The sequence below is a fragment of the Novosphingobium sediminicola genome, assembly GCF_014196525.1.
In the GTDB taxonomy this organism is placed as follows: domain Bacteria; phylum Pseudomonadota; class Alphaproteobacteria; order Sphingomonadales; family Sphingomonadaceae; genus Novosphingobium; species Novosphingobium sediminicola.
In genome coordinates this window covers 57,672-112,604 of record NZ_JACIDX010000012.1, presented here as the reverse complement: position 1 = coordinate 112,604, position 54,933 = coordinate 57,672, and the positions used below count along the sequence as shown (strand labels likewise).

Below are 54,933 nucleotides of genomic sequence, written 5' to 3'. Positions count from 1 at the left end.
CCCGCCCCGGATGCCCCATATCGATTCGCTTGACCAGCACATGGTCCCCCACGCGCACCACATGGATGCCATCGCGCAAGGCGCGGCGTGAACTGTCCACCAAAATCTCATCGCCATCATTGAGCACGGGATGCATAGAATCCCCGGCCACCGCGATCGTCGTCAGATCTGCCGGGTTCAGCCCCATGCCCCGCAGCCAGCCTTGCGAGAAACGCAGCGCGCCAAAGGGCTGCTCACCGTCCGCCAGCGCGCCCGGCCCGGCCGAGGCGTCAAGCGCAAGGCGGGGAACATCGACCCAATGCTGACGCGCCGGCTTTCCTATGGGAGAAAAAGATTTTTCCTCCATTCCGCCCAACCGCGATTCGTCCACACCGAAGAATTGAGCCAGTTTTCGCCGGTCCCCCTCCTCCAGCTTACGCGGGCTCCCTTTCTTGACGAACTGCTGTAAATAGCTGGAATTACGTCCAATCAGCGACGACAATGCCGCCAGACTGACCCCGCGTTCAGTCGAAAGAGCCATCAGAGCGGTTCGGGCATTTTCCTGTTCCATGTCCAAATTTATAGCATAGGAAATTTCCTAGACAAGATGGCAAAAGAATGAGAACAAATGAGCAACGGATTTGCCGAATCGGACGAATCGTCAAGGGAATAAAGGGGGCCTTCATGCTGTTGCGAATGATTGAGGATTTCCTGTGCCGTACCGGCATGCCGTGGACCAAGTTTGGGCGCATCGTCGCCCATGATCCGCGCCTTGTGGGCGATATGCGCAATGGGCGCAGTCCCCGGTCCGATCTGGCCAATCGCATTGAAATTTATATCAACACCTATTCGGAGATGCCTCATGCGCTTTGATTTTCGCACCAGCAACGACATCGATGCCCAGCGCGTTGCCCTCTTCAGCCCCGCCGCCCGGCTGAATCCCGGCAAGGGCGTGGGTGCGCCGCGCGCCCGCGTTCGCCACCCTTCGGTGCAATTGCTCGATGCGGTGATGCGTCTGGCGGGCGAACATGGCGAATTGATCTCGCATGGCGAGCGTCCCTGGGCCAGCGCGACCTTTCACGGCACGCGCCACACGATCACCCTGCTCTTCAACGGCAAGGATGGCGCGGCGGCGGCCGATGAATTCGTCACCGTGCTGCCCGAGCATGAGTTCACCATCCGCGGCCAATTGGTCGCCGATGCCGTGGTGGCCGAGGTCACGCATGTGACGCTGCCGGTCGAACGGATGGTGGTGGAGGCCGAATTCCTGCTGCTGGCTGATGGGTGAACCCTGTGCCTTTGGCGGGCAAGGGGCGTCATGCCCCTTGCATCTCCGCATCAGGCCAGTTTCCATTCCCAACCCAGCGGGTCGCCATCCATCGCTTCCACCCCGCGCGCGGCCAGTTCATCACGCAAAGCGTCAGAACGGGCAAAATCCTTTTCCGCGCGCGCTTCCTTACGCTGAACCAGCACCGCCTCGATCTCTTCCTCGGTGATGGTCGCAGTTTTGGGGCGCAGACGCAGATCTGCCCGCTCAAGACCCAGCAGGTTCAGCCCCAGCACATTGTCCATTGCCGTGATCGCGCCCAGCTTTTCCACCGCGGGCACCTTCTTCATCCCGGCCACTTCTTCCAGAAGCGTCAGCGCCACCGCAGTGTTCAGATCATCGCTGATCGCGGTATCGAAACGCTCCATCAAAGGCGCGATCTTCTGGCCCCAGCCGCCGATGGCGGCATAACCGGCGTCGGCGCATTGCGCCTTCACCTGCGCCGTGGCCATCAAAAGGCGCTTCAACCGCACCAGCGCCGCGCCCAGACCTTCCCAGCTAAACTCCAGTTCACTGCGATAATGCGCCTGAAGGCACATCAGGCGATAGGCCAGCGGGTGATACCCCCGGTCGATCAGCAATTGCAGGCGCAGAAACTCGCCCGAGGATTTCGACATTTTCCCGCTGCGTTCGACGAGGAAATTGTTGTGCATCCAGAATTGCGCGCCCGAATGAGCCGCCACATCCAGCGAGCCACACCCGCACGCCGCCTGATTCTGCGCAATTTCATTGGGATGGTGGATTTCGCGGTGGTCGATCCCGCCGGTGTGGATGTCGAATGGAAAGCCCAGCACCTCGCCGCTCATGACCGAGCATTCCAGATGCCAGCCCGGCGCGCCGCGACCCCATGGGCTGTCCCATTCCATCTGGCGCGTCTCGCCCTGCGGCGTCTTGCGCCAGATGGCAAAGTCGGCGGCATTGCGCTTGCCATCGACCTTTTCGATGCGGCCTTCACCCTCTTCGGTGTTTGCACGCGCCAACCGCCCATAATCGGCCACGGTCGACACGTCGAAATAGAGCCCGCTCTCCAGTTCATAACAATGGGTGGGCGCGATCTTTTTTGCAAATTCAATCATCTGCGGCACGTAATCGGTGGCGATGGTCCATTGCGCAGGCTGGCGAATGTTCAGCGCGCGCACGTCGGCCCAATAGGCCTGCTTGTAATGCTCGGCGATGTCCCAGATCGACTTGGCCTCTTTGGCGGCCATCTTCTCCATCTTGTCCTCGCCCGCATCCGCGTCATCGGTCAGATGACCCACATCGGTGATATTGATCACATGGGTGAGTTTGAGCCCCTTGAACGAGAGCGTGCGGCCCAGAATATCGGCAAAGACATAAGCGCGCATATTGCCGATATGGGGGTAATTATAGACCGTCGGCCCGCAGGAATAGACCCTCGCCTCGCCCGGATGGACGGGGGTGAAGGTTTCCATCTGGCGGGTCAGGCTGTTAAACAGCTGGAGGGGCGTTTGCTCGGTCATGGCAGGGGCCTATCCCTGCCGCGCGGCAAAGGTCAAGAGGGCGCGAGGATCAAGATGTCTCAGGGCCGCATCGCCATGGGCAGCCCCATCACTGCGTCCCCGCGCAGCGCTCCCGCCTCGGCAAGGCCCATGTCATCCTCGTCGATCATCTTCAATTTCTGCGCGCCATATTCGCTCTTGGACGCAGGCATCAGCGTCGGCCGCGCGATCAGCGCGCTCATCCGCATCCGACAGGCGACATAGGCGACCTGCCCCGCCGCCAGATCCATCCGCAATTCATCGCGCGTCTCGCCGGTGGCGCGAAATATATGCGTTCCGGGCGAAACCGAGGCCGCAAACCACCGCCCCGAACCCAGCGAGGAAACCTTGCGCCCATCCTCGGACACGGTGCAGCCGATAGCCCGCCAAGACAGCGCGGCGGGGCGGAAAAACACCACCAGCGCCCGCTTGTCCGAAGGCGCCGCCACCGCAGCCACCCCATCCTGCCATGTCAGATAGGCCGCTGTTCGCGTGCCCGCCGCCAGCGCCACCTCCCCCCCTTCGCGGAACACCGTTATCAGATTGAGCGGCAGCGTACGGATCGGCGAGATGAACACATTGCGCTCAGCCGATTTCAGGTCGCCCGCCATCCGGTCGCGCCCCTTCATCGTCGGGTCGGCCAGACGCAACGGAATTTGCCGTCCCCCCACCTCCAGATAGCGCAGGCCCAGCGTCAGAATACCCGGCGTGCCGCCCCCACGCGCAGGCTTGGCCTCAATCACCTCGCCCACGCCCAGCGCGCCGGCGGCCAGCACCTGCTCTCCATCGACCATCACCGGTTCGACCAGCCGGATCGGGAACATATCGCCGCGATGGCTGGTCTGGCTGGAAAGGCCGGTCATCACCTCAATGGCGACCAGCGGTTCGTTGGCGCCGGGGCGCTCCCTCTCTGCTCGGGGCGCGGGAGACGGGTTTAACGCCAAAGCCTGCGTGACAAGCCCCAGCGCGATCAGTGCCGCCAACCCATGCCCCCGCATCCAATCCCCCCCGCTTAATCGTCCTCGAACAAGCCCGCCAATTGCTCGATCATCGTGCCGCCCAGTTGCTCGACATCCATGATCGTCACCGCGCGGCGATAGTATCGCGTCACATCATGGCCGATGCCGATCGCCACCAGTTGCACCGGCGACTTATTCTCGATCCAGCCGATCACGCGGCGCAGATGGCCCTCAAGATAACCCGCCGCATTGACCGAGAGCGTGCTGTCATCGACCGGCGCGCCATCGGAAATCACCATCAGGATGCGCCGATCCTCCGGCCGCGAGAGCAGGCGGTCATGCGCCCATTTCAGCGCCTCGCCGTCAATGTTCTCTTTAAGCAGCCCCTCGCGCATCATCAGGCCGAGATTCTTGCGTGCGCGGCGCCAAGGCTCATCAGCCTTTTTATAAACAATGTGGCGCAAGTCATTGAGACGGCCCGGATGTGCAGGCTTGCCCGCCGCCAGCCACGCCTCACGCGATTGCCCACCCTTCCACGCGCGGGTGGTAAAGCCCAGAATCTCGGTCTTCACCCCGCAGCGTTCGAGCGTGCGCGCCAGAACGTCGGCGGAAATGGCGGCAATCGAAATCGGCCGCCCGCGCATCGACCCGGAATTGTCGATCAGCAGCGTGACGATCGTGTCCTTGAACTCGACATCGCGCTCAACCTTATAGCTGAGCGAGGAACCGGGGGCGACGACGATGCGCGACAGGCGCGCGGCATCAAGAATGCCCTCCTCCTGATCGAAGTCCCAACTGCGGTTCTGCTGGGCCATCAGGCGGCGTTGAAGACGATTGGCCAGACGCGTGACGATGCCCTGCAAGCCCTTCAACTGCGCATCCAGATAGGTGCGCAGGCGCGTCAGTTCATCATCGTCGCACAGATCATGCGCGGCGATAACTTCATCATATTTCTCGGAAAAGACCTTGTAATCAAAGTCATTGGGCAGATCGGTCCAGGGGCGGTTCGGACGGGTGGGCAACATGCCCTCCTCGCTGTCCTCGCCCTCGTCGTCCATCTCGCCCTGATCTTCGATCTCGCTCTGCTGGTCGCTGTCGCCCTGCTCGTCGCCCTGGCTGCGGTCTGCGGCCATTTCGACGGGCTGTTGTTCCTGTCCGGGCTGATCCTCGTCGCTCTGCTCTTCCTTGTCCTGCTCGGCGTCCTCATTGTCCTCATCCTCGCCGGGTTCGTCCACGGCTTCGGGTTGGGTCAATTCCAGATGGCGCAGCATGTCCAGAGCAAGGCTTTGAAACGCCTTCTGATCGCCCAGCTTGTCGGCCAGCGCGGCAATATCGCCGCCCGCTTTGTCCTCGATAAAGGCGCGGCGCATTTCAACACCGCCTTTCGCCATTTCCGGGATCGGCTGGCCGGTCAGCTTCTCGCGCAGGATCAGCGCCAGGGCGGTATGCATCGGCACTTGTTCGGCGCGTTCGGCGCGGGCGATGGCGTCGGTGGCCATCCGCATATCCAGCGCCGCGCCCAGATTTTCGCGCATCCCGGCATAGTCATTGGCCCCGAGCGCCTCAAAGCGCACGGTTTCCACCGCATCATAGGCCGCGCGGGCCACCGGTTCGGTCGGCGCATTCTTGCGGTGCAGCACCTCATTATGGTGCTTCAACCGCAGCGCATAGGAATCGGCAAAGCCGCGCGCCTCCATGGCGGCGGCGCGCGGGATGCCCCGCCCCGGCATCGGGACACGAAAGGTCGTGCCCGTCTGGCTGGGGTTATCGGGGCTCCAGTTCACCTCGATGTCGCCCCGCTCGGCAATTGCCCGCGAGGCGCCGGTCAGCGCAGCCTTGAAGCGGTCGAGAGGAGTGTCCTCGGCCAATGTCTATCCCTTGATTCTATTAAAGGCTTTGGCCCGTCTTGGCCCAGTCCGCCATGAAGCCTTCAATGCCCTTGTCCGTCAAGACATGCTTGACCAGACCCTTGATGACGGCGGGCGGCGCGGTCATCACATCGGCGCCGATGCGCGCGCATTCCAGCACATGCACGCCGTGACGGATGCTGGCGGCCAGAATTTCGGTTTCATAGGCATAATTGTCATAGATCAGGCGGATGTCGCGGATCAGATCCATGCCATCAAAGCCGTTGTCGTCATGACGGCCGATGAAGGGCGAGATGAACGAAGCGCCCGCCTTGGCGGCCAGCAGAGCCTGATTGGCCGAGAAGCACAGGGTCACATTCACCTTGGTGCCGTCGCTGGTCAGCGCCTTGCAGGTCTTGAGACCGTCGATGGTCAGAGGAACCTTGATGCAGACATTGTCGGCGATCTTGCGCAGGATTTCGGCCTCGCGCATCATGCCTTCGTGATCCAGCGCGATGACTTCGGCCGAAACCGGGCCATCGACGATGCCGCAGATTTCCTTGGTGACTTCGAGGAAATCACGGCCCGACTTGGCGATCAGCGAAGGGTTGGTGGTGACGCCATCCAGCAGGCCCGTGGCGGCCAGTTCCTTGATGTCGTTGATCTCGGCGGTGTCGACGAAAAACTTCATGGGGTGTCCCCTGACTTGAGTTTGGCCCGGCGGGCGGGCGCGATTCTGTAATGCGGCTGAGGACCGCCTATAGGCAGGTGCGGCGCGATACCCAACCCCCTTTACTAGCCTTGCGGTTCCTATGCACCCGCCCCATAGGGAAGCCATGACCCGCGCCCGCCTGCTTGTGATGAACTCCGCCCTGCCGGTGCTGGATTACCGCGTGCCCCATAGCATGGAGGTCGAGCATGGCAGCGTGGTCCTCGCCCCGCTTGGCCCCCGGCAAGTGATGGGCATCGTGTGGGAGGCTGACCGTCTGCCCGGCGAGGAAGTGGGCGACAATCGGCTGCGGCCTTTGCTCTCGGTGCTGCCGGTGCCGCCTTTGCCGGCGGCTTTGCGGCGGTTGATCGAATGGACCTCGGATTATTATTGCGCGTCTTTGGCCAGCGTGGCGCGGATGGCTTTGTCCTCCACCGCAGCGCTTCAGGGCGGGCGGATGATGACCGAATATCGGTTAAAACCCGATGCAGAGCCGCCAAAGCGTCTGACGCCCCAACGCGCTGCCGCGCTCGAAGCCTTGCAAGGTGCGCAGGGGACCTTGCGCGAATTGGCCGAGGCGGCTGGCGTGACCGAGGCGGTGCTGCGCGGCATGGTCAATGGCGCGATGATGGAAACGGTGCGGGTTGATCTCGACCGGCCCTATCCGCCCGCCGATCCAGCGTTTGACCAACCCGACTTGTCCGATGGACAGCAGGAGGCCGCCGATCAGATGGTCGATGCGGTGCGCGGCGGATTATTTGCCCCCTTCCTGCTCGACGGCGTGACCGGATCGGGCAAAACCGAGACCTATTTCGAAGCCGTGGCCGAGGCGATCCGACTGGGGCGGCAGGTTCTGGTGATGCTGCCCGAAATCGCGCTGACGCAGAATTTCCTGCGCCGGTTCGAGGCGCGTTTCGGGGTGGAGCCGGTGCTGTGGCACTCCAGCCTCAAATCCGCCGAGCGTCGCCGGGCATGGCGCGCGATTGCCGGGGGGCAGGCGCAGGTGGTGGTGGGCGCGCGCTCGGCACTGTTCCTGCCCTTTCCGCGCCTCGGCCTGATCGTGGTGGACGAGGCCCATGAGGTCTCGTTCAAGCAGGATGATGGCGTGCGCTATAATGCCCGCGATGTGGCGGTGATTCGCGCCAGGTTTGAAAAGATCCCGGTCGTGCTGGCCTCGGCCACGCCTGCGCTCGAAAGCCTGACGCTGGCCGAGGCGGGCGTATACAAGCGGATCATCCTGCCCGACCGTTTCGGGGGAGCGCAATTGCCCGATATTCAGATCGTCAATCTGATCCAGCATCCGCCCGAACGAAACCACTGGATTTCGCCGCCTCTGGTCAAAAAGCTGGTGGAGAGGCTGGAGAAGGGAGAGCAGTCGCTGCTGTTCCTCAACCGGCGCGGCTATGCGCCTTTGACGCTGTGCCGGTCCTGCGGCCATAGGTTTCAATGCGATACGTGCAGCGCGTGGCTGGTCGAACATCGCCTCTCGCGCCGCCTCGCCTGCCACCATTGCGGACAGGAGCAGCCGATGCCCACCGCCTGTCCCGAATGCGGCGAGGCGGATTGTCTGGTGGCCTGTGGCCCCGGTGTGGAGCGCATTGCCGATGAGGTGGCGCAGATATTGCCCGAGGCCCGCGTGGCGCTGGTGACGTCAGACACGATGAATACGCCGGATAAGGTGGCCGAATTTGTCGCGGCGGCGGAAAACAAGATGATCGACGTGATCGTCGGCACGCAATTGGTGACCAAGGGCTATCACTTTCCCGACCTGACGCTGGTGGGGGTGATTGATGCCGACCTCGGCCTTGAAGGCGGCGATCTGCGCGCGGGCGAAAGGTCCTATCAACAGATCGCGCAGGTGGCCGGGCGCGCGGGGCGCGGGGAAAAGCCGGGCGAGGTGCTGATCCAGACCCGCCATCCCACCGCGCCCGTCATCGCCGCGCTGGCGGCTGGCGACCGCGATGCCTTTTACGAGGCCGAGGCCGAGGGCCGCCGCCATGCGGGCGCGCCGCCCTTTGGCCGCTGGGCCGCGATCATTGTATCGAGCGAAGAGGAATCCGAAGCCAAAGAAGCCGCCCGCGCGATTGGCGGCACGCGGCCCAATCTGCCCGATGTGGCGATCCTCGGCCCCGCGCCCGCGCCTTTATCCTTGCTGCGCGGGCGTTATCGCTATCGCCTGCTCGTCAATGCGAAACGCAGCGCGGAATTGCAGAAGGTGCTGCGCGAATGGCTGGGCGCGCTCAAATTCCCGCAAGGCGTGCGCGTCAGCATCGACATCGACCCTTATTCCTTCGTCTGAACGCCCTCACGCGCCAGCAACTCCTTCTTCACCCCCTCGCCCCAGGCATAGCCGCCCAGCGCGCCATCGCCCCGGATAACCCGGTGGCAGGGGATCAGCACCGCCACACGATTGGCCCCATTGGCGCTGCCCGCCGCGCGGCAGGCGGCAGGGCGGCCGATGGCGGCGGCAAGCTGTGCATAAGATCGCGTCTCGCCCGCCGGGATCTGACGCAGGGCGGTCCAGACGGACTCCTGAAAGGCGGTGCCGCGCACGTCGAGAGGAATGTCCGATGCCTCGCCGGGGGCCTCCACGGCGCTTAGAACCCGCGCAAAGAGGGTTTTGAACGCCTCGCCCCCTTCGACCAGTTCGGCATGGGGGAAAAGGGCGCGCAAATCCTCGACGCCCACACCAAACGCCAGTCGGCAGATGCCGCGATCCGTGGCGGCCACCAGCATCGCGCCCAAAGTGGTGGGCATCACCGCCCAGTGAATGGTGACGCCTTGGCCACCCTTGGCCCATGCCGATGGGGTCATGCCCATGCGCTCCTTTGCATTGCGATAGAAGGTGGAGGGTCCGCCAAAGCCTGAAGCATAGATTGCCTCGGTGACGGATTGCTGCCCCAGCACCTGTCCCGCGCGCTCGATCCTGCGGGCGCGGGCATAGGCGGCGGGTGACAGGCCGGTGGCCCGTTTGAAGATTCGCTGGAAATGCGACGGGCTATATCCGGTCGCCTCGGCCAGAACGGTTAAAGAAGGCGCATCATCGCCCATCATGCGCAGCGCAACCTCGACCGCCGCACCATCGCGCCCCGCCTCATCGGGGCGACAGCGCAGGCATGGGCGGAAGCCATCGACGCGCGCCGCATCGCCATCGGCAAAGAATCGAACATGATCGCGCAACGGCCGCCGCGCCGGACAGGACGGGCGGCAATAGATGCCCGTGGTCGAAACCGCGAAAACGAAGCGGCCATCGGCGCCCTTGTCGCGTGCCACCACGTTTTCCCAAAAAAGTTCTGTTTGATCGCAGTCCATGAAAACATGCCTAGCACAGGCGCCGGGGCGATGCTTCCCACCCCTTGCGATCAAAGTTTTTTCGGGCAAACTGACGCATAGGAATGCATTGCGCATTTCTCAGACAAACGGGCCGACTTTGCGCTCGACCATGGACTTTGGAATCAGGTGGCAATGGGCCGCTTGCATCGCGCGGTAATCGTCGCTATGCGCGCCGCCCAAGGGGGACAGATACGCAGTTTAACCCTGCGTGTCCTTTCCTTTGCGAACCGGCATAGAGCCTTCCGGCAAGAGGGGACGTAAAAGCGTGGACAATTCCGCCGGCATTACTGCCAGTCTTCAGGGGCGCTACGCGTCCGCCCTGTTTGAACTGGCGCAGGATTTGGGCGTGGTTAGCGCCGTAGAAGCGGACCTTGAGGCGCTGGGTGCGGCAATTGCCGAATCCGACGACCTGTCCGCCCTGATTCGTAACCCGCAGATCAGCCGCGATGCGGCTGGCCGTGCGGTCGAGGGTGTGGCCGGGGTCCTTGGCCTTGGTGACGTAACCCGCAAATTCCTTGGCGTGCTGGCTGCTGGCCGTCGCCTTTCGGCCCTGCCCGACATCATCCGTGCCTTTGCCGCCATCGCGGCGGCTGCGCGCGGCGAAGTGACGGCGCAGGTAACCAGCGCCCACCCGCTGAGCGACGATCAGCTTGCCGCCCTGTCGGGCAAGCTTGCTGCTCGTGAAGGCAAGGCCATCAAGCTGAAGACCAGCGTCGATCCCGAACTGCTTGGCGGTTTGGTCGTGCGCATCGGCAGCCAGCAGATCGACAGCTCGATCCGCACCCGTCTCAATTCTCTCGCCCAAAAGATGAGGGGCTAACAGGCCCCTCCTAAAGGGTCGATTGCGGGGCCACAGCCCCCAACAAGGTTCGATGAAAGGCTGAACATGACAATTCGCGCCGCTGAAATCTCGAAGGTCATCAAGGACCAGATTGCCAACTTCGGCACCGAAGCTCAGGTTTCGGAAGTAGGCTCTGTGCTCTCGGTGGGTGACGGTATCGCCCGCATCCATGGTCTGGACAAGGTCCAGGCCGGTGAAATGGTGGAATTCGCCAATGGCGTTCAGGGCATGGCCTTGAACCTGGAAGCCGACAATGTCGGCGTCGTGATCTTCGGCTCGGACAGCGAGATCAAGGAAGGCGACACCGTCAAGCGCACCGGCACCATCGTGGACGTTCCGGTGGGCAAGGGCCTGCTGGGCCGCGTGGTTGACGCTCTTGGCAACCCGATCGACGGCAAGGGTCCGATCATCTCGGACAAGCGCAGCCGCGTCGAAGTCAAGGCTCCGGGCATCATCCCGCGTAAGTCGGTGCATGAACCCGTGCAGACGGGCCTGAAGGCCATTGACGCTCTGGTTCCGGTTGGCCGCGGCCAGCGCGAACTGATCATCGGCGACCGTCAGACCGGCAAGACCGCCGTGGCGATCGACACGTTCATCAACCAGAAGGCCGTCAACGCCGGTGATGACGAATCGAAGAAGCTGTACTGCATCTACGTCGCCGTGGGTCAGAAGCGTTCGACCGTCGCGCAGATCGTGCGTCAGCTCGAAGAAAACGGCGCGATGGAATATTCGGTCGTGATCGCCGCCACCGCTTCGGAGCCCGCTCCGCTGCAGTATCTGGCGCCCTACACCGGTGCGGCCATCGGCGAATTCTTCCGCGACAACGCGATGCACGCCGTGATCGTGTATGACGACCTTTCCAAGCAGGCTGTGGCTTATCGTCAGATGTCGCTGCTGCTGCGTCGTCCCCCGGGCCGCGAAGCCTATCCCGGCGACGTGTTCTATCTCCACTCGCGTCTGCTGGAACGCGCTGCCAAGCTGAACGATGACATGGGCGCCGGTTCGCTGACCGCTCTGCCGATCATCGAAACGCAGGCGGGCGACGTGTCGGCCTACATTCCGACCAACGTGATCTCGATCACCGACGGCCAGATCTTCCTTGAAACCGGCCTGTTCTATCAGGGCGTCCGTCCGGCCATTAACGTTGGTCTGTCGGTGTCGCGCGTGGGTTCGTCGGCTCAGACCAAGGCGATGAAGAAGGTTGCCGGCTCGATCAAGCTGGAGCTGGCCCAGTATCGCGAAATGGCCGCGTTCGCTCAGTTCGGTTCGGACCTCGACGCTTCGACCCAGAAGCTGCTGAACCGCGGTGCGCGTCTGACCGAGCTGCTCAAGCAGGCTCAGTTCTCGCCGCTCGGTTTTGAAGAGCAGACCTGCGTCATCTTCGCGGGCACCAACGGTTATCTGGACTCGATCCCGACCAACCGCGTGACGGAATATGAAGCCGAACTGCTCAGCTTCCTGCGTTCGCAGCATGGCGATCTGCTCGACCTGATCCGCAACACCAAGGATCTGGGCGACGAAGCCAAGGGCAAGCTCAAGGCCGCTCTGGACGCTTTCGGCAAGCAGTTCGCTTAAGTCAGGTCTAGCTACGAAAGGTAGTTGGCAATGGCCAGCCTTAAGGAACTCAAAGGCCGGATCAACTCGGTCAAGTCGACCCAGAAGATCACCAAGGCCAAGCAAATGGTCGCGGCGGCGAAACTGCGCAAGGCGCAGTCCGCTGCCGAGGCCGCGCGCCCCTATGCCTCGCGGCTGGCGGGCGTTGTCGCCAGCCTCGCCTCGCGCATCGTGGTCAGCGAAAGCAGCCCCAAGCTGCTGGCCGGCACCGGCAAGGATGCAGTGCATCTGCTGGTGGTGGCCAATTCGGATCGCGGTCTGTGCGGCGCCTTCAACTCGAACATCGTCAAGGCGGCTCGCCTGAAGGCCAAGGCTCTGGAAGCCGAAGGCAAGAAGGTGCAGTTCTATCTGATCGGTCGCAAGGGCCGCGCGGTTATCCGTCGCGAATTCCCCAATGCGATCATCGGCGGCTTTGACACCACGACCGTTCGTGAAGCAGGCTACGGCGAAGCCGATGCGATCGCTGCCGAACTGGTGGCGCTGTATGATGCAGGCAAGTTTGATGTAGCGCATCTGTTCTTCAGCCGTTTCCGCAGCGCCCTGCTGCAGGAGCCGACCGAACAGCAGATTATCCCCGTTCCGGCCCCCAAGTCGGCTGTGGCGGCGGATTCGGTGGTCGAATATGAGCCCGAGGAAGAAGAAATCCTCGCCGCTCTGCTGCCGCGCTATCTCAAGACGCAGATTTTCGGCGCTCTGCTGGAAAATGCGGCCAGCGAACAGGGTGCATCCATGACCGCCATGGATAACGCCACCCGCAACGCAGGCGACCTGATCAGCAAGCTGACCATCCAGTATAACCGCAGCCGTCAGGCCGCGATCACCACTGAACTCATTGAAATCATCGCGGGCGCCGAAGCGCTCTGACGACGACACAGCAGGCAAGGAAGAAACCCATGTCCACCAGCACTGGCAAGATTGCCCAGGTTATCGGCGCCGTCGTCGACGTTGCCTTCGACGGGGAACTCCCGGCGATTCTGACCGCTCTGGAAACCGACAACAACGGCAACCGTCTGGTTCTCGAAGTTGCTCAGCACCTTGGCGAAAACACCGTCCGCACCATCGCGATGGATGCCACCGAAGGTCTGACCCGCGGCCAGACCGTGACCAGCACCGGCGCGCAGATCTCGGTGCCGGTCGGCCCCAAGACGCTGGGCCGCATCATGAACGTCGTGGGCGATCCCATCGACGAACGTGGCCCGGTCGGCGCCGATCAGGTTGCCCCGATCCACGCCAAGGCTCCCGAATTCATCGACCAGTCGACCGAAGCGGCGATCCTCGTGACCGGCATCAAGGTCATCGACCTTCTGGCTCCCTATGCCAAGGGCGGCAAGATCGGTCTGTTCGGCGGCGCAGGCGTGGGCAAGACGGTTCTCATTCAGGAACTGATCAACAACATCGCCAAGGGCCACGGCGGCGTGTCGGTGTTCGCGGGCGTGGGGGAACGCACCCGCGAAGGTAACGACCTTTACCACGAATTCCTTGACGCCGGCGTTATCGCCAAGGACGCCGAAGGCAACCCGACCCCCGATGGTTCGAAGGTTGCTCTCGTATTCGGCCAGATGAACGAACCGCCGGGCGCCCGCGCTCGTGTGGCTCTGTCGGGTCTGACCATGGCTGAATACTTCCGTGACCAGGAAGGCCAGGACGTGCTGTTCTTCGTGGACAACATCTTCCGCTTTACCCAGGCCGGTTCGGAAGTGTCGGCTCTGCTGGGCCGTATTCCTTCGGCCGTGGGTTATCAGCCCACCCTGTCGACCGACATGGGCGCGCTGCAGGAACGCATCACCTCGACCACCAAGGGTTCGATCACCTCGGTTCAGGCGATTTACGTTCCCGCGGACGACCTTACCGACCCGGCGCCGGCTACCTCGTTCGCCCACTTGGACGCAACGACCACGCTGAACCGCGCAATTTCGGAACTTGGCATCTATCCGGCGGTTGACCCGCTCGACTCGACCTCGCGCGTGCTGACGCCCGCCGTTGTCGGTCAGGAGCACTACGAAACCGCCCGCCGCGTTCAGGAAACGCTGCAGAAGTACAAGTCGCTGCAGGACATCATCGCGATCCTGGGCATGGACGAGCTTTCGGAAGAAGATAAGCTCACCGTGGCCCGCGCCCGCAAGATCCAGCGCTTCCTGTCGCAGCCCTTCCACGTGGCCGAAGTGTTCACCGGCATCAGCGGCAAGTTCGTGCAGGTCGAAGACACCGTGAAGTCGTTCAAGGCTGTGGTCGATGGCGAATACGACCACCTGCCCGAAGCGGCCTTCTACATGGTCGGCGGCATCGAGGAAGCGGTCGCCAAGGCCAAGAAGCTGGCTGAGGCTGCCTAAGCCATGGCGCTGCATTTCGAACTCGTCACGCCTGCAAAGCTGGTTCGTTCCGAGGAAGTCCACATGGTGGTCGTCCCCGGTTCGGAAGGCGAGTTCGGCGTGCTGGAAGGCCATGCGCCTTTCCTCTCGACCATCGCCGATGGCACCGTGAAAGTGTACAAGAGCGAAAACGCGGCTCCGGAAGAAATCGCCATCGCTGGCGGTTTTGCCGAAGTGACGCCCAAGGGTCTGACCGTGCTGGCTGAAAAGCTGGTTGGTTGATCGTTGGTGATCGGCGGGGCTGATGGCCTCGTCGATACGCTTTGACGGATAACAGATTAGGGGTCGGAAAGGGGTTAGCGCCTTTTTCCGGCCCTTTTCTATTGGGATGAGGTGCCTCCGGCGGGCAAAGGGACTTGTCCCTTTGCAATCCCGTTATTGTCATTGTTGCGCATCCGAGGCAGCGTAATGGTGTCAAAGGCCATGTTTAAATTTTAAAAGCCTGCGGCGCGAAGCAGCGCAACATCGCCGCGCCGCAGGCCATTAAACCGCTTCGCGGATCAGCGCTCCATAGCCGATCTCAGGCAACCCCATAACGGGATTGCACAAGGCCCCCGCCCTTTGCCCGCCGGAGGCAAACCTTACCCCCTCCCCCTCCTCGCAGTCGGCACATGAAAATCGGGGTCCTTTCCCGCCACCCAGTTCAGAAACCGCGCCAAAACCTCATGCCCGCGCAACATCGCGACATCCTCGCCGATGCGCGCCAGTTCGGCATTGGTGAAATTGGCATGCAGCGCCCGGTGACAGATCGGATGCACGCCGACCACGCTGCGTCCGCCGCGTGATTTGGGAACCGGGTGATGCCATTCGGCCCTCTGCCCCAGCGGCCTTTCGCACAGCCAGCAAGAAGGCGCCGGTGGGGACGCAGATGCCTCATCCGGATCGTTATAATCGGTATTTGCCCGTGATCGCCGCTTGGCCATTAGCAAATCCTCAAAGTTTCCACTCTATTCACCTTGCTCAATTGGCACAGGCAGATCGCATTCCCAAACGGTCGCATGCGACATCTGTGCGGTATGTGAAGGAATGGACGACGATGAGCGCATTCGGTCGACGCACTGGCCCCGGCAGCTTCGGCGCTGGGGCAAGACCGCAGTTCGGCGTAGCGCGCCCGATGCGGGCCGATGGATTGCCGACCGGCGCACCGCCGCCGCCGCCTTCGGGCGGGGACCAATTTCCGCCTTTGCCCGCCGAGACCGAGATGTCGATGGACAGCAAGGGCGGCGATGCCATGGCGCGCCTGGCCGAGCGGATGAATTCGACCGTCGAATCCACCCGCCAGGCTGAAGGTTTCGAGGCCAGCGTTCACAAAATCAAGGAGCAGGTGCTGCCCCGCCTGCTGGAACGCGTTGACCCGGAAGCGGCGGCCACGCTGACCAAGGATGAGTTGGCCGAGGAATTCCGCCCGATCATCATGGAGGTTCTGGCCGAACTGAAAATCACGCTGAACCGGCGCGAGCAATTCGCGCTGGAAAAGGTGCTGATCGATGAATTGCTTGGCTTTGGCCCGCTGGAGGAATTGCTTAACGATCCCGACGTGTCCGATATCATGGTCAATGGCCCGGACCAGACCTATATCGAAAAGAAGGGCAAACTTCAGCTTTCCACGATCCGTTTCCGCGATGAACAGCATCTGTTCCAGATCGCCCAGCGCATCGTCAATCAGGTCGGCCGCCGCGTTGACCAGACCACGCCGCTGGCCGACGCCCGATTGAAGGACGGCAGCCGTGTGAACGTGATCGTGCCGCCGCTGTCCTTGCGCGGCACGGCGATCTCGATCCGTAAGTTTTCCGAAAAGCCGATCACCATCGACATGCTGCGCGATTTCGGATCGATGAATGACCGCATGGCCACAGCGCTGAAAATCGCGGGCGCATGCCGGATGAACATCGTGATTTCGGGCGGCACGGGTTCGGGCAAGACCACCATGCTCAACGCCCTGTCGAAAATGATCGATCCGGGCGAGCGTGTGCTGACCATCGAAGACGCGGCCGAACTTCGCCTGCAACAGCCGCACTGGTTGCCGCTGGAAACGCGCCCGCCCAATCTCGAAGGACAAGGCGCGATCACCATTGGCGACCTTGTGAAAAACGCCCTGCGTATGCGCCCCGACCGCATCATCCTCGGCGAAATTCGTGGCGCGGAATGTTTTGACCTGCTGGCCGCGATGAACACCGGCCACGATGGCTCGATGTGTACGCTCCACGCCAACAGCCCGCGCGAATGCCTTGGTCGTATGGAAAACATGATCCTGATGGGCGACATCAAGATCCCCAAGGAAGCCATCAGCCGCCAGATCGCCGAATCGGTCGATCTCATCGTTCAGGTAAAGCGCCTGCGCGATGGCAGCCGCCGCACCACCAATATCACCGAGGTGATCGGGATGGAGGGCGATGTAATCGTCACGCAGGAATTGTTCAAATTCGAATATCTGGACGAAACCGACGACGGCAAGATCATCGGCGAATGGCGCTCCTCGGGCCTGCGTCCCTACACGCTGGAAAAGGCGCGCCAGTTTGGCTTTGATCAGACCTTCCTTGAGGCATGCCTCTGACCGGCTGATGCGGGCGCGGCATCGCGCGATGCGCAAAATAGCGGTGCAACAATCGTCCCCGATGGGTTAAGGGCCGCGCGTGCCTCAACATCAACGCCCCTTTCTGGCGCTGGGCCTGCGCCTTGCCGCCACGCTCGCGCTGGCCACGCTCTATATGATGGTCAAGCTGCTGCATCAGCGCGGCGTGGCCCTGCCCGAAATCATGTTCTGGCGTCAGGCTTTGACGATCCCCTTGCTGGGCGGATGGCTAGCGGTGCGGGGCAAATTGTTTTCGCTCTATACGCGGCGGCTCAAAACCCATGCCTTGCGCACGATCACCGGCTCGATCGGCATGGTCTGCTTGTTCGGCGCGCAGGTCTTGCTGCCTTTGCCGGTGGCCACCGTGCTGGGGTTTACCACGCCGCTGTTTGCGGTGCTGCTGACGGCGATTGTCTATAAATCGCCGCCGGGGCGGCTGCGCTGGATGGCGGTGGCGCTGGGTTTTGCGGGCGTGCTGATCATCACCGCGCCGCGCGATGGCGCCTCGATTGCAGGGGGAATTTCGCCGCTGGGGCTGGCGGCGGGGCTTTCCTCCGGCTTTCTGGTGGCGGTCATCAGCCTGCAGATCCGGGATCTGACCAGCACCGAGACGCCGATTGCGGTGGTCTTCTACTTCGCGCTTTTCGGCACGCTGCTGCTGACCCCGACGATGCTGTGGTATATGACGCCGCATTCGCCCGCGCTCTGGGCCGAGATCATCGCGATGGGCGTCGTCGGCGCGCTGGCGCAGGTGCTGCTGACGGCGGCGCTGCGCTTTGGTTCGGCGGCCAGCGTGCTGGTGATGGACTATGCCACGTTGATCTGGACGACGATCTATGGCTGGACGATCTTCGAGCAATTGCCGCCCGCGCATACATGGGCCGGGGCGCCGCTGATCGTGGCGGCGGGGATGATGATCGCCCTGCGCGAGCATCGGCGGGTTAAAGAGGACAGGATCAAAGCGGCCCGCGAAACCGCCTGAAACGGGCATAGAAAAAGGGCCGCCACGCGAACGCAGCGGCCCCCTCCTGCGACCCTATAGCTTAGTCCTTCCAGACCAGCTTGGGCTTGCGCGCCGCCAGCGTTTCATCAACGCGGCGCCGCGGTGTATAGTGAGGCGCGCTTTTTAACGTCACGTCCCCTGCCCGCCCGCGCTCGGCCAGCGAGCGCATCGAGGCGATCAGACGGTCGGTGCCAGCCTTGCTCTCGGTTTCGGTGGGTTCGACCAGCATCGCGCCATGGACCACCAGCGGGAAATAGACCGTCATCGGGTGGAAACCCTCGTCGATCAGACCCTTGGCGAGATCCAGCGTCGAGAAGCCTTCGGCCATGCCATTGTCGCTGAACAAGGCCTCATGCATGCACGGGCCATAGGCGGCAAAGGGCGCGTCCAGCACATCTTCCAGCTCGCGCAGGATGTAATTGGCGTTCAGCACCGCATCCTCGGACACCTGACGCAGACCATCCGCGCCGTGGCTGAGGATATAGGTCAGCGCGCGCGTGAACATGCCCATCTGGCCATGGAACGCGGTCATGCGACCAAAGCTGTTGGGATGACCATGATCGTGCGCATCGCCTTCCTCGACCAGATGCGCGACGCCATCGGCATCGAGCGTCGCGAAGGGCAGCGGGGCAAACGGAGCCAAAGCCTCGGACAGCACCACCGGACCCGAACCCGGACCACCGCCGCCATGGGGCGTCGAAAAGGTCTTGTGCAGGTTGATATGCATTGCATCAATGCCAAGGTCGCCGGGGCGCACCTTGCCGACGATGGCGTTGAAATTCGCGCCGTCGCAATAGACATAGCCGCCCACGCCATGCACTGCATCCGAGATGACCTTCAGGTCACGCTCGAACAAGCCGCAGGTGTTGGGGTTGGTGATCATCACGCCCGCGATGTCCGGCCCCAGGCGAGCCGTCAGCGCGGCCACGTCCACGCGGCCATCCTCGGTTGCGGGGATATTTTCCACACGGAAACCGGCGAAGGCGGCAGTGGCCGGATTCGTCCCATGCGCGCTTTCGGGCACCAGCACCACAGGGCGTTCCTCGCCACGCGCGGTCAGAGCGGCGCGGATGCAGAGCAGTCCGCAAAGCTCGCCATGCGCGCCCGCCTTGGGGGTCATGGCAACGGCGGGCATGCCCGTCAGCGCCATCAGCCAATCGGCAAGCTGCGTGATGACCTTCAGCGCGCCCTGCACCGTCTGCGTCGGCTGAAGCGGGTGGACATCGGCAAAACCGGCCATCCGCGCGACCTTTTCATTCAGGCGCGGGTTGTGCTTCATCGTGCAGGAGCCGAGCGGGAACGGCCCCAGATCGATGGCATAGTTCTGACGCGAAAGGCGCGTGTAATGACGCACCACTTCCGGCTCGGTCAGACCCGGCAGAGCCGGAGCGGCCTTGCGCAGGAACTTGCCCAGCGCGGGCGCGGGCGCCACGTCGGCATCGTCGAAATCGACGCCATAGGTGCCGGGCGCGGCCAGTTCGAAGATCAGCTTTTCTTCAAGGTTGAGGCCATGATCGCCGCTGACCGTGGCGGGCAGGATCGCGCCTGCCTCACCCATTTCCGGGCGCCAGCCCGAAGCGTTGGGAGCGTTCATCACAGCACCTCCTTCAGCGCCGCCACAAGGGCCGCGATATCTTCATCGCTCGTGCATTCCGTGGCCGTCAGCAGCAGCCCATTGGCCAGCGCGGGCTGATTTGTATAGAGACGGCCCAAAGGCACGCCGCCCAAAACGCCCTTGGCCGCCAGGGCATCGACGACCTCGCGCGCGTCCTTGGGCAGGATCACGGTGAATTCGTTGAAATAGGCATCGTTCAGGACACTTATGCCCGGAACCTGCATCAAAGCCTGGGCAAGCGCCTGCGCCTTGCCATGGTTGATGCGGGCCAGACGTTCCAGTCCAGCGCCGCCCAGAAGGCTCATGTGAATGCTGAAAGCCAGCGCACAAAGTCCTGAATTGGTGCAGATATTGCTGGTCGCCTTTTCGCGGCGAATATGCTGTTCGCGCGTCGAGAGCGTCAGCACGAAGCTGCGGCGCCCTTCGGCATCCACCGTTTCGCCGCACAGACGACCGGGGATCTGACGCAGGAACTTTTCGCGGCAACCGAACAGGCCCAGATACGGCCCGCCAAATTGCAGGCCCACGCCCAGCGACTGCCCCTCACCCACGACGATATCCGCGCCCAGCGCGCCGGGAGCTTCGAGCAGACCCAGCGCCACCGGCTCGGTCACCACCGCGATCAGCAGCGCGCCATGCGCCTGCGCCGCCGCAGCGATGGCGGCCAGATCTGGGATGCGGCCCAGAATATCCGGGTATTGCACCACAACCGCGCTCGTCTCGCCATCGATGGCGGCGATGATTGCGGCATCCTCGGCATCGCCCGACAGCACCGGGGCCTGCGCCACCAGCACGTCATCGGTGAAACGCGCCATGGTCTGGGCGGTCGCCACATAATGCGGATGCAGGCCGCCGGTCAGGATCGACTTCTTCCGCTTGGTCACGCGATGCGCCATCGCGATCGCTTCCCAGCAGGCGGTCGAGCCGTCATAGAGGCTGGCGTTGGCAATATCAGTGCCCAGCAGGCGCGCGACCTGCGTCTGGAACTCAAAGAGCACCTGAAGCGTGCCCTGCGCGATTTCGGGCTGATAGGGCGTATAGGCGGTGAGGAACTCGCCGCGCTGGATCAGGTGATCGACGCTGGCGGGGATATGGTGCTTATACGCGCCCGCGCCCAGAAAGAAGGGCGCCGCGCCCGCCGAGAGGTTCTCTCCGGCAAGGCGGCCCATATGGCGTTCGACCGCCATTTCGCTCGCGTGTGCAGGCAGGCCCGCAATGGGTCCGGCCTGCAACGCATCAGCGGGCACATCGGAAAACAGCGCGTCAATATTGTCCACGCCGATCCGCGCCAGCATCGTGGCGCGGTCGGCCGGAGTGAGAGGCAAATAGCGCATGAGGGATTACAGCTCCGCAATATAGGCGGCGTAAGCGGCCTCATCCATCAGATCGGCCAGCTCGCCGGCGTCCGAAACGCTCATGCGCCACAGCCAGCCTTCGCTCTCGGGCGAGGTGTTGACCAGTTCGGGGGCTTCTTCCAGCGCCGCATTGCCTTCGATCACTTCGCCCGAAACGGGGGCGTAAACGTCGCTGGCGGCCTTGACGCTGTCGACCACGGCGGCGGTGTCGCCCTTGCTCACGGCCTTGCCCGCTTCGGGGACTTCGACAAAGGTGATGTCGCCCAGAGCGTTCTGCGCGAAATCGGTGATGCCGACGGTCGCCACATCGCCGTCAACGGAGATCCACTCGTGGTCCTTGGTGAAATAACGGGTCATTTTGCGGCTCCTTTGCGGAAATAGCGATGGGGAACGAAAGGCATGGCAGCGACGGTGGCGGACAGTTTCTTGCCGCGCACGTCGATGAAAAGTTCGGTGCCGGGCGCGCCCAGAGCGGCGGGCACATCGGCCATGGCGATGGGGCAGCCGAGGCTCGGCGCAAAGCCACCAGACGTCAGCACGCCGACCTTATCCTCGCCGCTGTACACCTCGGCGCCTTCGCGCGCGGCCTGACGGCCCGAGAGTTTCAGGCCCACGCGGACCGTTTCGGTGCCCTGCGACAGGCCGGTCAGGATGCGGTCGGCGCCGGGGAAGCCGCCTTCGGCGCGGCGGCGCTTGGAAATGGCGAAGGACAACCCTGCGCTGATGGGGTCGATTTCCTCATTCAGATCATGGCCGTAGAGCGGCAGGCCCGCCTCCATGCGCAAGCTGTCACGCGCGCCAAGTCCGATGGGCTTGACCGCTTCGTGGGTGCACAGCATCTCGGCCAGCGCCTCGGCGCTTTCGGCCGGAACGGCGATTTCATAGCCATCTTCGCCGGTATAACCACTGCGGCTGATATGCAGTTCGACGCCGTTCCACACATAGGGACCGGCCTGCATGAAGGAGAGCTGGTCAACGGGCACGATCTGCGGCTGGGCGGGCGCGATGCCGAAAGAGGCCAGCGCCTCGGCGGCGCGGGGGCCTTGCAGCGCCAGCAGGGCAAATTCGTCACGGTGAGTCAGCGTGATATCGTCGGGCAGGAATTCGCGCAGATAGCCAATGTCGTCCCACTTGGTCGCGCCATTGACGATCAGGAAAAAGCCGCCCGGCCAGCGCGTGATCATCAGATCGTCGATGATCCCGCCGGTTTCATTCAGCAGCAGCGAATAGCGCTGGCGGCCAACTTTCAGGATCGAGAGATCGGCGGGCATCAGCGCTTCCAGAGCGGTGACGGCGTCCTGCTGATCCTCGTCCTCGCTGGACACGACCAACTGGCCCATGTGGCTGACATCAAACAGGCCAGCGTTTTCGCGGGTCCACAGGTGTTCGCCCATGATGCCTTCGTATTGCACCGGCATCCAGTAACCGGCGAATTCGACCATACGGCCGCCGCGCGCGCGGTGCCATGCGTCGAGGGGAAGCGTGAGGGTTTCGGGGATTTCGGCTTCTTCGCCTGCATCAATATTGTATGTGTCGCTCACAAATCAGCCTTCCGCACAGCGTTGCACCAGTCCTGGTGCCCCCTCTGTCACGGAAACCTGAGAGCTTAGCCCGCGCATGGGAATGCGCAGATTTACCCCTTCGGCGGCCCCTGCGCCCTATGGCCCAGTTGCACTTTCCAGAGCGTCGCTATTGACCGACACGGTCCTTATTGCCTGAGAGATTCCGGGGCGGTTGCTCCTTCGGCGCCGGGCAATTCTTGCGAATCACCCGAACTCTCCCGCATCGTTCAGCGACTGATATTCGCCATCTCTTTTTGCGGCGCAAAAGTCAAACAGCCTGTCAGAAATTCTACCCCAATACGTAATCCGCTCCATAAATCCGGCGCAATCGGGGTCAGACGTTACTCAATCCTTCGGGGGCTGTGCCGTGGATCATGCGGTATTGTGCGATGGCGAAACGGTCGGTCATGCCCGCGATATAGTCCGCGATATGGCGGCTGCGTTGCGGCTCGGCCTGCGGCAGGCGGGCGGCCCATGCCTCGCCCATACGCGAAGGGTCCTCGCGATAGGCGGCGAACAGGCCCGATACGACCTGATGCGCCTTTTCCGCCGTGGCCAATTGCTCCGGGTGGTAATAGAGCCGGTCATACATGAAGCGCTTGAGGGCCCGCTCAGCCTCAGCCATGGCGGGCGAGAAGGCAGCGCTGGCGCGGGATGCGGCGCGGATCTCGGCAATGCCGGCCATACCATGCGTGCGGCTTTGCGTTTCGGCAATCACGTCGTTCACCATGATGCCGATCTGGCTGCGCACCAGCTCGCGCAGTTTGCGGTCATGGGGGGCGTTGGGGTGTTTAGCCTCCACCGCGCGCCATTGCTCGGCCACGAAGGGCTGGGTCAGCAGATCATCGAGATGGAGGAAACCGGCGCGCAGGCCATCGTCAATATCGTGATTGTCATAGGCAATATCGTCGGCAATCGCGGCCACCTGCGCCTCAAGACACGACCATTCGCCCAGATGCAGCGGATAGGCCGCGTCCAATTCGGCCAGCGCCCAGTTTGGATGCATAACGGGCCCGTTATGCTTGGCCAGCCCCTCCAGCGTCTCCCACGTCAGGTTCAGCCCCTCATGCTCGCAATAGGGGCTTTCCAGACGCATCAGCGTGCGAAGCGTATTGGCATTGTGGTCCCAGCCGCCCTGCTCCTTCAGGGCCTCGTCCAGCGCATCCTCACCGCTGTGGCCAAAGGGCGGATGGCCGATGTCATGCGCAAGGCACAACGCTTCGGTCAGATCCTCGTCCAGCCCCAGAACGCGGGCGATCACGCGGCCGATCTGGGCCACCTCTAAGCTGTGCGTCAGGCGGACCCGGTAGTGGTCACCATCGGGGGCGACGAAAACCTGCGTTTTATGCCGCAAGCGCCGGAACGCAATCGAGTGGATGATCCGGTCGCGGTCGCGCTGATACGGGCTGCGCGGGCCGCGGGCGATCGAACCTTCGAGCGCGAATTCACGGCCAAGGGTTTGCGATGGGTCGCAGGCCAGGGGGGATAGGGGCATGGGTTTGGGGTAGCGAAGATCAAAGGAAAAGGAAAGATGCGAGGGACTTGTCCCTCGCGCTCCCGTTACTGTCTTTGTTGCGCCACAGGTTCGGCGCCCGGTGTCGCACGCGATGGTGAAATATAAAGCCTGCGGCGCGGATAGGCATAACCCTAAAGCGCCGCAGGCCTTAAAATTCAATCTGCGCGCGCAGATTAAGCACCACCCCATTCATGGGATTGCAAAGGGTCGAGACCCTTTGCCCGCCGGAGGCAAACCTTCAAATCTTATCTTTCCCAACCCGACATGCACAACCCGGCCGCCGCAGCCGTCACCCGAATAACCTCAGGGTCCTGAATCCGACGCACCGCCATCACATAATCGAACAGCGACCGCTTAGGCCCCTGCAGCGCCTCCAACTGGCGCAATTGCGAAATGGTCAGCTTGTCCACCATATGCTCGGCCATGCAGGCCGAAACCGGTTCGGACAGCCCCGCCCCCACAAGGGCAGATTTCACCCGGCCCCGGGCAATCCCCTGAACACAGCCCGAGAGGGCGAGGGTAAGGGCAAGAACTGTCAGAAAACGGCGCATTATCAGACCTTTATCAATGGGCCAGCGCCTTGACGATGTCTTCCACCATCTTCTTGGCGTCGGCCAGCAGCATCATGGTCTGGTCCATGTAGAAGACATCATTATCAACACCTGAATAGCCTACGCCACCCATCGAGCGTTTGACGAACATGACGGTCTTGGCCTTTTCCACGTCAAACACGGGCATGCCGTAGATCGGGCTGGACTTGTCGGTCTTGGCGGCGGGATTGACCACGTCATTGGCGCCAATGATGAAGGCGACATCGCACTGGCCGAACTCGGAATTGATGTCCTCCAGCTCGAAGACTTCATCGTAAGGCACGTTAGCTTCGGCCAGCAAGACGTTCATATGGCCCGGCATTCGCCCCGCAACCGGGTGAATGGCATATTTGACCGAAACGCCTTCCTTCTTCAGCACATCGCCCATTTCGCGCAGCGCATGCTGGGCCTGAGACACCGCCATGCCATAGCCGGGGATGATGATGACACTCTCGGCTTCCTTCATCAGGAAGGCCGCGTCTTCGGCAGAGCCGCGCTTCCACGGACGCTGCTCCTTGGGCGCGCCGCCCGCGCCAGCCTCAGGCGCAGCGCCGAAACCGCCCGCGATGACGGAAAGGAAGCCCCGGTTCATCGCCTTGCACATGATATAGCTAAGGATCGCGCCCGAAGAGCCAACCAGCGCCCCGGTGATGATCATAGCGGTATTATGCAGCGTAAAGCCCATCGCGGCGGCCGCCCAGCCCGAATACGAGTTGAGCATCGAGACCACCACCGGCATATCCGCCCCGCCGATCGGGATGATCAGCAGGAAGCCGATGATGAAGGCCAGCAACGAGATGAGACCAATCACCCACAGGCTCTGATCCACCGTGAAATAACCCACGAGGCTAAGGATCGCGATAATCGTGCCAAGGTTGATGACATGGCGGCCGGGAAGCATGATTGGCGCCCCCGACATCTTGCCCGCCAGTTTAAGGAAGGCAATGATCGAGCCGCTGAACGTGATGGCGCCGATGGCAATGCCAAGGCCCATTTCGATGCAGGATTGAGCATGGATCTGGCCACCCTCAGCAATCCCGAAAGCCTCAGGATTGAGATAAGCCGCCCAGCCCACCAGCACAGCCGCCATACCGACCAGCGAGTGAAACGCTGCGACCAATTGCGGCATCGCCGTCATGGCAATGCGCCGCGCAATGACAAAGCCGATGCCGCCGCCAATCGCCAGCGCGCCGATGATTTCCGGCAATCCGGCAATCTCATGCGTCACCAACGTCGTGGCCACGGCAATCACCATGCCGATCATGCCATAGCGGTTGCCCGCGCGGCTGGTGGCCGGAGACGACAACCCGCGCAGCGCCAGAATAAACAGCACGCCCGAAACGAGATAGGCGAACATCGCCCATGAAGGAGTTGTGACATGTTCCATCACTTCTTCTCCTTCTTCTTATACATGGCCAGCATGCGCGCCGTGACCGCAAAGCCGCCAAAGATATTGACCGAGGCCAGCACCACCGCGCCCAGCCCCAGCCATTTCGACACGCCACCCGCAGCGCCAAGACCACTGGCCGCCGCCGCGATCAACGCGCCCACCACGATCACCGATGAGATCGCATTGGTCACCGCCATCAAGGGCGTGTGCAGCGCGGGCGTGACCGACCACACCACATAATAGCCGACGAAACACGCCAGCACGAAGATCGAAAGGATCGAGATAAAGTCCATAACGCCCTCCCCTCAGAGCAGTCGCGGATTGACGACCTGACCGCCTTGCGTCAGCCGGATCGCATTGCCGATTTCCTCGTCCAGAACAGGCTTGCCCTGCTCCTTGTCCCAAAAGGCCGAGAGGAAGTTGTAGAGATTGCGCGCAAACAAAGCCGAAGCATCGGCGGGCAAATGCGCGGGCGTATTGGAATAGCCGATGATCTTGACGCCGTGACGATCCACGATCTGATCGGGAACGGAGCCTTCGACATTGCCGCCCTGCGCCACGGCAAGGTCGAAAATGACGCTGCCCGGCTTCATCGTGGCGATCTGCGCGTCCGAAATCAGACGCGGCGCGGCCCGACCGGGGATCAGCGCCGTGGTGATGACGATGTCCTGCTTGGCGATATGGCTGGAAACCAGTTCGGCCTGCGCCGCCTGATATTCGGGGCTCATTTCGGTGGCATAGCCGCCCGCGCCCTCGCCCTCGATGCCCGCAACGTTTTCCACGAAGATCGGCTTGGCGCCAAGGCTCTGGATCTGCTCCTTGGTCGCGCTGCGCACGTCGGTGGCCGAAACCTGCGCGCCCAGACGGCGCGCGGTGGCGATGGCCTGAAGCCCCGCCACGCCCACGCCCATAATGAACGCCTTGGCCGCAGAAATCGTACCGGCCGCCGTCATCATCATCGGAAATGCCCGGCCGTAAACGCCCGCCGCATCGATCACGGCCTTATATCCGGCCAGATTGGATTGAGACGAAAGAATATCCATCGACTGCGCGCGCGTGATGCGCGGCATGAATTCCATCGCCAGCGCCTCAACCCCGGCGGCCGCATAGGCGTCAATGCGCCCGCGCTGGCCAAAGGGATCAAGCCCCGCCGCGACCCACACGCCCGGCTTTGCACCCGAGAGCAGGCCCACATCAGGCCCCTGAACCCCCAGCACAATGTCCGCGCCCGCGACCACCGAAGCCGCATCGCCCAGGACCGCACCGGCGGCCGCATAATCAGCGTCAGCAATCGAGGCGGCATGCCCCGCCCCGCTTTCCACCGCCACAATCGCACCAAGGTTTGTGAATTTCTTCACCGTTTCCGGCGTCACGCAGACGCGCGTTTCCCCCGCCGCTCTTTCTGTAAGAGCGGCGATACGCAATTTATCCGTCATTCCAGACCTTTCAGCGGGAGATGAGATAGACGACGAAAGCGGCCACGATGGCGATGACCGGGGTGCTGACCTTGATCAGGCGAATGAAACCCTCATAGGTTTGCCGTGCGGTGGTAATATCCTGAGTGTTTGCCATTGATTTTACCCCTGTCCCATTATTCTTGTGCAATTCTTATCACCCTCAATCCTCAGCACAAGGCCAAACATGATCCGCGGCAAAAGATAAATTGCACCATGGGTCAAAATTCATTTTCCGTCGTGATGCCCAACATGGTGGACGCCGCCCCGGAAAAAATCAGGACCGCTGACAAGACGCGTTTAAGCAGGTCTTTACCCAATTTGGCTAAATCCTGCCTTTATGACGACAGACCGCGCAAATATGGCAGAAACCGAACAGCGCCTGCTGATGCTGATCGACGATGAGCCGGCGCAGAGCCGCCTGATCACGGCACTGGCCGCGCGCGAGGGCTGGCGAACGCTGGTGGTGGGCGATGCCGAAACGGCGGTGGCCATGCTGGGAACGCGGCAAGGCATGCAATTGGGCGCGGTTATCCTTGACCAATGGGTGCCGGGCGATGAAGCCTGCTCGCTGATCGCCGATCTGCGCAGCCGCCGTCCCGCCCTGCCGATCCTGATGCTGACCACCTCGGCCTCGCCGCTGTTGGCGGTCGAAGCCATGCGCGCGGGTGCAACCGATTACCTCATCAAGCCCATCGCGCCCGACCGCTTGATGAGCGCGCTGCGCAACGCTACCACGCGCGAAACACCGCGCGATGAATTACAGCCGTTGACCGAAAAGATGAACGGTCCGGCCGATTTCGAATCCATGATCGGCGCGGCTCCGGCTTTCCGTACCGCCCTTGCCATCGCTGCAAAATCCGCGCGCGGTCAGGGCCACCTGCTGATCGAGGGGGAAAGCGGCACCGGCAAGGAAATGCTGGTGCGCGCCATCCACGCCGCATCGCAACGCGCCAAGATGCCGCTGCGCATGGTCAATGCCGGGTCAACGCCGGGCAATTCGATCGAATCGGCCCTGTTCGGCCATGAAAAGGGCGCCTTCCCCGGCGCGTTTGACCGCCAGATAGGCGCGATCCAATATTGCGACGGCGCCACGCTGGTCATCGACGAAATCGACCGCCTGCCCATGGGCGTGCAGGAACGGCTGGCCGAATATCTGACCACCGGATCATGCCGCCCGATTGGCGCGCGCCATGCGTTTCGGGTCGATGTGCGGCTGATCGCGGCGTCGAATTATCCACTCAAGGATCTGATCGTCCACGGCGACTTCCTGCCCGAACTCCATGCCGCGATCTGCGCGACCACGGTGTCGCTGCCGCCGCTGCGCGCGCGGCTGGGCGATATTCCGGCGCTGGCGCGACATTTCCTTGCCCGCATCGGGGAACAGCCGGGCCTGCGCGAACTGGGCATCACCGATGGCGCGCTGGCGCTGCTCTCGGCCTATGACTGGCCCGGCAACGTGCGCCAGCTTCAGGCCGTCCTGTTCCGCGCCGCCGTCTTTTGCGATGGCGACGCGCTGACCGCTGACGATTTCCCCCAGCTCTCCAGCATGATAACCGCCGAACCGCTGGCCATCAGCAATGGCGTAGCCCACGAAAGCGCGGGCGTGATGCTGTTTACCGCCGATGGCAATCTGCGGCCTTTGGAAGACATTGAGGCGGACGTGATCCGGCTGGCCATCGGGCACTATCGCGGCCGCATGACCGAAGTGGCGCGGCGGCTGGGGATCGGGCGTTCGACACTGTATCGAAAGTTGAGCGAGCTTGGGATTGGGGACGCGGCTTAGGGGTTTTGGGTTTTTGCCTCCGGCGGGCAAACCCTTCCAATCCTTCAATCCACCAACTGCCCAAAATCGGTCAAAGCCGCATCGCGCAAACCGCGCCACACATGCAGCGCCTGCACCGTTTGCGCCACATCATGCACGCGGATAACCTGCGCCCCGGCATCCATCATCCGCCCCGCCAGCATCAACGACCCGCCCAGACGCTTGTCCGCAGGCGCCTCGTTGGACAGCGCCCCGATCATCCGCTTGCGGCTGGCCCCCACCAACAGCGGACAGCCCAGCGCATGGAACAGCGGCAACGCATTCATCAGCGCGAGGTTTTCCTGCAATGTCTTGCCAAAGCCGATGCCGGGGTCGAGCAGGATGCGATCCCGCGCCAAGCCCGCCGCCTCCGCCGCATCACGCCGCGCGCGCAACCAGTCGAACACGTCCAGCACGACATCGCCGTAATGGCCGTCCTCGTGGAGATCTTCACCCTTGCCGGGCGCATGCATGATGCAGACGGGCGCGCCGGAATGGGCGGCAAATTCAAGGCTGCGCGGATCGTGGCGCAGACCCGAAACATCGTTCCACAGATGCGCCCCCGCCGCCAGAGCCGCCTCAAACACACCCACCCGGCGCGTATCCACGCTGATCGCCGCACCGCTGCGGGCCAGCTTTTCGATCACCGGCACCACGCGCTCGATCTCGTCGCCTTCCCACACCGGAGGGGCGCCGGGGCGCGTGCTTTCGCCGCCAATGTCGATCATCGCCGCGCCCGCCTCCAGCATCGCGCTGGCATGGACCATCGGCACATCCGGCCCGGAAATATTGCGCCCGCCATCGGAAAAACTGTCAGGCGTGACGTTGAGGATGCCCATCACCTGCGGCTGATCCAGCCGCACCGTCCGCGCGCCCATCTGCAACGGCGCGCGGGGCGCTCGCAGCGCTTCCCACTGCTCCTCCGCCTCGCCCCGGATCACGCGCCCCGCCTCGGCCATGCCAAAACGGGTGCGTTCGACCACCTTACCGCCCTCGCGCCGGATCAGCGCGAAACGGCTGGCATAGGTCAGCCCCCCGGCCAGACGAAGGGCTTCGCCTTCCTCGGACTGGGGGCTGTCAGCAAGGGCGATTGGGCGCAGGTAAACAGTCATACCCGCGCTTAGACCCGATCAGTCCTCGTTTGCCAGCAGATAAAGCTGACGGATCGCGTCGAGAGGCTTGACCTGCCCCTCATGCTCGATGTTCCAGAAAGTCCAGCCGTTGCAGCTGGGCGCGCCCTGCAATTGGGCCCCGCAGGAGTGGATCGACCCTTCGGTCTTGCCCGAAACCAGCGAGCCATCGGCGCGCACGGTGGCGGTGAAAGCCGGACGATTGCGCCCCTTCTTGCCGGTCAGCACGGTGCCGGGCTTGATCCAGCCGGTCTCGATCAGCGTGCCGAAGGGAACCTTGGGCGCGGCGCGCTTGCTCTTCATCGTGCTGATGGCGGATTCATCGAGAGGCAGCGCCATCTCGATCCGCTCCATCGCGGCCTCGCGGTAATTGCTCTCGCGCTCGCAACCGATCCATTCGCGGCCAAGACGCTTGGCCACGGCCCCGGTCGTGCCCGTGCCAAAGAAGGGATCGAGCACCACATCGCCCTTGTTGGTCGTGGCCAGCATCACGCGATAGAGCAGGCTTTCGGGCTTCTGCGTCGGGTGGACCTTGGCCCCGCCCTTCTTGAGGCGCTCGCCCCCGTTACAGATCGGCAGCACCCAGTCCGAACGCATCTGAAGTTCGTCATTGAGCGTCTTCATCGCGCGATAGTTGAACGTGTACTTTGCCTCCTCTCCCATGCTGCACCAGATCAGCGTTTCATGGGCATTGGTAAAGCGCGTGCCCTTGAAATTGGGCATCGGGTTCGACTTGCGCCACACGATGTCGTTCAGGATCCAGAAGCCCATATCCTGAAGGATCGCGCCGACGCGGAAGATGTTGTGATACGAACCGATCACCCAGAGCGAGCCATTGGGCTTCAAAACGCGGCGCGCCTCAGCCAGCCAGGCGCGGGTGAAACGGTCATAGGTGCCAAAGCTGTCGAACTTGTCCCAGTCATTGGTAACGGCATCGACATGGCTGCCATCTGGGCGGGCCAGATCGCCGCCGAGTTGGAGGTTATACGGCGGATCGGCAAACACCATATCGACGCTGGCCGTGGGGATCGAGCGCATAGCCTCGATGCAGTCGCCATCCAGAATGCGGCCCAGCGGCAGTTCGCTGCGCGGCGTTTCGACCGGCTTGAGGACAAGATCCTTCCTGATGCGGCTGGCCAGTTTGCGCGGCGCCGGAGTGGAGCGGGTGCGCTCCTTGAGAAGGACAGTGCCCATGAGGATTCCTGTGAATAAGTGCGTTGAACGGCCCCCTCAATGAGTCATTCGCAGACTCACGTCAAGGCCCGACTCGTGGAGTCAGCACGAGTCGCAAGGGTAACACCGAGTCAAGGACATGAGAACAGAAAGAGTCTGACACAAGGGATAGAGTCACACGCGACTCGGCAGACTCAACATCTAGTGGCGTGGCAATCGGGACTCAGGGGACGATTTTTTATAAAAATGACAATTGCGCGACCGGCGCAAACGTCCGTCGGTGATGCTCGCAAGGGCCGTGTTCACGCAGGCCCGCCAGATGCTGCGCCGTGCCATATCCGGCATTGCGCTCCCACCCGTAATGCGGGTGCGCCAGCGCCAGTTCGCGCATCACCCGGTCGCGGTGCTCCTTGGCGATGATGCTGGCCGCGCTGATCGCCGCCTCAGTGGCATCGCCCCCCACAATGGCGCGGGCCGCCCAGCGCCAGTCGCCCACGCGCCCCTCCGGCGTCTTGTTGCCGTCGATCAGCACCATCGCCGGATCGCCCACCTTGACCGCCAAGGCGCCGACCGCCCGCGTCATGGCCAGCATCGTGGCGGCAAAGATGTTGATCCGGTCGATCTCCTCGGCCTCAACCACGCCGATGGCCCAATGCGCCTCGGCCATGATCCGCGCCTCCAGCGCCGCGCGCCGCTTGGCCGACAATTTCTTGCTGTCGGCCAGCCCATCGATCGCACTGTCGCAAAGCCACACCGCGCCCGCCACCACAGGCCCCGCCAAAGGGCCGCGCCCCGCTTCATCCACGCCAAAAATCATAGCGCCCCGATTGCCGCCCCCACGCCGCGCCCGCAAGCATTTCCTTGCATCATGCGCCCCCCTGCCCTAACGCGCGCGGCATTATGGCAATCGAACCCTCGCTCATCCCGCTTGATAATGTCGATCCCTCGCTGGTCGAGGAATTGCTCGACCGCGCGTTTGAGCCGGAGCGACGCGGGCGCACCGCCTATAAGGTGCGCGGTGATGCCGAATGGCTGCCCGCCCTCTCCTTTGCCGCAGTGGACGAGGAACAGCATGTGGTCGGCTCGATCCAGTGCTGGCCGGTGGCGCTGACCGATCCCGATGGCCGCCGCCATCCGATGGTCATGGTCGGCCCCGTCGCCGTCCTGCCCGAGGCGCAGGGGCGCGGGTTTGGCAAAGCGCTGGTCACGGCCGCCATTTCAGCGATGAACCCCAAGGCGCCCTTGCCCATGGTGATGATCGGCGATCCGGAATATTACGGCCGCTTCTGGGGCTTTACCAATGCGCCCACGGGGGAATGGGATCTGCCCGGACCGTTTGAGCAGCACCGCTTGCTGGTGCGCTGTGACAATGCCGCCGTCCTGCCGCAACAGGGCATGTTGGGCCCTTGGGCGTGACCACTGGCGCATAGCGCCCGCCTGCCCCATATTGCCGCCATGCCCTATACGCCTCCCCCTGATCTGGCAGCACTCTCGCTGGAAGATATCGCCCGCATGGTGGCCGAGCGCCGCCTGCCCCCGGTCGATCAATGGCATCCGGCCGAGGAACTCGACAGCCAGATGGAGATCCGCGCCGATGGATCATGGTGGCATCAGGGCGGGCCGATCACCCGCCCGTCCATGGTGCGCGCCTTCTCCACATTGCTGATGCGCGATGATGCGGGGCAACACTGGCTGGTCACGCCGCAGGATCGGCAGAGGATTGCGGTGGTCGATGCCGCCTTTGTCGCGGTGGATGTGGCGCGGATTGACGGGGCGCTGGCGTTCCGGCTGAACACCGATGACACGGTGATCGCCGGGCCGGAACACCCCCTGATCGCACGCGGGGACGCGGAAACGCCCGCGATCTATCTGGCCGTGCGCCATGGCTGTCTGGCGCGGATCAACCGCTCCACCTGGGGACAATTGGTGGATATGGCGCTGGAAAAACCCGGTATGGATGAGGGTACAGACGGTGGACTGTCTGTGGATAGTCTGGGGATAAGTTTCCCCCTAGCGCCTCAATGAGCAATCTGCGGCACAAGCTGGAGCGGCTGTATCACGCGGGCATGGCAGAGCCTGCACCCACGCTGTTTCCCGATCCGCGCACGGCGGGCATCGAAGAATTCAAACCCGCCGCCGTGCTGATCGCTGTGACGGAGCGTTCCGCGCCCGGCGTGCTGATGATCCACCGCCCCGGCACCATGCGCGCCCATGCCGGACAGGTCGCCCTGCCCGGCGGGCGGCTGGACCCCGGCGAAACCGATATAGACGCCGCCGTGCGCGAGGCACAGGAAGAATTAGGCATCGATCCGCGCCACGTCGATGTGATCGGCCCGCTCGATGTGTTCCTGACCGGATCGGGCTATGCGGTGACGCCGGTGCTGGCGCTGATCCCGCCCGATCTGCCGCTGGTGCCCAATCCCGATGAAGTGGCGCAGTGGTTCGAGGCCCCCTTCGGCTTTGTCATGGACCCGGCCAACCATCAGCGCCGCGCCATCGATTGGGAGGGCAAGACCCGCCATCTGGTCGAAATTCCATGGGAGGGGCATCGCATCTGGGGCATCACCGGGGCCATTCTGGCCAATCTTTCCAAGCGGCTGAGTTGGTATGACTGAATATCTGAAACGTGAAGGCTGGTTGGTACGCCCGGATCTGGCCGAACTGGTGGCCGCGGTTGGCCCTTTGCGCTGGGTCGGCGGGGCAGTGCGCGATACGCTGCTGGGCTTCGCCGTAAAGGATATGGATGCGGCAACACCCCTGTTGCCCGACGAGGTGATCGCGCGGTGCAAGGCGGCGGGCATCCGCACCGTGCCCACCGGCATCGAGCATGGCACGGTGACCGCGCTGACGCAGGGCGGGCCGGTGGAGATCACCACGCTGCGCCATGATGTGTCGACCGACGGGCGGCGCGCGACCGTGGCCTTTGCGCAGGACTGGCGCGACGATGCGGCGCGGCGCGATTTCACCATCAACGCACTCTATGCCGATCCGGCCACGGGCGAGGTGTTCGATTATTTTGGCGGGCTGGAGGATCTGGCCGCACGGCGGGTGCGTTTCATCGGCGATGCGGCGCAGCGCATCCGTGAGGACCATCTGCGCATCCTGCGCTATTTCCGCTTTCAGGCCCGCTTTGGTCAGGAGGCTGACCCGGAGGCCGAACGGGCCTGCTCGGCGCTGGCCGCCATGCTCAAAGGCCTGTCGCGCGAGCGGATCGGGATGGAGATGATGAACCTGCTGGGCCTGCCCGATCCGGCGCCCACGGTGGCGCGGATGGCGCAGTTGGGCGTGCTGGCGGTGGTTCTGCCCGAGGCTTGCGTAGAAGCGCTGGCCGATCTGATCGCGCAGGAGCGGGCGCAGGGCGTAGCCCCCGATGCGCTGCGGCGGCTGGCGGCGCTGCTGCCTCCGCAGAGCGGGCTGGCCGAACAGGTCGCCTCGCGCTTTCGCCTGTCGGGGGCGCAGAAAAAGCGCCTCTCGCAAGCCGCCGCGCGCAAGGATGAGGCAGGCGATGCCTATGCCTTGGCCTATGCGCTGGGCATGGAAGGGGCGATGGACCGGCTGCTGCTGACCGGGGGATCAATTGCGCCTTTGTGCGGCTGGACCATCCCGTTTTTCCCCCTAAAAGGCGGCGATATTGTCGCGCGCGGCGTTGCTGCCGGGCCTCGCATCGCCCATATTCTCCGCTGCGTCGAAGGGCGGTGGGTGGCCGAAGGCTTTCCCGATGCCGCCCGCGTCGATGCCCTGTTGAACGAGGCCTTGTTGAACGAGGCCCCTTGAGGAGAGACTATGACCGCCGCCCATACAGGCGCCCATTCCGATAAGGCAGGCGCGGCGCTCGATCGGTTGATCGAGGCCGGTTCGGCGATTTGGGCGCAGGCGGTCGAACTGGTGATGACCCAGCCGGTGCTGGGCTGGGCGCTGGTCTTTGCGGGCTTACTGATTATGGGCAATCTGCTGCGCTATCGGCTGCCGATGCTGGGCGGATTGCTGCGATTTTTCGGCAATCTGGGGCTGATTGTGGCCTTGATCGTCGCGCTGCTGGGGGTGGTCGATCTGCGCCGCTTTGGCATCACAGCCGCCCTGCCCGAGGCGATCATGCGCCATCTGCCCAAGGCAGAAGAGCCGCAGGTGGTCGAGGGCAAGGTGACGCGCGTCCCCCTGGCCGATGACGGGCATTTCTGGGTCCGCGCCTCGATCGACGGAGCGCCGCGCCGGTTTCTGGTCGATACCGGCGCCACGCTGACCACGATCTCGCCCGAAACGGCACAGGAGGCTGGGCTGCGCATCGCGCGCGACGGGCCGAAAATCGAACTGCGCACCGCCAATGGCAATGCCACCGGGCGCATCGTGGTCATCCATGAACTGAAGGTCGGCAATGCCGTGGCCCGCAATATAGAGGCCGTGGTCGCCCCCGGCCTTGGCGAGACCAATGTGCTGGGCATGAACTTCCTGACCAAGCTCAAAGGCTGGCGGGTGGAAGGGCGCGTGATGGTGCTGGAGCCGCATCACCCGGCAAAAGCCGATCCGTCCCAAGCTGGCACGGATGAGGTTGGTTAACACAATTGCCGCGCGCGGGCCGCGCGCAAATAGTGGCGCATCATCCGATTGTTTCGAGAGCCTGCGCGATGCCCCTGTTCGACCTTCTGCTGGATTTGCCCAACCATCTGGTGCTGGCCTCGGCCTTTGGCTTTATGGCGCTGTTGCTGGTGGGCGGGATCATCCGGGCCGAGGCCAGCGGCGCGCTGGGCGCGATGATCCGCATGGTGGGCAGCGCGGGGCTGACGGTCGCCTTGGGCATCACGCTGGTGCAGCTGGGCGGGGCGTTCATCGGCGTGCCGCTGGTGGCCGGGGTGGCGATGGCGGCGCAGGCCTCATCACAGGTGGTGCGCGGCGGAGAAACCCGCGTGCCTTTGGCCGAGGATGGGCATTACTGGGTTGACGCCGCCGTCAATGGCACGCCCCAGCGCTTCCTTATTGACACGGGCGCGACATACACCACCCTTTCCTCCGAAGTCGCGCGCGAGGCGATGGTGGAGCCGGGCGCGGGTTCGGGCCGGGTCAACCTGCATACCGCCAATGGCGATACGCCCGCCAAAATGGCGCAGATCGACAGTCTTGAGGTCGGATCAATCCACGCCGCCGATATGACCACCATCATAGCCCCCGCCATCGGCACGACCAATGTGCTGGGGATGAATTTCCTCTCATCCCTCGAAGGCTGGAGGGTTGAGGGCAAGGTGATGATCCTTACCCCCAAAGGGGCCGATTAAAACTGGGGGATCAGCTTTGAAACTTATTGTCGCGGGGGAAACCCTGCGGAGCGAAACTGCCCGCCGCACCGCGCGCCACGCGCCATTGCCGCAGGTCTTTTTCCACCCGCGTCCGGCCCGTTTCGCCGCCCATCGTCCAGCTTAGCCCGTCCTCGAACTTCAGCGTGATGATGTCGGACAGGCCGCCGTCGCGGTAACGTTGCAGCGTCACCCCCTGCCCCTTGGCCAGCACCGGCACCTCGACCAGACCGAAGATGACGATGCGGCGGTTTTCGCCCATCACCGCCACGTAATCATGCTCTGGCGGGATCTCGCGCACCACCATCAGCTTGACGCCTTCCTTGACCGTCATCACCGCGCGCCCCTTGCGGGTTTCTGCCAGCAGTTCGTCCGCCTCGGCGGCAAAGCCGCGCCCGGTGTTGGCGGCCAGCAGCAATTGCGCCTTGGGATGATAGACGATGGTGGCGACAATATGGGCCTCGGCATCAATATCGATCATCGAGCGCAGCGGCTCGCCAAAGCCGCGCGCGCCGGGCAATTTATCGCAGCCCAGCGTGTAGAAGCGCCCGTTGTCGCAGGCGATCAGCAGCTTGTCGGTGGTCTGCGCATGAAGGACAAAGGCCGGGCCATCGCCTTCCTTGAACTTATATTCCTTGTCCAGCGGCTCATGCCCGCTGGCCGCGCGGATCCAGCCGCGCGCGGAAAGGATCACCGTCAGCGGTGCCTTTTCGATCATCGCATCCATGCTGAATTCGCGGGTAGGCGCGGCTTCCTCAATGGTGGTGCGGCGGCGGCCCAACACGGTCGTCTCGGCATAATCCTTGCGCAAATTCACAAGGTCGCGCTTCAACCGCGTCCGCTGGCGGGCCGGATTTTCCAGCAGCTTTTGCAGCTCGTCCTGCTCTTTGAGCAAATCGTCCCGCTCGCCGCGCAGCTCCATTTCCTCCAGCTTGCGCAAGGAGCGCAGGCGCATGTTGAGGATGGCTTCGGCCTGCCGGTCGGTCAGGTTGAATTCGGCCATCATCACCGGCTTTGGCTCATCCTGCGTGCGGATGATCTCGATCACCCGGTCAAGGTTGAGATAGGCAATGATGTAGCCTTCGACCAGTTCGAGCCGGTTGGCGATCTTGTCCAGCCGGTGGCGGGCGCGGCGCTGCAGAATGTCGATCTGCGCCACGATCCATTGCAGCAGCAGCGGCTTGATGCCCAGCACGCCCGGCGTACGCTGCGCATCAAGAACGTTGAGGTTGAGGCTGAAGCGGCTTTCCAGTTCGGAGAGCTTATACAGGCTTTCCTTCAGCAGATCGGGATCGACATTGCGCGTCTTGGGCACCAGCACGATGCGGATCTGGGTGTCCGATTCGTCGCGCACGTCCTCAAGGATCGGCAATTTCTTGTCGGCAATCAGGCCGGCAAGCTGTTCAATCAGCTTGCCCTTCTGCACCATGTACGGAATTTCCGAGACGACCAACTGCCACTGGCCGCTGCCCAGCTTTTCAATGCCGGTGGGTTCCCAATTGCCCGCCTCGTCGCGCCCGGTGGAAAACCGCGCCCGTACCCGGATCGAGCCCTTGCCATTGGCATAGGCATGGGAAATCGCCGCCGGGCTGTCGACCACGATGCCCCCTGTGGGGAAATCGGGGCCGTGAAACACCTTCATCAGATCGGCATGTTCGGCCTGCGGATTCTCGATCAGCATCAGCGTGGCGTCGAGGATTTCGGCCACGTTATGGCTGGGAATGCTGGTGGCCATGCCCACGGCAATGCCCGTCGCGCCATTGGCCAGCAGGTTGGGGAACAGGCCGGGGAAGATCTCCGGCTCTTCATCTTCGCCATTATAGGTCGGGATGAAATTGACCGTGCCTTCATCGAGGCCCGCCATCAACTGCATCGCCGTCTTGGTCAGCCGCGCCTCGGTATAGCGATAGGCCGCCGCATTATCGCCGTCGATATTGCCGAAATTGCCCTGCCCCTCGACCAACGGATAGCGCAGCGCGAAATCCTGGGCCAGACGCACCATCGCGTCATAGACGCTGGCGTCGCCATGGGGGTGATATTTACCGATGACATCGCCCACCACGCGGGCCGATTTCTTGAACGCCTGCGCCGGGTCCAGCTTCAACTGGCGCATGGCCCAGAGCAACCGGCGATGGACCGGCTTCAACCCATCGCGCAGATCGGGCAGCGAGCGCGCCGTGATGGTTGAGAGCGCATAGACCAGATAACGCTCGGACAAAGCGGCGTCGAAAGGCGCATCGATGATGGCGTCAAACGGATCGGGTTCGGTGATGTCGCTGGGCATATCGCACCTTCCCTAACAGGCCGGCGCGCATATCCCAAGTATTACCCGCGCTGCATATCCCGGCTTTCACCGGGAATTTTTACCGTCAGCCCGTCAAGATCGGGTGCGATGGTGATCTGGCAGGACAAACGACTGGTCGCGGCCACGCCTGCGGCCAGATCGAGCATGTCCTCTTCATCGGCACTGGCCGGTTTGAGGCGCGAGAACCAGTCGGGAGAGATCAGCACATGGCAGGTCGAGCAGGCCATCTGCCCCTCGCACGTCCCTTCCAGAGGCATGCCCGCGGCCTGCGCCACTTCGAGCAGGCGTTGACCTGCGCTGGCCTGCGCCTCGACACGTTGCCCCCCGGCGGTGATGAATTGCACCTTTATCACTATAAACAGACCCCTATCCGATTATGCGACCGGCCTATTGGGCATCGGCTGCGGCATCGATTCGCTTTAAGGCCTCGGCAAACTCTCCGCTTTGCGTATAGCGCCCGAAACCGAGGCGGATAGAATTTTTTGCCTGTTTTGCCGAAAGTCCCAAGGCGGTCAGCACATGGCTGGGCCGCCCCGACCCGCTGGCGCAGGCTGACCCTGCGGAAAAGGCGATGTCGCGGCAATCGCTCATCAGGCGCGCAACGTCGAGCCCGTCGCGCCGAATGTTGAGATTGCCATGCCAGCGCTGCACCTCGCTGCCATTGAGAATCCAATGAGGCAGGATCGCACGGGCGATTTGCCACAGCGCCTCCACATGTTCCCCATCCTTTACCCACAGGTCTTTACACAGGGTCGCCGCCGCGCCAAATCCGGCACATAGCGCAGGGCTGAGCGTACCGGAGCGCAAACCGCCCTCCTGCCCTCCGCCATGGATCAGCGGGGTCAAGGACACACCATCGCGGGTCCAGAGCGCTCCGACCCCCTTTGGCCCATAGATTTTATGCGCGGAAACGGCGACCATATCAGCCCCCTCGGGCGCGGCCATCTTGCCCGCCCCCTGCACCGCATCGCACAGAAACAGCGCCCCCGCCGCATGCGCGCGCGCCGCCAAAGCGGCGACAGGCTGAACCGTGCCGATCTCATTGTTCACCTGCATCACGGCCACCAGATCGGTGCCGGGCGCGATCTCTGCATCGGCCGCCACCAACCCCTCGGCCGACACCGGCAACACATCGACCACCGCCCCGCAGGCCCGCGCCGTGTCCAGCACGGCGGCATGTTCGATGGCCGAAACCGCGATGCGGCGAGGGCGCAGGCCCTGAATGGCGAGATTGATCGCCTCGGTCGCCCCGCCGGTAAAGGTCACGCGCCCGCCCGGCGGCAGAATGCCCGCCACCTGATCCCGCGCCACGGCAACCGCCGCCGCCGCTGCGCGGCCGGGGCGATGCGGGCTGTGCGGATTGGCGAAACCGGCATCGCTCAGCCAATAGAGCATCGCCTCGCGCGCTTCGGGCGCCAGCGGCGTCGTGGCCTGATAATCGAGGTAGATCAACGCCGCAGCCCGCGCAAAACCTTGAGCAGCGCGGCCAGATCATCGCGCGTGGTGTCGCGACCGATGGAAACGCGGAACACCTCGCGCGCCTCCTCCTCGCTGCGCCCCATGGCCAGAATCACCGGGCTGGGCTTGAGGCTGCCGCTGGAACAGGCCGAACCGGCGGAAATGGCGATGCCCGCCATATCGGCGCGGATCAGCACCGTGGTCGCGTTCACGCCGGACAGACGATAGGCGCCGATCGTAGCGATGCGCTCGGCCCCCTCGCCGATCACCTCACCGCCCATGTCGCGGATCTCATCCTCAAACCATCCGCGCAAGACTGCCGCTGACAGCAACCAAGAACGATCCGCTTCAAGAGCCGTCGCCAAGCCCATGATATAGGGCAGGTTTTCTGTCCCTGCGCGATAGCCGCGCTCCTGCCCGCCGCTGGGCTGGATCAGGCCAAAACTGCGCACCAGCAGCGCCCCCACACCCGGAGGCGCTCCGACCTTATGCCCGGCAATCGCGATCATATCGGCATCGGGCAGCGACAATTTGCCCGCCCCTTGCGCGCAATCGGCCAGCCACACCGCGCCCTTCGCCCGGATCGCCTCGCCAAGAGCAGGATGGATCACGCCGGTTTCATTGTTCACCTGCTGAACCGCAATCAGATCGACCGAGGGCAGCGCCCCCGGATCGACCCGGCCAAGGCGGTCCACCGGGATCACCGCATCGCGTTCGGCAAGCCGAGCGACGGCGGGATGTTCAACGCTGCTGGCCGCGCGGCGTAGTGCCTGCGCTCGGGTATAGCCGATGGCCAGCGCCTCGCTCGCTCCGCTGGTAAAGATCACCTCGCCCGGCCAGCCCAGCGCCTGCTTAACCCTTTCGCGCGCCGCCTCCAATTGCGCGCGGGCGGTGCGGCCCGAACCATGCTGGCTCGACGGATTGGCCCATTCGCGCAAACCCTCGCCAATCGCATCGCGCACCTGCGGCAGGATCGGCGTGGTGGCGGCATGGTCGAGATAGATCGTGGACTTGGGCATTATCGAAGCTCTTTTACCGCGCGTTGTCTGAAAACATTGCTTTCGCTTGATGGCTTTCTATATAGCGCATCACCTCCATTCACAGTCCCCACCGCAGGTTTTGCGCGAATTTTGCGCAAAGGCCGCCGGGTCTGTCCACTCGATCAGGGATTTGATACATGCCCGCAGTGATCTTTCCCGGCCCCGAAGGCCGCCTCGAAGGCCGCTTTCAGCCCGGCTCGCGCCCGCGCGCGCCCGTGGCAATGATCCTCCACCCGCACCCGCAGGCCGGCGGCACGATGAATGACCGCGTGACGCAGGCTATGTATAAAACCTTTGTCGCGCGCGGGTTCGCCACGCTGCGCTTCAATTTCCGCGGGGTTGGCCGTTCTCAAGGCAGCTTTGACAATGGCATCGGCGAATTGTCGGATGCCGCCGCCGCGCTCGACTGGGTGCAGTCGATCCACCCGGAATCCAGCACGACCTGGGTTGCCGGTTACAGCTTTGGCGCGCTGATCGCGATGCAGCTCTTGATGCGCCGCCCGGAAATCCGTGGCTTTATCAGCGTGTCGCCGCCCGCAAACATGTATGATTTCAGCTTTCTGGCTCCCTGCCCGGCCAGCGGCATCATCGTGCAGGGCGCGGCCGACACGGTGGTCACGCCCAATTCGGTGCAGAAGCTGGTGGATAAGCTGCGCACGCAAAAGCACATCACGATCCACCATGACGAAGTGCCCCGCGCCAACCATTTCTATGAGAATGAACTCGATGAAATGATGCGCGCGGTCGACAATTACCTCGACATGCGGCTTTCTCCGGATTGTCCGATCCGTTGATCGGACGGGCGCCGGACTGCCCGATCCGCTGATCGGGTTTAGTTGCCTAAAACGCCCGATCCGTTGATCGGGCGTCAAGCTCCCGTCATGGCTTTCCCGAAAGCGTGGCGGGGGCAGGCAGGCTCCAGATCGCAACATTCGCGCCCAGAATCACCGCCAGCACGATCATCAATATCGCCTGCTTGCGCACCCCGCGCCGCCACAGCGCCCCGGACCCGATCATCAGCAGAATCACGGCCAGCACGGCCATGGACAGCGCAAGGTCAAGCATCGCTCAGGACTTGCCGAAAAGGCCCTTGGCCATGCCCAGCACATCGTTGAGCGCGCTGCCATCGCCATCGCGGTCAAGGAAGCTGTTGATGGAGGAAAGGATCTGCGGGTTGTTCTGCAGGATCTGCGACACCTGCCCCAGCCCTTCGACGCCGCCCAGCGCGCCCACCACCTGATTGAGCGTATCGGGCGCAATGCCCGTCTGCGCGGCGGCAGTTTCGACCGTGTCGCCTTCCTGCGCATGGGCCTGCCCCAGAGCGCTGATCGCGCTTTGCGCCGTGGCCGGGTCAATACCCACCTTGGCCGCAATGCCCGCCACATCGACGTTACCCGACAATTGCCCCAGCAGGGAATCCAGCAAGCTCATCATTTCGCCCTCCAATTGGTTAATCGGCAACATGCCATGCGATTGTTACGCGGCCAAGCAAAAGGCGCCGGTGACATAGCCACCGGCGCCCCTCCTCTCACCAATCTTCCGTGGTGTATGCGCGAAACTGAAAATTAAAGCCGGACGGGCCGCAACAGAGCACACCGACCCGACAGGCCAGCGCGATCCATGTTTCCATCAAACAGCTTGATCAAACCGAAGACTCCGCAAGAAGGGCCGGACGGCCACAGCAACAAACGGTCGATTCCAGAATGTCTCTTCGCAACAAATGCTTTAGCTGGTTGCCCCCGGCCGCAATTGCATACGAATTGACGAAACAATTCATAGACCAGCCCCCACACTACGTCAAATGGCAGATTGCATTTCCTCATATTTCCTTACGTTTGATGCAAACCTGCCACGCTTGCGCCCGCCCGCGCCGCAGGCTACCGCTCAGCCTTGGTTCAGCCGCGCCATGCAGGTCGCTATTTCGATGAGCAACAACGAGAAAGCCGCATCTTCTGCCACGCCGCGCCACACGATCGCGCTGGTCGATGATGACCGCAATATTTTGACCAGCGTTTCCATAGGCTTGCAGGCCGAAGGCTTTACCACCCGCGTCTATGCCGATGGCGCCAGCGCGTTGAAGGCCTGCCTTGAAAATCCGCCCGATCTGGCGATTTTCGACATCAAGATGCCGCGTATGGATGGGTTGGAATTGCTGCAACGCCTACGCGAAAAATCGGCGCTGCCGGTGATTTTTCTGACCAGCAAGGATGAAGAGCCGGACGAGGCGCTCGGCCTTGCCATGGGTGCAGACGATTACATCACCAAGCCGTTCAGCCAGCGCCTGCTGGTAGCGCGAATCCGTGCGATTCTGCGCCGGGTCGAGGTTGCCCGCGCCGATGCCGCAGAGCCCGCGCCCGACGATACGCCCGCCCCCGAAATGGTGCATCGCGGCCGCCTGAGCATGGACCCGGCGCGTCATGAAGTCCGCTGGGATGACCGCCCCGTCTCGCTGACGGTTACCGAATTTCTGATCCTCGAAACGCTGGCCCAGCGCCCCGGCGTCATCAAGAGCCGCAATCAGTTAATGGACTGCGCCTATAATGACGACACCTATGTCGATGATCGCACCATCGATTCGCATATCAAGCGCCTGCGCCGCAAATTCCGTCAGGTGGACCCGACCTTTTCAGCCATCGAAACTCTGTATGGCGCCGGCTATTCCTTTGGCGAGGGCGGCTGACCATGCCTGAAACGCCCCGTCGCCCGTCCCATGCGCGCGGGGGGCCCTGGCGCGGCGTTTCGCTGACCACGCGCATTCTGGCGGTCAATGTGATCGTGCTGGCGCTGATCGCCTTCAGCCTGCTTTATATCGATTCCTATCGCCGCGAGGTATTGGGTGAACGCTTCAAACGCGCCAGCGGCGAGGCCGAGATCGCCGCCGAGGCGCTGGCGCAGGCATCGGGAGATACGCGCGCGCAGGTGCTGACCACCATTGGCCGCCGCCACGCGCTGCGCCTGCGCCTGTTCCGCGCCGACGGCACGCTGGAGGCCGACAGTTTCGTGCTGGCCCCGCCCTCGTTCCATCTGGCCGATCCGGCCACCCAGCCGTGGTATATGCAATCGGCCCGCCTGCTGGACCGGGGCATGGACGCCATTCTGGGGGCGCCCGAAGTGCCCGCCTATGTCGAGCCGCCCGCCCCCACCCGCGCCAATGACTGGCCAGAGGTGATCGAGGCACGCCGCTCCGGCCAGACCGCCGTGCGCGAACATTATGCGCCGGATCGCACGCCGATCATCAATGCCGCAACGCCCGTCGGGCGGCGTGGACAGGTCTTGCTGGTCCAGCAAAACGCCCGCGATGTGACCCAGAGCGTGCGCGATGCGCGCCAGACCCTGGCGATTGTCGTGGCGATTGCGCTGCTGCTCACGGTCTATCTCTCGCTGTTTCTGGCCCGCACGATTGTTCAGCCGCTGCGTCTGTTGGTGCGTGCCTCGGTGCGGGTGCGGCTGGGGCGCGACCGGACGGTGGTGGTGCCGCGCCTGCCCGATCGCGGGGATGAGATCGGCCTCTTGGCACGCGCGCTTTCGGACATGACCGAGGCGCTGCGCACGCGCATGGACGGGGTGGACCGCTTTGCCGCGGACGTTGCCCATGAGATCAAAAATCCCTTAGCTTCTTTGCGCAGCGCATTGGAGTCGCTTGATAAAATCGACGACCCTGATCTGCGCCGCCAATTGATGGATATCGCCAATCACGATGTTCAGCGCATGGACCGCCTGATCAGTGAGATCGCCGAGGCGAGCCGGATCGACGCCGAACTGGCGCGCAGCACCTTTGAGCCGGTCGATCTGCGCGTACTGGCCGAAGCGATGGTGGGCGCGCGCGGGCGGCGCGGGGCCAACCGCGATTGCCGCCTGCTGCTCCATCATGCCGGCGACCATGAAGCGGTGGTGGCGGGCGTGGCGACAAGGCTGGAGCGGGTGCTGGAAAACCTGCTGGATAATGCAGTGTCCTTTTCGCCGCCGCACGGCGTGATCCGCATCGACATCACCGGCTCCAACGAGCACGTGGTCGTCGAAATCCGCGACGAAGGCCCCGGCATCCCCCCACAGGCACGCGAGCGCGTGTTCGAGCGTTTCCATTCGCTGCGCCCGGCAGGTGAGGATTTTGGTGCGCATTCGGGCCTTGGGCTGGCCATCGCCCGCACGATTGTCGAGGGCCATGACGGCACGCTGACCGCGCGCGATCCCTTGCCGGGCGAGCGGGGCGCGCGGCTGGTGATCGAATTGCCGACCTATCATCAGGAGGTCGAGGAGGAATGAACCACCCGACCAAACCCCATTGGGCCAGACAGGCAACCTGCGTGAGCATCGGGGCGCGCGCTATCCTGATCGAAGGCGCGCCCGGCGTTGGCAAATCCTCGCTGGCATTGGGGTTGATCGACCGGGGCGCGGTGCTGGTGGGCGATGATGGGGTGATGCTGGGCGAGGAGCACGGCGCGCTTTACGTCATGCCTCATCCCAACACGCGCGGCCTGATCGAGGTGCGCGGCGTCGGGCTGGTGACAATGCCGGTGGCCGAACGAGCGCGGGTGGCGCTGATGATCCGGCTGGAGGCAAGCGCCCCGCGCCATATCGAGGTCGCACCAAGGATTCCGGTCGGCTCGCTGGCGATTCCCTGCATCACGCTCTGGCCCGAGAGTTCGGCGCTGGTGCTGCGCGCGGAACTGGCACTAAAGTATCACGGCCTTTGGGAACCAACGGAAATCTGAAGCCTTGCCTTAAATAGCATAGGCGCGCCCTCTTCACATTTTAACTCTCTGGGCGCAGAGAAGATGCATGACAGCCTCCGACACATCCCCCGCCGCTTCGGACAGTCTCACCCTGCATGGCAATCCGGACAAGCAGCGCATCCTGCTGGTGACCGGCGTGCTGGGTGCGGGCAAATCGACGGCGCTGCGCGCGCTGGAGGATCTGGGATGGGAAACCATCGACAATTTCCCCATCCGTTTCCTTGAAAGGCTGCTCGACACCAGCCAGGAGGACCAGCCGATGGGCGGGCACGGGATGGGCGGACCTTTGGCCATCGGTTTCGATTCGCGCACGCGCGGCTTTGATCCGCAGGCGGTGATCGCGCTGGTCAAACGCTTGAGTCAGCGGCCTAATATCGAGCTGGCCACGCTCTATCTCGATTGCGGCGTGGGCGAGTTGGAGCGGCGCTATAACGAGACGCGCCGCCGCCATCACCTTGCCGCCGACATGCCCGTAGCCACCGGCATTTCGGCCGAGCGTGACATGATGGAGCCGCTGCGCCGCTGGGCCGATATCGTCATCAACACCACCGCCTTTACCACTAACGCCTTGCAACAGGCGATGCGGGAACAATTCTCACCCGATTCGGGCCCCGCGTTAACCTTGACGATCACCAGCTTCGGCTTTTCCAAGGGCATGCCGCCGCTGGCCGACTTTGTTTTCGACATGCGTTTTTTGAACAATCCCCATTGGGATAAGGTGTTGCGCCCGATGACCGGCCGCGAAGGTCCGGTGGGCGACTTCATCCGCGAGGATCCGGCCTTTGACGAGGCTTTTACCCGGATTCGCGACCTGCTTCTGCTTTTGATTCCACGCTTTCAGGCGCAGGGCAAAGCCTATGTTCACATCGCTTTCGGATGCACCGGCGGGCGCCATCGGTCGGTTTTCATGGCCGAACAAATCGGCGCAGCCTTGCGCGCATCCGGATTTTCGCCCACAATGATTCACCGTAATCTGGGCTCACGCGCAGCCGACCTTGTCGAAGGAGGAGCTGCGCGATGAGCGACCACACATGTTTGCCTGCGAAAGGTTTTGCTCCCCACATGCCGCGCGCCATTATTGTCATGATGCAACGAACGTCCGGGATGCAGGCATGATCGGCCTTGTTCTGGTGACTCATGGCCATCTGGCCGAGGAATTCGTGCGCGCGATGGAACATGTGGTGGGCCGGCAGGAAGCCGTGGCCACGGTCTGCATCGGCCCCAATGACGATGTCGAACGCCGCCGCAAGGAAATTGCCGAAGCGATCAAGACCGTTGACAGCGGCGAAGGCGCCATCATCCTGACCGACCTGTTCGGCGGCACGCCTTCCAATCTGGCGATCTCGCTGATGGAAGCGGGCCGGGTCGAGGTGATCGCGGGAATTAATTTGCCGATGCTGATCCGTCTGGCCGGTGCGCGCAAAGGCGCGACGGTGCGGGCGGCGGTTGGCGCGGCGCGCGATGCCGGACGCAATTACATAACCATAGCGTCCGAGTTTTTGGGCCAGGAAGCCTGACAGCGGTGAGAGGGAAGCATGGCTGAAGCACGGGAAACCGTTGAAATCGTGAATGCAAAGGGCCTGCACGCCCGCGCGAGCGCGAAATTTGTCAATATGGTGGCGATGCTGCCGGGCGGCGTCAACGTCAAGGTGCTCAAAGATGGCACCGAGGCGGCGGGAGGCTCGATTCTGGGCCTGATGATGCTGGGTGCGGCGCGCGGCGACAGTGTGGACATTGTCGTGGCGGGCGATGGCGCCGATCAGGCGCTGGCGCGGCTCTCGGGTCTGGTCAAGGACGGTTTCGGCGAAGATTGAAGGGTTCGACAGGGGCGCATGGCGTGGCTATAGGCGGCGCAGTTTCCCTGTTTTGCCATAAGGCTTGCCCCTGACATGCGCCGCAACATCACCGGCTTTTCCAATCCCACGGTCAAATTCCTGCGTTCTTTGCGGGAGAAAAAGCTGCGTCGCCGCGAGGGTTGCTTTCTGGCCGAAGGGCTGCGGCTGCTAACCGATGCGCGCGAGAGCGGGCGCCTGCCCGAAACGCTGGTCATGGCCGAGGGGCGCGAGGCCCATCCCCTGCTCGATACGCTGGAACAGGCCGTGCTGGACGCGGGCGGCGAGGTGATCGAGACCAGCGAGGATATTCTGGCCAAGATCACCGGCAAGGAGAATCCGCAGGCGGTTTGCGGCGTGTTCCGCGAATTTGACACATCGCTGGCGGGCGTGGACCGCCATGCCGCGCCGATCTGGCTCGTGGCGCAGGCGATGCGCGATCCGGGCAATCTGGGCACGATGCTGCGCACGGCCGATGCGGTGGGCGCGGGCGGGCTGATCCTGCTCGACGATTGCGTCGATCCGTTCAGCGTCGAGGCCGTGCGCGCCAGCATGGGCGCGATCTTTACGCAAAAGCTGGCCGTGGCGCGGTGGGAGGAATTCCTGCCCTGGCTGAGCGGCGGGGATGGGCAGTTGGTGGCCGCCTCGCTGCGTGAGGCGGTGCCTTATCGCGGGGCGCCCTATGCCGCGCCGTGTTTCATCATGGTGGGCAACGAATCGCGCGGGCTGCCCGAGGAATATGAGTTGGCCTGCGATCTGCGCGTGACCATGCCGATGAAGGGGCGAGCCGATTCGCTCAACGCCGCCGTGGCCGCAGCCGTGCTGGCCTATGAGGTTCTGGCCACGCTGGAGGGGTAATCCCCCTCCCCTTACTCTCCATCCGGCCAAGGCAGCGCCGAGGGCTCAGTCACATCGCCATGGCGCGGCTGGCTTTCAACCAGCGCGACATCTTCGATCTCGCGCTTGCCGATTTCGATGCCCTTGTCGCGCAGGCGGCGCCCGCTGGCCATGACATTGCGTTCAAAGCTGCCGACGAACTTGTTGTAATTGTCCACCGCGCTGGTCAGACCGCCGCCCACGCGCTTGAGGTGATCGCCCGCCACGGCAAGCCGATCATACAATTCGCCACCCAGACGTCCGATCTCACGCGCCTCCTGCGCCAGCATATCCTGTTTCCATACCATCGCCACCGTGCGCGCAATCGCCACCAGATTGGTAGGTGTGGCCAGCAAGACCCTGTTACGGAATGCAAAATCCCAAAGTTCCGGATCCTTTTCCATCGCCGCCGCGACAAAATGCTCACCCGGCACAAACATCACCACATAATCGGGCGCCTCGGCAAACTGGCTCTGATAGGACTTGGTCGCCAGCGTCTGCACATGGCCGCGCATACTGGCAACATGGCGGGCCAGCGCGATGTCGCGCGCGCCCTCGTCGCTGGCCTCAAAGGCCTCCTGATAGGCGTTGAGCGAAACCTTGGCGTCGATCACCAACTTTTTCTGCCCCGGAATCGAAACGATCGCATCGGGGCGCAGCCGCCCTTCCTCGGTGTCGATCGAATGTTCGGTCACAAAATCGGTATGCTCGGAAAGGCCGCATTGCTCAAGCACGTTGCGCAAAGCCTGCTCGCCCCAGCGCCCGCGCGCCTTGGGCGCATTGGTCAACGCATTGCCCAGACGCGCCGCTTCCTCGCGCACCTTCTCCTGCCCATCGCGGATCGACTGGATCAGGCCCGTCAACTGCCCAAAGGCATCGACGCGCCCCTTTTCCAGTGCGCTCACCTGATCCTCATAGGCTTTCAGACGCGCGCCAACCGGAGCCAGCACGGAATTGATCCGCTCGGCCTGCTTTTCCTCGCTCTGGGTAAAGCGGGCCTCGGCGCGGGACAGAAACGCCTCCTGCGCCCGCTCCAGCACGCGCGCGCCAGCCAGTTCAAACTCACGGCGCAATTGCTCCTGCGATTCGATCAGCAGGCGCTTTTGTTCTTCGAAATGCTCGGCCTGCGCGCGCAGGGTGGCCAGATCGCGCTGGGCGCGCAGCATATCGGCGCGCGCATCTTCCAGCGCCTGCGCCAGCCCATCGGCCCGCATCGCCCGTTCGCTGGCCCCCGCCAGATCGGTGATCGCACGGCGGAAACGCTCGTCCAGTTCGGCGAAAGCCTTTTCGCGCTCGACCAGCCTTGCCTGCGATTCGGCCACAGGGCGCTGGCCGAAAAACCAGCCCAGCCCCAGCCCGACCACCAAAGCAACAATCACAAACAAGGCAGAATCCACGGCCCACTCCAGTCAGAACGAACCGTGAACTTAGAGGGCAATCGTCCCCGAATCAAGCCAGCTTGCGCGCCTTTTCCAGCTTCTTGAGCGCCATATTGCGCTTCAGCCGCGAAAGGTGGTCGATAAACAGGATGCCTTCGAGGTGGTCAATCTCATGCTGGATGCAGGTGGCCATCAGCCCCTCCATCGCTTCCTCATGCACGGTGCCGTCCAGATCCTGCCAGCGCAGGCGGCAGGTGGCGGGGCGCTCAACCTCGGCATAAATATCGGGGACCGACAGGCAGCCCTCCTGATAGACCGAATGTTCTTCGGAAGGATCAAGGATTTCCGGGTTGATGAAGGTGCGCGGCTCGCGCTTCACCGGCTGATGCGTATGCTCATGCCCGCCATGCGAGGTGCAGACTTCAGGCTCGGCATCGGGATCGTCGGGCTGAAGATCGACCACCACCACGCGCAGCGGCACGCCCACCTGGATCGCGGCAAGGCCGATGCCCGGCGCATCATACATCGTCTCATACATATCGGCGACGAGCGTTTTGAGCTCATCATCGAACACGGTGACGGGGGCAGAAATCTGCTTCAGGCGCGCATCGGGCGCTTCGAGGATCGGTCGGATAGCCATGAGAGCCAGATAATCGCACCCTGCCCCGCGCGCAAGGCACAGTGTCCGATTTCTGTAATCGTCAGGAAACCGGGCGTCTCGCCCGGAGCGCCTGCGCCAAAGTCCCCTCGTCCAGATAGTCCAGTTCGCCCCCCACCGGCAGGCCATGCGCCAATTGCGTCACGCGCACCGGCATCCCTTCCAAACGCTCGGCAATGTAATGCGCGGTGGTCTGCCCCTCCAACGTGGCGTTCATGGCCAGCACTACCTCATCAATCCCGCCCGCGCCCACGCGATCGATCAAAGGCGCAATCGACAGATCCTCAGGCCGCACCCCATCCAAAGCCGACAGCCGCCCGCCCAGCACATGATAGCGCCCCGTAAACAGCCGCGCCCGATCCAGCGCCCAAAGATCGGCCACATCCTCGACCACGCAGATCGAGCGCGCATCGCGCCTCGGATCGGCACAGATCGCGCAAGGATTCGTCGTGTCCACATTGCCGCAGGTGGTGCATTCCACCAGCCGGTCCTGCAACACCTCCAACGCATCGCGCAATTGCCCCAGCGAAGTGTCGCGCCGCTTAATCAGCCACAACACAGCCCGCCGCGCCGAACGCGGCCCCAGCCCCGGCAGGCGCGCCAAAACCTGCGCCAGTGTCTCGATCTCTTGCGATGCCATGCGCCTCCAGATAGGGCGGCGCAGAGCAAAGGCAAAGAGCCGGAAAGTGACTTATGCGCATCATCTATATGGGCACGCCCGAATTTGCCGTTCCGGCGCTGGAGGCTTTGGTGGCTGCGGGCCACGATGTGGTGGCCGCCTATAGCCAGCCCCCTCGCCCCGGCGGCCGTCGCGGGCGCGAACTGACGCCCAGCCCGGTGCATAAGCGCGCGGCGGAACTGGGGATCGAGGTGCGCCATCCGGTATCGCTGAAAGGCGCGCAGGAGCAGGCCGAATTTGCCGCGCTGAACGCTGATGTCGCGGTGGTGGCCGCCTATGGGCTGATCCTGCCGCGTGCGGTTCTGGCCGCGCCCATGCATGGCTGCCTCAATCTGCATGGCTCGCTCTTGCCGCGCTGGCGCGGGGCCGCCCCGGTTCAGCGGGCGATTTTGGCAGGCGATGCGGAAACCGGCGTTGGCATCATGCAGATGGAGGCGGGGCTGGACACCGGCCCGGTGCGGCTGGAAGGGCGCACCGACATTGCCGCCAAGACCACCGGCGAGCTGACCGCAGAACTGGCGCAAATGGGCGCGCGGCTGATCGTTCAGGTGCTGGGCGATCTGTCAGCCTATCCAGCGCAGGCTCAGCCCGATGAAGGCATCACCTATGCTCACAAGATCGACAAGGCCGAGGCGCGGCTGGATTTCACCGCTGATGCCGAGCAGGTGCTACGCCAGATCCGCGCCTTCATGCCCGCACCGGGCGCATTCTTCGAACTTGAAGGCGAGCGTTACAAGGTGATCTCAGCTGATCTGGCCGAGGGCGCGGGCGATCCGGGCGTGACCCTCGACGACACACTGACCATCGCCTGCGGCGCGGGCGCGATCAGGGTGAGCACCATCCAGCGCGCGGGCAAACCGGCCATGGCCGTGGCCGACCTGCTGCGCGGGCGCCCCATCCCCGCCGGGACCCGCCTTTCATGACACGCTTTGCCTTCACACTGGAATTTGACGGCACACCCTTCATGGGCCTGCAACGCCAAGCCCATGGCCCATCCGTGCAACAGGCCGTGGAAGAAGCGATCCAGCGTGTCACCGGCGAACAGGCGATCATGTTCGCCGCCGGGCGCACCGATGCCGGGGTCCACGCGCTGTTCATGCGCGCCCATGTCGATATCCAAAAGGACATCGCCCCCTTCCGCCTGATGGAGGCGATGAATTACCATCTGCGCCCCAATCCCATCGCGGTGCTGGATTGCCGCATGGTGGCGGACGATTGGCATGCGCGCTTTTCCTGCGTCGGGCGCAGCTATATCTATCGCATCGTCAACCGCCGCGCGCCGCTGACCATCGGCCTGCACCACGCATGGCAGGTGAACAAACCGCTCGATGCCGAGGCGATGCATGAGGCGGCCCAAGCGCTGGTGGGTCACCACGATTTCACCACCTTCCGCTCGGTCCATTGCCAGTCGGCCTCGGCGCTCAAGACGCTCGACAGCCTCTCCGTGCGGCGGCAGGGCGATCAGGTGATTATCGAAACCGCCGCGCGCTCCTATCTCCACCATCAGGTGCGCTCGATGGTGGGGGCGCTGTCGGTGGTCGGGCTGGGCCGCTGGTCGGTGGAGCGGGTGCGCGAAGCGCTGGAGGCGCGGGATCGGCAGGCTTTGCCGGTGAACGCGCCGCCCGATGGGTTGTTTTTCAACCGGGCGGTTTATCCGGGGGAATAAATAATGCGAGGGTCTAGACCCTCGCGCTCCCGTTACTGTCTTTGTCGCGCCAAACGTTCCACGTCAGGTGTCGGACGCGGCGTATCAACAATAAAGCCTGCGGCGCTTTCGAGAGCCAAGCTTCCCGCGCCGCAGGCTTTAAACATCATCACACAATCACGGGACCAAAGCGCAACCCCATTAACAGGATTGCAAAGGGACCAAGTCCCTTTGCCCGCCGGAGGCAAAACCTCTCTTTAAATCAAGCCCGCGCCACCACGCTCTCGGGCAGATCCGTCCCAAACACGCGCTGATAATACTCAGCCACCAGCACGCGCTCGGTCTCATCACACTTGTTGAGGAACGAGAGGCGGAAGGCGAAACCGGCGTCCTTGAAGATTTCAGTATTCTGCGCCCAGGTGATGACGGCGCGGGGGCTCATCACGGTCGAAATATCGCCATTGATGAACCCTGCACGGGTCAGGTCGGCCACGCGCACCATGTCGGCGATGGTGCGTTCGGGCAGGCCGGGCACCTTCTTGTGGACGATGCCGGTTTCGGTGGCATGGGGCAGATAGTTCAGCGCCACGACCATGTTCCAGCGGTCCATCTGACCCTGATTGATCGCCTGCGTGCCGTGATAGAGACCCGACGTATCGCCAAGGCCCACCGTGTTGGCGGTGGCAAACAGGCGGAACCACTTGGACGGGCGGATCACGCGGTTCTGGTCCAGCAGGGTCAGCTTGCCCTCGGTTTCCAGCACGCGCTGGATCACGAACATCACGTCGGGGCGGCCCGCGTCATATTCGTCGAACACCAGCGCGGTCGGCGTCTGCAGCGCCCAAGGCAACAGGCCTTCGCGGAATTCGGTGACCTGTTTGCCATCCTTCAGAACGATGGCATCGCGCCCGATCAGGTCGATACGGCTGATATGCGCGTCAAGGTTAATGCGGATGCAGGGCCAGTTCAGACGCGCGGCCACCTGCTCGATATGGGTCGATTTGCCCGTGCCGTGATAGCCCTGAACCATCACGCGGCGGTTATAGGCAAAACCGGCAAGGATCGCCAACGTGGTATCCGGGTCGAACACATAGGTGTCGTCGCGGTCGGGCACGCGTTCGTCCGCCACCGAAAAGGCGGGGACTTTCATGTCGATATCAATGCCGAACACCTCGCGCACATCAACGGTGATGTCGGGGGCGCTCAGGATCGTGGTCGAGCGGCTGTCGGGCTGAATGTTCTGAATCTCGGTCATCGCGCGAAACTGCTAGCCGCTGCTTCTCGCGGCTGCAATATGTTTGCAGGGTTTGGAAACCAGATTCACCTTGGGGAGAGAAAATATTATGGAACTGTTCGGCGCCCTGTTTTCGCCTTTCGTGCGCAAAGTGGCTGTGGTCGCGGC

The 54,933-nt window shown here is 63.3% G+C and carries 58 protein-coding genes and 2 riboswitches (2 of these 60 running past the window's edge); of the genes, 28 read left to right on the top strand and 30 right to left on the bottom strand.

Features of this window, described 5'->3' with window-relative positions:
• Positions 1-550, bottom strand: the 5' portion of a protein-coding gene (locus GGR38_RS15725) for a S24 family peptidase (protein WP_183627133.1). It extends 101 nt beyond the left edge of the window; the window shows 550 of its 651 coding nt (coding positions 1-550); it begins with the start codon at positions 548-550; its stop codon lies off the left edge, out of view.
• A 113-nt stretch (positions 551-663) separates the two neighbouring features.
• Between GGR38_RS15725 and GGR38_RS15720 the strand changes: the two genes are divergently transcribed.
• Both GGR38_RS15720 and GGR38_RS15715 read left to right on the top strand, forming a co-directional pair.
• The gene (locus tag GGR38_RS15720; protein ID WP_183627132.1) at positions 664-852 is read left to right on the top strand and encodes a hypothetical protein; all 189 of its coding nucleotides are present in this window, start codon (positions 664-666) and stop codon (positions 850-852) included.
• Positions 842-1,267: a hypothetical protein gene (locus tag GGR38_RS15715; RefSeq protein WP_246404752.1), complete on the top strand. Its 426-nt coding sequence runs from the start codon at positions 842-844 to the stop codon at positions 1,265-1,267. The genes GGR38_RS15720 and GGR38_RS15715 overlap by 11 nt, the downstream gene beginning before the upstream one ends.
• Positions 1,268-1,317: 50 nt before the next feature.
• Here the strand turns inward: GGR38_RS15715 and cysS are convergent, their stop codons facing one another.
• Genes cysS through fsa form a run of 4 tightly spaced genes read right to left on the bottom strand, consistent with a single transcriptional unit; the run spans position 1,318 to position 6,302 of the window.
• Complete coding sequence (gene cysS, locus GGR38_RS15710) at positions 1,318-2,787, bottom strand: cysteine--tRNA ligase (RefSeq protein WP_183627131.1); 1,470 nt, start codon at positions 2,785-2,787, stop codon at positions 1,318-1,320.
• Positions 2,788-2,846: 59 nt separating this feature from the next.
• Positions 2,847-3,788, bottom strand: coding sequence for a hypothetical protein (locus GGR38_RS15705; RefSeq protein ID WP_183627130.1), 942 nt, complete (start codon positions 3,786-3,788; stop codon positions 2,847-2,849).
• A 29-nt stretch (positions 3,789-3,817) separates the two neighbouring features.
• The gene (cobT, locus tag GGR38_RS15700; RefSeq protein ID WP_183627129.1) at positions 3,818-5,632 is read right to left on the bottom strand and encodes a cobaltochelatase subunit CobT; all 1,815 of its coding nucleotides are present in this window, start codon (positions 5,630-5,632) and stop codon (positions 3,818-3,820) included.
• A 19-nt stretch (positions 5,633-5,651) separates the two neighbouring features.
• Positions 5,652-6,302: a fructose-6-phosphate aldolase gene (gene fsa / locus GGR38_RS15695; RefSeq protein ID WP_183627128.1), complete on the bottom strand. Its 651-nt coding sequence runs from the start codon at positions 6,300-6,302 to the stop codon at positions 5,652-5,654.
• A 145-nt stretch (positions 6,303-6,447) separates the two neighbouring features.
• On the opposite strand from fsa, the gene GGR38_RS15690 reads away from it, so the two are divergent.
• Positions 6,448-8,619: a primosomal protein N' gene (locus GGR38_RS15690; protein ID WP_183627127.1), complete on the top strand. Its 2,172-nt coding sequence runs from the start codon at positions 6,448-6,450 to the stop codon at positions 8,617-8,619.
• On the opposite strand, the gene ada is transcribed toward GGR38_RS15690, so the two are convergent.
• Positions 8,604-9,632, bottom strand: coding sequence for a bifunctional DNA-binding transcriptional regulator/O6-methylguanine-DNA methyltransferase Ada (gene ada, locus GGR38_RS15685; protein WP_183627126.1), 1,029 nt, complete (start codon positions 9,630-9,632; stop codon positions 8,604-8,606). The genes GGR38_RS15690 and ada overlap by 16 nt on opposite strands.
• A 286-nt stretch (positions 9,633-9,918) precedes the next feature.
• On the opposite strand from ada, the gene GGR38_RS15680 reads away from it, so the two are divergent.
• The 5 genes from GGR38_RS15680 (at position 9,919) to GGR38_RS15660 (ending at position 14,699) form a co-directional block, all read left to right on the top strand.
• Positions 9,919-10,473, top strand: coding sequence for a F0F1 ATP synthase subunit delta (locus GGR38_RS15680; RefSeq protein ID WP_183627125.1), 555 nt, complete (start codon positions 9,919-9,921; stop codon positions 10,471-10,473).
• 66 nt (positions 10,474-10,539) lie between these two features.
• Positions 10,540-12,069 (top strand): F0F1 ATP synthase subunit alpha, encoded by a 1,530-nt coding sequence (gene atpA / locus GGR38_RS15675; RefSeq protein ID WP_172338586.1) that lies wholly within the window; start codon positions 10,540-10,542, stop codon positions 12,067-12,069.
• Positions 12,070-12,099: 30 nt separating this feature from the next.
• Complete coding sequence (locus GGR38_RS15670; protein ID WP_172338587.1) at positions 12,100-12,972, top strand: F0F1 ATP synthase subunit gamma; 873 nt, start codon at positions 12,100-12,102, stop codon at positions 12,970-12,972.
• Between the two features lie 29 nt (positions 12,973-13,001).
• Positions 13,002-14,438, top strand: a complete 1,437-nt coding sequence (atpD, locus tag GGR38_RS15665) for a F0F1 ATP synthase subunit beta (protein ID WP_183627124.1) — start codon at positions 13,002-13,004, stop codon at positions 14,436-14,438.
• Positions 14,439-14,441: 3 nt separating this feature from the next.
• A complete protein-coding gene (locus tag GGR38_RS15660; protein WP_168605224.1) occupies positions 14,442-14,699 on the top strand; it encodes an ATP synthase F1 subunit epsilon in 258 nt (85 codons plus the stop codon).
• A 359-nt stretch (positions 14,700-15,058) separates the two neighbouring features.
• Here GGR38_RS15660 and GGR38_RS24195 read toward each other — a convergent pair whose 3' ends face one another.
• The gene (locus tag GGR38_RS24195; protein WP_246404749.1) at positions 15,059-15,400 is read right to left on the bottom strand and encodes an HNH endonuclease; all 342 of its coding nucleotides are present in this window, start codon (positions 15,398-15,400) and stop codon (positions 15,059-15,061) included.
• Positions 15,401-15,513: 113 nt separating this feature from the next.
• On the opposite strand from GGR38_RS24195, the gene GGR38_RS15650 reads away from it, so the two are divergent.
• Both GGR38_RS15650 and GGR38_RS15645 read left to right on the top strand, forming a co-directional pair.
• Entirely contained in the window at positions 15,514-17,031 is a 1,518-nt protein-coding gene (locus GGR38_RS15650) for a TadA family conjugal transfer-associated ATPase (RefSeq protein WP_183627122.1), read from the top strand.
• 79 nt (positions 17,032-17,110) lie between these two features.
• The gene (locus GGR38_RS15645) at positions 17,111-18,031 is read left to right on the top strand and encodes a DMT family transporter (protein ID WP_343059126.1); all 921 of its coding nucleotides are present in this window, start codon (positions 17,111-17,113) and stop codon (positions 18,029-18,031) included.
• A gap of 61 nt (positions 18,032-18,092) precedes the next feature.
• Here GGR38_RS15645 and gcvPB read toward each other — a convergent pair whose 3' ends face one another.
• The 10 genes from gcvPB to GGR38_RS15595 all read right to left on the bottom strand — a co-directional run bounded on the left by gcvPB (position 18,093) and on the right by GGR38_RS15595 (position 27,685).
• A complete protein-coding gene (gcvPB, locus tag GGR38_RS15640; protein ID WP_183627121.1) occupies positions 18,093-19,646 on the bottom strand; it encodes an aminomethyl-transferring glycine dehydrogenase subunit GcvPB in 1,554 nt (517 codons plus the stop codon).
• A complete protein-coding gene (gene gcvPA / locus GGR38_RS15635) occupies positions 19,646-21,001 on the bottom strand; it encodes an aminomethyl-transferring glycine dehydrogenase subunit GcvPA (protein WP_183627120.1) in 1,356 nt (451 codons plus the stop codon). Before gcvPA ends, gcvPB begins: the two co-directional genes overlap by 1 nt.
• A 6-nt stretch (positions 21,002-21,007) precedes the next feature.
• Entirely contained in the window at positions 21,008-21,379 is a 372-nt protein-coding gene (gene gcvH, locus GGR38_RS15630; protein ID WP_183627119.1) for a glycine cleavage system protein GcvH, read from the bottom strand.
• Positions 21,376-22,563: a glycine cleavage system aminomethyltransferase GcvT gene (gcvT, locus tag GGR38_RS15625; protein ID WP_183627118.1), complete on the bottom strand. Its 1,188-nt coding sequence runs from the start codon at positions 22,561-22,563 to the stop codon at positions 21,376-21,378. Before gcvT ends, gcvH begins: the two co-directional genes overlap by 4 nt.
• A gap of 34 nt (positions 22,564-22,597) precedes the next feature.
• A riboswitch (glycine riboswitch) is annotated at positions 22,598-22,714 on the bottom strand.
• A riboswitch (glycine riboswitch) is annotated at positions 22,715-22,815 on the bottom strand.
• A 103-nt stretch (positions 22,816-22,918) separates the two neighbouring features.
• A complete protein-coding gene (locus tag GGR38_RS15620) occupies positions 22,919-24,079 on the bottom strand; it encodes a deoxyguanosinetriphosphate triphosphohydrolase (RefSeq protein ID WP_183627117.1) in 1,161 nt (386 codons plus the stop codon).
• A gap of 266 nt (positions 24,080-24,345) precedes the next feature.
• Complete coding sequence (locus GGR38_RS15615; protein WP_183627116.1) at positions 24,346-24,576, bottom strand: hypothetical protein; 231 nt, start codon at positions 24,574-24,576, stop codon at positions 24,346-24,348.
• Between the two features lie 88 nt (positions 24,577-24,664).
• Complete coding sequence (locus GGR38_RS15610) at positions 24,665-26,077, bottom strand: NAD(P)(+) transhydrogenase (Re/Si-specific) subunit beta (RefSeq protein WP_183627115.1); 1,413 nt, start codon at positions 26,075-26,077, stop codon at positions 24,665-24,667.
• Positions 26,077-26,373 (bottom strand): proton-translocating transhydrogenase family protein, encoded by a 297-nt coding sequence (locus GGR38_RS15605; RefSeq protein ID WP_168605214.1) that lies wholly within the window; start codon positions 26,371-26,373, stop codon positions 26,077-26,079. Before GGR38_RS15605 ends, GGR38_RS15610 begins: the two co-directional genes overlap by 1 nt.
• A gap of 12 nt (positions 26,374-26,385) precedes the next feature.
• Complete coding sequence (locus GGR38_RS15600) at positions 26,386-27,516, bottom strand: NAD(P) transhydrogenase subunit alpha (RefSeq protein WP_183627114.1); 1,131 nt, start codon at positions 27,514-27,516, stop codon at positions 26,386-26,388.
• A gap of 10 nt (positions 27,517-27,526) precedes the next feature.
• Entirely contained in the window at positions 27,527-27,685 is a 159-nt protein-coding gene (locus GGR38_RS15595) for an aa3-type cytochrome c oxidase subunit IV (RefSeq protein WP_256432788.1), read from the bottom strand.
• A 210-nt stretch (positions 27,686-27,895) separates the two neighbouring features.
• Here GGR38_RS15595 and GGR38_RS15590 point away from each other — a divergent pair, with 210 nt between their 5' ends.
• Positions 27,896-29,320: a sigma-54-dependent transcriptional regulator gene (locus GGR38_RS15590; RefSeq protein WP_183627113.1), complete on the top strand. Its 1,425-nt coding sequence runs from the start codon at positions 27,896-27,898 to the stop codon at positions 29,318-29,320.
• Between the two features lie 44 nt (positions 29,321-29,364).
• Here the strand turns inward: GGR38_RS15590 and folP are convergent, their stop codons facing one another.
• From folP to GGR38_RS15575, 3 genes are all read right to left on the bottom strand, one after another.
• Complete coding sequence (gene folP / locus GGR38_RS15585) at positions 29,365-30,450, bottom strand: dihydropteroate synthase (RefSeq protein ID WP_183627112.1); 1,086 nt, start codon at positions 30,448-30,450, stop codon at positions 29,365-29,367.
• An 18-nt stretch (positions 30,451-30,468) separates the two neighbouring features.
• Complete coding sequence (locus tag GGR38_RS15580; RefSeq protein WP_183627111.1) at positions 30,469-31,662, bottom strand: site-specific DNA-methyltransferase; 1,194 nt, start codon at positions 31,660-31,662, stop codon at positions 30,469-30,471.
• A gap of 217 nt (positions 31,663-31,879) precedes the next feature.
• The gene (locus GGR38_RS15575; RefSeq protein ID WP_183627110.1) at positions 31,880-32,458 is read right to left on the bottom strand and encodes a ribonuclease HII; all 579 of its coding nucleotides are present in this window, start codon (positions 32,456-32,458) and stop codon (positions 31,880-31,882) included.
• Between the two features lie 83 nt (positions 32,459-32,541).
• Here GGR38_RS15575 and GGR38_RS15570 point away from each other — a divergent pair, with 83 nt between their 5' ends.
• The 6 genes from GGR38_RS15570 (at position 32,542) to GGR38_RS15545 (ending at position 36,908) form a co-directional block, all read left to right on the top strand.
• Complete coding sequence (locus tag GGR38_RS15570) at positions 32,542-33,057, top strand: GNAT family N-acetyltransferase (protein WP_183627109.1); 516 nt, start codon at positions 32,542-32,544, stop codon at positions 33,055-33,057.
• Positions 33,058-33,096: 39 nt separating this feature from the next.
• Positions 33,097-33,666 carry a DUF1285 domain-containing protein gene (locus tag GGR38_RS15565; protein WP_183627108.1) on the top strand — a complete coding sequence of 190 codons (570 nt, stop codon included), beginning with the start codon at positions 33,097-33,099 and terminating at the stop codon, positions 33,664-33,666.
• Positions 33,663-34,256: a CoA pyrophosphatase gene (locus GGR38_RS15560; RefSeq protein WP_183627107.1), complete on the top strand. Its 594-nt coding sequence runs from the start codon at positions 33,663-33,665 to the stop codon at positions 34,254-34,256. The genes GGR38_RS15565 and GGR38_RS15560 overlap by 4 nt, the downstream gene beginning before the upstream one ends.
• Positions 34,249-35,415, top strand: coding sequence for a CCA tRNA nucleotidyltransferase (locus GGR38_RS15555; RefSeq protein WP_183627106.1), 1,167 nt, complete (start codon positions 34,249-34,251; stop codon positions 35,413-35,415). Before GGR38_RS15560 ends, GGR38_RS15555 begins: the two co-directional genes overlap by 8 nt.
• Before the next feature lie 9 nt (positions 35,416-35,424).
• The gene (locus GGR38_RS15550) at positions 35,425-36,195 is read left to right on the top strand and encodes a retropepsin-like aspartic protease family protein (protein WP_246404747.1); all 771 of its coding nucleotides are present in this window, start codon (positions 35,425-35,427) and stop codon (positions 36,193-36,195) included.
• Between the two features lie 68 nt (positions 36,196-36,263).
• On the top strand, positions 36,264-36,908 hold the full coding sequence (locus GGR38_RS15545) for a retropepsin-like aspartic protease family protein (RefSeq protein WP_183627105.1): 645 nt from the start codon (positions 36,264-36,266) through the stop codon (positions 36,906-36,908).
• Between the two features lie 10 nt (positions 36,909-36,918).
• Here the strand turns inward: GGR38_RS15545 and parC are convergent, their stop codons facing one another.
• From parC to GGR38_RS15525, 4 genes are read right to left on the bottom strand one after another with little or no spacing between them, the layout of a single operon-like run.
• Positions 36,919-39,210, bottom strand: a complete 2,292-nt coding sequence (parC, locus tag GGR38_RS15540; protein ID WP_183627104.1) for a DNA topoisomerase IV subunit A — start codon at positions 39,208-39,210, stop codon at positions 36,919-36,921.
• Between the two features lie 41 nt (positions 39,211-39,251).
• Positions 39,252-39,581, bottom strand: a complete 330-nt coding sequence (locus GGR38_RS15535) for a 2Fe-2S iron-sulfur cluster-binding protein (protein WP_425497063.1) — start codon at positions 39,579-39,581, stop codon at positions 39,252-39,254.
• Between the two features lie 37 nt (positions 39,582-39,618).
• A complete protein-coding gene (locus tag GGR38_RS15530; protein WP_183627102.1) occupies positions 39,619-40,683 on the bottom strand; it encodes a cysteine desulfurase family protein in 1,065 nt (354 codons plus the stop codon).
• Positions 40,680-41,708, bottom strand: a complete 1,029-nt coding sequence (locus GGR38_RS15525) for a cysteine desulfurase family protein (RefSeq protein ID WP_183627101.1) — start codon at positions 41,706-41,708, stop codon at positions 40,680-40,682. The genes GGR38_RS15530 and GGR38_RS15525 overlap by 4 nt, the downstream gene beginning before the upstream one ends.
• 158 nt (positions 41,709-41,866) lie before the next feature.
• Between GGR38_RS15525 and GGR38_RS15520 the strand changes: the two genes are divergently transcribed.
• Positions 41,867-42,523 (top strand): alpha/beta hydrolase, encoded by a 657-nt coding sequence (locus GGR38_RS15520; RefSeq protein WP_168605199.1) that lies wholly within the window; start codon positions 41,867-41,869, stop codon positions 42,521-42,523.
• A gap of 85 nt (positions 42,524-42,608) precedes the next feature.
• Here GGR38_RS15520 and GGR38_RS15515 read toward each other — a convergent pair whose 3' ends face one another.
• Positions 42,609-42,794, bottom strand: a complete 186-nt coding sequence (locus GGR38_RS15515; protein WP_172338612.1) for a hypothetical protein — start codon at positions 42,792-42,794, stop codon at positions 42,609-42,611.
• Positions 42,795-42,797: 3 nt separating this feature from the next.
• Positions 42,798-43,163: a hypothetical protein gene (locus GGR38_RS15510; protein ID WP_246404745.1), complete on the bottom strand. Its 366-nt coding sequence runs from the start codon at positions 43,161-43,163 to the stop codon at positions 42,798-42,800.
• Between the two features lie 490 nt (positions 43,164-43,653).
• On the opposite strand from GGR38_RS15510, the gene GGR38_RS15505 reads away from it, so the two are divergent.
• From GGR38_RS15505 to GGR38_RS15475, 7 genes are all read left to right on the top strand, one after another.
• Positions 43,654-44,409 (top strand): response regulator transcription factor, encoded by a 756-nt coding sequence (locus GGR38_RS15505; RefSeq protein WP_221227122.1) that lies wholly within the window; start codon positions 43,654-43,656, stop codon positions 44,407-44,409.
• Between the two features lie 2 nt (positions 44,410-44,411).
• A complete protein-coding gene (locus GGR38_RS15500; protein WP_183627099.1) occupies positions 44,412-45,992 on the top strand; it encodes a sensor histidine kinase in 1,581 nt (526 codons plus the stop codon).
• On the top strand, positions 45,989-46,441 hold the full coding sequence (locus GGR38_RS15495; protein ID WP_183627098.1) for an HPr kinase/phosphorylase: 453 nt from the start codon (positions 45,989-45,991) through the stop codon (positions 46,439-46,441). Before GGR38_RS15500 ends, GGR38_RS15495 begins: the two co-directional genes overlap by 4 nt.
• Positions 46,442-46,508: 67 nt before the next feature.
• Positions 46,509-47,483: an RNase adapter RapZ gene (gene rapZ / locus GGR38_RS15490; protein WP_172338617.1), complete on the top strand. Its 975-nt coding sequence runs from the start codon at positions 46,509-46,511 to the stop codon at positions 47,481-47,483.
• Positions 47,484-47,574: 91 nt separating this feature from the next.
• Entirely contained in the window at positions 47,575-47,979 is a 405-nt protein-coding gene (locus tag GGR38_RS15485; protein WP_168605192.1) for a PTS sugar transporter subunit IIA, read from the top strand.
• Positions 47,980-47,997: 18 nt separating this feature from the next.
• Positions 47,998-48,276 (top strand): HPr family phosphocarrier protein, encoded by a 279-nt coding sequence (locus tag GGR38_RS15480; RefSeq protein WP_183627097.1) that lies wholly within the window; start codon positions 47,998-48,000, stop codon positions 48,274-48,276.
• Between the two features lie 75 nt (positions 48,277-48,351).
• Positions 48,352-49,152, top strand: a complete 801-nt coding sequence (locus tag GGR38_RS15475; RefSeq protein WP_183627096.1) for a TrmH family RNA methyltransferase — start codon at positions 48,352-48,354, stop codon at positions 49,150-49,152.
• Positions 49,153-49,163: 11 nt separating this feature from the next.
• On the opposite strand, the gene GGR38_RS15470 is transcribed toward GGR38_RS15475, so the two are convergent.
• From GGR38_RS15470 to recR, 3 genes are all read right to left on the bottom strand, one after another.
• Positions 49,164-50,567, bottom strand: a complete 1,404-nt coding sequence (locus GGR38_RS15470) for a DNA recombination protein RmuC (protein ID WP_183627095.1) — start codon at positions 50,565-50,567, stop codon at positions 49,164-49,166.
• A 52-nt stretch (positions 50,568-50,619) separates the two neighbouring features.
• The gene (locus GGR38_RS15465) at positions 50,620-51,189 is read right to left on the bottom strand and encodes a peptide deformylase (protein ID WP_183627094.1); all 570 of its coding nucleotides are present in this window, start codon (positions 51,187-51,189) and stop codon (positions 50,620-50,622) included.
• Positions 51,190-51,250: 61 nt separating this feature from the next.
• Entirely contained in the window at positions 51,251-51,847 is a 597-nt protein-coding gene (gene recR, locus GGR38_RS15460; RefSeq protein ID WP_183627093.1) for a recombination mediator RecR, read from the bottom strand.
• Between the two features lie 53 nt (positions 51,848-51,900).
• On the opposite strand from recR, the gene fmt reads away from it, so the two are divergent.
• Complete coding sequence (fmt, locus tag GGR38_RS15455) at positions 51,901-52,809, top strand: methionyl-tRNA formyltransferase (RefSeq protein ID WP_183627092.1); 909 nt, start codon at positions 51,901-51,903, stop codon at positions 52,807-52,809.
• The gene (truA, locus tag GGR38_RS15450) at positions 52,806-53,552 is read left to right on the top strand and encodes a tRNA pseudouridine(38-40) synthase TruA (RefSeq protein WP_183627091.1); all 747 of its coding nucleotides are present in this window, start codon (positions 52,806-52,808) and stop codon (positions 53,550-53,552) included. Before fmt ends, truA begins: the two co-directional genes overlap by 4 nt.
• Before the next feature lie 241 nt (positions 53,553-53,793).
• Here truA and cobS read toward each other — a convergent pair whose 3' ends face one another.
• Positions 53,794-54,786 (bottom strand): cobaltochelatase subunit CobS, encoded by a 993-nt coding sequence (gene cobS, locus GGR38_RS15445; RefSeq protein WP_168605183.1) that lies wholly within the window; start codon positions 54,784-54,786, stop codon positions 53,794-53,796.
• Between the two features lie 88 nt (positions 54,787-54,874).
• Between cobS and GGR38_RS15440 the strand changes: the two genes are divergently transcribed.
• Positions 54,875-54,933: the 5' end (the start) of a glutathione S-transferase family protein gene (locus GGR38_RS15440; protein WP_183627090.1), read on the top strand. Its footprint extends 586 nt past the window's final position; the window shows 59 of its 645 coding nt (coding positions 1-59); it begins with the start codon at positions 54,875-54,877; its stop codon lies off the right edge, out of view.

Bases quoted from the DNA above. Each gene is read 5' to 3' on its own strand.
- GGR38_RS15520 (WP_168605199.1), top strand. From the start codon at position 41,867: ATGCCCGCAGTGATCTTTCCCGGCCCCGAAGGCCGCCTCGAAGGCCGC.
- fmt (WP_183627092.1), top strand. From the start codon at position 51,901: ATGCGCATCATCTATATGGGCACGCCCGAATTTGCCGTTCCGGCGCTG.
- GGR38_RS15620 (WP_183627117.1), bottom strand. From the start codon at position 24,079: ATGCCCCTATCCCCCCTGGCCTGCGACCCATCGCAAACCCTTGGCCGT.
- GGR38_RS15555 (WP_183627106.1), top strand. From the start codon at position 34,249: ATGACTGAATATCTGAAACGTGAAGGCTGGTTGGTACGCCCGGATCTG.
- GGR38_RS15575 (WP_183627110.1), bottom strand. From the start codon at position 32,458: ATGATTTTTGGCGTGGATGAAGCGGGGCGCGGCCCTTTGGCGGGGCCT.
- GGR38_RS15505 (WP_221227122.1), top strand. From the start codon at position 43,654: ATGAGCAACAACGAGAAAGCCGCATCTTCTGCCACGCCGCGCCACACG.
- GGR38_RS15515 (WP_172338612.1), bottom strand. From the start codon at position 42,794: ATGCTTGACCTTGCGCTGTCCATGGCCGTGCTGGCCGTGATTCTGCTG.
- GGR38_RS15670 (WP_172338587.1), top strand. From the start codon at position 12,100: ATGGCCAGCCTTAAGGAACTCAAAGGCCGGATCAACTCGGTCAAGTCG.
- cobS (WP_168605183.1), bottom strand. From the start codon at position 54,786: ATGACCGAGATTCAGAACATTCAGCCCGACAGCCGCTCGACCACGATC.
- GGR38_RS24195 (WP_246404749.1), bottom strand. From the start codon at position 15,400: ATGGCCAAGCGGCGATCACGGGCAAATACCGATTATAACGATCCGGAT.
- atpA (WP_172338586.1), top strand. From the start codon at position 10,540: ATGACAATTCGCGCCGCTGAAATCTCGAAGGTCATCAAGGACCAGATT.
- GGR38_RS15580 (WP_183627111.1), bottom strand. From the start codon at position 31,662: ATGGGCACTGTCCTTCTCAAGGAGCGCACCCGCTCCACTCCGGCGCCG.
- GGR38_RS15495 (WP_183627098.1), top strand. From the start codon at position 45,989: ATGAACCACCCGACCAAACCCCATTGGGCCAGACAGGCAACCTGCGTG.
- ada (WP_183627126.1), bottom strand. From the start codon at position 9,632: ATGGACTGCGATCAAACAGAACTTTTTTGGGAAAACGTGGTGGCACGC.
- GGR38_RS15650 (WP_183627122.1), top strand. From the start codon at position 15,514: ATGAGCGCATTCGGTCGACGCACTGGCCCCGGCAGCTTCGGCGCTGGG.
- GGR38_RS15525 (WP_183627101.1), bottom strand. From the start codon at position 41,708: ATGCCCAAGTCCACGATCTATCTCGACCATGCCGCCACCACGCCGATC.
- GGR38_RS15660 (WP_168605224.1), top strand. From the start codon at position 14,442: ATGGCGCTGCATTTCGAACTCGTCACGCCTGCAAAGCTGGTTCGTTCC.
- GGR38_RS15560 (WP_183627107.1), top strand. From the start codon at position 33,663: ATGAGCAATCTGCGGCACAAGCTGGAGCGGCTGTATCACGCGGGCATG.
- GGR38_RS15610 (WP_183627115.1), bottom strand. From the start codon at position 26,077: ATGGAACATGTCACAACTCCTTCATGGGCGATGTTCGCCTATCTCGTT.
- GGR38_RS15605 (WP_168605214.1), bottom strand. From the start codon at position 26,373: ATGGACTTTATCTCGATCCTTTCGATCTTCGTGCTGGCGTGTTTCGTC.
- atpD (WP_183627124.1), top strand. From the start codon at position 13,002: ATGTCCACCAGCACTGGCAAGATTGCCCAGGTTATCGGCGCCGTCGTC.
- fsa (WP_183627128.1), bottom strand. From the start codon at position 6,302: ATGAAGTTTTTCGTCGACACCGCCGAGATCAACGACATCAAGGAACTG.
- GGR38_RS15715 (WP_246404752.1), top strand. From the start codon at position 842: ATGCGCTTTGATTTTCGCACCAGCAACGACATCGATGCCCAGCGCGTT.
- GGR38_RS15590 (WP_183627113.1), top strand. From the start codon at position 27,896: ATGGCAGAAACCGAACAGCGCCTGCTGATGCTGATCGACGATGAGCCG.
- GGR38_RS15545 (WP_183627105.1), top strand. From the start codon at position 36,264: ATGCCCCTGTTCGACCTTCTGCTGGATTTGCCCAACCATCTGGTGCTG.
- GGR38_RS15510 (WP_246404745.1), bottom strand. From the start codon at position 43,163: ATGATGAGCTTGCTGGATTCCCTGCTGGGGCAATTGTCGGGTAACGTC.
- gcvPB (WP_183627121.1), bottom strand. From the start codon at position 19,646: ATGAACGCTCCCAACGCTTCGGGCTGGCGCCCGGAAATGGGTGAGGCA.
- gcvH (WP_183627119.1), bottom strand. From the start codon at position 21,379: ATGACCCGTTATTTCACCAAGGACCACGAGTGGATCTCCGTTGACGGC.
- GGR38_RS15720 (WP_183627132.1), top strand. From the start codon at position 664: ATGCTGTTGCGAATGATTGAGGATTTCCTGTGCCGTACCGGCATGCCG.
- parC (WP_183627104.1), bottom strand. From the start codon at position 39,210: ATGCCCAGCGACATCACCGAACCCGATCCGTTTGACGCCATCATCGAT.
- folP (WP_183627112.1), bottom strand. From the start codon at position 30,450: ATGACTGTTTACCTGCGCCCAATCGCCCTTGCTGACAGCCCCCAGTCC.
- GGR38_RS15690 (WP_183627127.1), top strand. From the start codon at position 6,448: ATGACCCGCGCCCGCCTGCTTGTGATGAACTCCGCCCTGCCGGTGCTG.
- GGR38_RS15570 (WP_183627109.1), top strand. From the start codon at position 32,542: ATGGCAATCGAACCCTCGCTCATCCCGCTTGATAATGTCGATCCCTCG.
- GGR38_RS15475 (WP_183627096.1), top strand. From the start codon at position 48,352: ATGCGCCGCAACATCACCGGCTTTTCCAATCCCACGGTCAAATTCCTG.
- GGR38_RS15565 (WP_183627108.1), top strand. From the start codon at position 33,097: ATGCCCTATACGCCTCCCCCTGATCTGGCAGCACTCTCGCTGGAAGAT.
- GGR38_RS15600 (WP_183627114.1), bottom strand. From the start codon at position 27,516: ATGACGGATAAATTGCGTATCGCCGCTCTTACAGAAAGAGCGGCGGGG.
- GGR38_RS15465 (WP_183627094.1), bottom strand. From the start codon at position 51,189: ATGGCTATCCGACCGATCCTCGAAGCGCCCGATGCGCGCCTGAAGCAG.
- recR (WP_183627093.1), bottom strand. From the start codon at position 51,847: ATGGCATCGCAAGAGATCGAGACACTGGCGCAGGTTTTGGCGCGCCTG.
- gcvPA (WP_183627120.1), bottom strand. From the start codon at position 21,001: ATGCGCTATTTGCCTCTCACTCCGGCCGACCGCGCCACGATGCTGGCG.
- GGR38_RS15485 (WP_168605192.1), top strand. From the start codon at position 47,575: ATGATCGGCCTTGTTCTGGTGACTCATGGCCATCTGGCCGAGGAATTC.
- cysS (WP_183627131.1), bottom strand. From the start codon at position 2,787: ATGACCGAGCAAACGCCCCTCCAGCTGTTTAACAGCCTGACCCGCCAG.
- GGR38_RS15550 (WP_246404747.1), top strand. From the start codon at position 35,425: ATGACCGCCGCCCATACAGGCGCCCATTCCGATAAGGCAGGCGCGGCG.
- GGR38_RS15480 (WP_183627097.1), top strand. From the start codon at position 47,998: ATGGCTGAAGCACGGGAAACCGTTGAAATCGTGAATGCAAAGGGCCTG.
- truA (WP_183627091.1), top strand. From the start codon at position 52,806: ATGACACGCTTTGCCTTCACACTGGAATTTGACGGCACACCCTTCATG.
- rapZ (WP_172338617.1), top strand. From the start codon at position 46,509: ATGACAGCCTCCGACACATCCCCCGCCGCTTCGGACAGTCTCACCCTG.
- GGR38_RS15500 (WP_183627099.1), top strand. From the start codon at position 44,412: ATGCCTGAAACGCCCCGTCGCCCGTCCCATGCGCGCGGGGGGCCCTGG.